Source organism: Pseudocolwellia sp. AS88, assembly GCF_030551755.1.
GTDB lineage: Bacteria > Pseudomonadota > Gammaproteobacteria > Enterobacterales > Alteromonadaceae > Pseudocolwellia.
Map to the genome: position 1 here is coordinate 1 of NZ_JAUPEC010000020.1, position 57,671 is coordinate 57,671.

General features: G+C 36.1%; 44 protein-coding genes and 1 pseudogene (1 of these 45 running past the window's edge). 25 read left to right on the forward strand and 20 right to left on the reverse strand.

Going from position 1 to position 57,671, the window contains the following annotated elements; translation table 11 throughout:
* From Q5N69_RS13450 to Q5N69_RS13460, 3 genes are all read left to right on the forward strand, one after another.
* The coding region (locus Q5N69_RS13450) for an efflux RND transporter periplasmic adaptor subunit (protein WP_304369496.1) at positions 1-1,178 on the forward strand (1,178 nt) is incomplete at its 5' end.
* A 22-nt stretch (positions 1,179-1,200) separates the two neighbouring features.
* Complete coding sequence (locus Q5N69_RS13455) at positions 1,201-4,395, forward strand: efflux RND transporter permease subunit (protein ID WP_304369497.1); 3,195 nt, start codon at positions 1,201-1,203, stop codon at positions 4,393-4,395.
* A gap of 90 nt (positions 4,396-4,485) precedes the next feature.
* A complete protein-coding gene (locus Q5N69_RS13460) occupies positions 4,486-5,406 on the forward strand; it encodes a cation diffusion facilitator family transporter (RefSeq protein ID WP_304369498.1) in 921 nt (306 codons plus the stop codon).
* Positions 5,407-5,571: 165 nt separating this feature from the next.
* Here Q5N69_RS13460 and Q5N69_RS13465 read toward each other — a convergent pair whose 3' ends face one another.
* The 4 genes from Q5N69_RS13465 to Q5N69_RS13480 form a co-directional block, all read right to left on the reverse strand.
* Positions 5,572-5,787 carry a GDCCVxC domain-containing (seleno)protein gene (locus Q5N69_RS13465; protein ID WP_304369499.1) on the reverse strand — a complete coding sequence of 72 codons (216 nt, stop codon included), beginning with the start codon at positions 5,785-5,787 and terminating at the stop codon, positions 5,572-5,574.
* Positions 5,788-6,091: 304 nt separating this feature from the next.
* Positions 6,092-6,787, reverse strand: coding sequence for an SOS response-associated peptidase family protein (locus tag Q5N69_RS13470; RefSeq protein ID WP_304369500.1), 696 nt, complete (start codon positions 6,785-6,787; stop codon positions 6,092-6,094).
* Between the two features lie 33 nt (positions 6,788-6,820).
* The gene (locus Q5N69_RS13475) at positions 6,821-8,077 is read right to left on the reverse strand and encodes a Y-family DNA polymerase (RefSeq protein ID WP_304369501.1); all 1,257 of its coding nucleotides are present in this window, start codon (positions 8,075-8,077) and stop codon (positions 6,821-6,823) included.
* On the reverse strand, positions 8,065-8,478 hold the full coding sequence (locus tag Q5N69_RS13480; protein WP_304369503.1) for a LexA family transcriptional regulator: 414 nt from the start codon (positions 8,476-8,478) through the stop codon (positions 8,065-8,067). The genes Q5N69_RS13475 and Q5N69_RS13480 overlap by 13 nt, the downstream gene beginning before the upstream one ends.
* Positions 8,479-8,753: 275 nt before the next feature.
* On the opposite strand from Q5N69_RS13480, the gene Q5N69_RS13485 reads away from it, so the two are divergent.
* A complete protein-coding gene (locus tag Q5N69_RS13485; protein WP_304369504.1) occupies positions 8,754-9,152 on the forward strand; it encodes a hypothetical protein in 399 nt (132 codons plus the stop codon).
* Positions 9,153-9,556: 404 nt separating this feature from the next.
* Positions 9,557-10,000 carry a YgjP-like metallopeptidase domain-containing protein gene (locus Q5N69_RS13490; protein WP_304369505.1) on the forward strand — a complete coding sequence of 148 codons (444 nt, stop codon included), beginning with the start codon at positions 9,557-9,559 and terminating at the stop codon, positions 9,998-10,000.
* Positions 10,001-10,213: 213 nt separating this feature from the next.
* Here Q5N69_RS13490 and Q5N69_RS13495 read toward each other — a convergent pair whose 3' ends face one another.
* The 4 genes from Q5N69_RS13495 to Q5N69_RS13510 form a co-directional block, all read right to left on the reverse strand.
* Entirely contained in the window at positions 10,214-10,369 is a 156-nt protein-coding gene (locus tag Q5N69_RS13495) for a hypothetical protein (protein ID WP_304369507.1), read from the reverse strand.
* Between the two features lie 174 nt (positions 10,370-10,543).
* Positions 10,544-10,825, reverse strand: coding sequence for a hypothetical protein (locus Q5N69_RS13500; RefSeq protein WP_304369508.1), 282 nt, complete (start codon positions 10,823-10,825; stop codon positions 10,544-10,546).
* A 69-nt stretch (positions 10,826-10,894) separates the two neighbouring features.
* Complete coding sequence (locus Q5N69_RS13505) at positions 10,895-12,328, reverse strand: DEAD/DEAH box helicase (protein WP_304369510.1); 1,434 nt, start codon at positions 12,326-12,328, stop codon at positions 10,895-10,897.
* 14 nt (positions 12,329-12,342) lie between these two features.
* Complete coding sequence (locus Q5N69_RS13510) at positions 12,343-12,843, reverse strand: hypothetical protein (protein WP_304369512.1); 501 nt, start codon at positions 12,841-12,843, stop codon at positions 12,343-12,345.
* A 101-nt stretch (positions 12,844-12,944) separates the two neighbouring features.
* Here Q5N69_RS13510 and Q5N69_RS13515 point away from each other — a divergent pair, with 101 nt between their 5' ends.
* From Q5N69_RS13515 to Q5N69_RS13530, 4 genes are all read left to right on the forward strand, one after another.
* Positions 12,945-13,181 carry a helix-turn-helix domain-containing protein gene (locus Q5N69_RS13515; RefSeq protein WP_304369513.1) on the forward strand — a complete coding sequence of 79 codons (237 nt, stop codon included), beginning with the start codon at positions 12,945-12,947 and terminating at the stop codon, positions 13,179-13,181.
* A gap of 92 nt (positions 13,182-13,273) precedes the next feature.
* Positions 13,274-13,567, forward strand: a complete 294-nt coding sequence (locus tag Q5N69_RS13520) for a hypothetical protein (RefSeq protein WP_304369514.1) — start codon at positions 13,274-13,276, stop codon at positions 13,565-13,567.
* A 4-nt stretch (positions 13,568-13,571) separates the two neighbouring features.
* Positions 13,572-19,859 carry a hypothetical protein gene (locus tag Q5N69_RS13525; RefSeq protein WP_304369515.1) on the forward strand — a complete coding sequence of 2,096 codons (6,288 nt, stop codon included), beginning with the start codon at positions 13,572-13,574 and terminating at the stop codon, positions 19,857-19,859.
* Positions 19,765-20,487, forward strand: coding sequence for a hypothetical protein (locus Q5N69_RS13530; protein ID WP_304369516.1), 723 nt, complete (start codon positions 19,765-19,767; stop codon positions 20,485-20,487). Before Q5N69_RS13525 ends, Q5N69_RS13530 begins: the two co-directional genes overlap by 95 nt.
* A 58-nt stretch (positions 20,488-20,545) precedes the next feature.
* Here Q5N69_RS13530 and Q5N69_RS13535 read toward each other — a convergent pair.
* Positions 20,546-20,944 (reverse strand): annotated as a pseudogene (locus Q5N69_RS13535) (YgjP-like metallopeptidase domain-containing protein); the annotation flags it as partial.
* A gap of 455 nt (positions 20,945-21,399) precedes the next feature.
* Between Q5N69_RS13535 and Q5N69_RS13540 the strand changes: the two are divergent.
* The gene (locus Q5N69_RS13540) at positions 21,400-21,858 is read left to right on the forward strand and encodes an RNA methyltransferase (RefSeq protein ID WP_304369517.1); all 459 of its coding nucleotides are present in this window, start codon (positions 21,400-21,402) and stop codon (positions 21,856-21,858) included.
* Positions 21,859-22,043: 185 nt separating this feature from the next.
* Here Q5N69_RS13540 and Q5N69_RS13545 read toward each other — a convergent pair whose 3' ends face one another.
* Together Q5N69_RS13545 and Q5N69_RS13550 are read right to left on the reverse strand one after the other, a co-directional pair.
* Entirely contained in the window at positions 22,044-22,658 is a 615-nt protein-coding gene (locus Q5N69_RS13545) for a phospholipid-binding protein MlaC (protein ID WP_304369518.1), read from the reverse strand.
* Between the two features lie 147 nt (positions 22,659-22,805).
* A complete protein-coding gene (locus Q5N69_RS13550) occupies positions 22,806-23,393 on the reverse strand; it encodes a TetR/AcrR family transcriptional regulator (RefSeq protein ID WP_304369519.1) in 588 nt (195 codons plus the stop codon).
* Positions 23,394-23,640: 247 nt separating this feature from the next.
* On the opposite strand from Q5N69_RS13550, the gene Q5N69_RS13555 reads away from it, so the two are divergent.
* The 6 genes from Q5N69_RS13555 (at position 23,641) to Q5N69_RS13580 (ending at position 32,003) form a co-directional block, all read left to right on the forward strand.
* Complete coding sequence (locus tag Q5N69_RS13555) at positions 23,641-24,045, forward strand: VOC family protein (RefSeq protein WP_304369520.1); 405 nt, start codon at positions 23,641-23,643, stop codon at positions 24,043-24,045.
* A 307-nt stretch (positions 24,046-24,352) separates the two neighbouring features.
* On the forward strand, positions 24,353-26,203 hold the full coding sequence (locus tag Q5N69_RS13560; RefSeq protein WP_304369521.1) for a sigma 54-interacting transcriptional regulator: 1,851 nt from the start codon (positions 24,353-24,355) through the stop codon (positions 26,201-26,203).
* Positions 26,204-26,269: 66 nt separating this feature from the next.
* Positions 26,270-28,843, forward strand: coding sequence for a TonB-dependent receptor (locus Q5N69_RS13565; RefSeq protein ID WP_304369523.1), 2,574 nt, complete (start codon positions 26,270-26,272; stop codon positions 28,841-28,843).
* A 42-nt stretch (positions 28,844-28,885) separates the two neighbouring features.
* The gene (locus Q5N69_RS13570) at positions 28,886-30,088 is read left to right on the forward strand and encodes a CaiB/BaiF CoA-transferase family protein (RefSeq protein ID WP_304369524.1); all 1,203 of its coding nucleotides are present in this window, start codon (positions 28,886-28,888) and stop codon (positions 30,086-30,088) included.
* Complete coding sequence (locus Q5N69_RS13575) at positions 30,088-30,990, forward strand: hydroxymethylglutaryl-CoA lyase (protein WP_304369525.1); 903 nt, start codon at positions 30,088-30,090, stop codon at positions 30,988-30,990. Before Q5N69_RS13570 ends, Q5N69_RS13575 begins: the two co-directional genes overlap by 1 nt.
* Before the next feature lie 221 nt (positions 30,991-31,211).
* Positions 31,212-32,003, forward strand: a complete 792-nt coding sequence (locus Q5N69_RS13580; RefSeq protein WP_304369526.1) for a metallophosphoesterase — start codon at positions 31,212-31,214, stop codon at positions 32,001-32,003.
* Between the two features lie 109 nt (positions 32,004-32,112).
* Here Q5N69_RS13580 and def read toward each other — a convergent pair whose 3' ends face one another.
* From def to Q5N69_RS13595, 3 genes are all read right to left on the reverse strand, one after another.
* A complete protein-coding gene (gene def / locus Q5N69_RS13585) occupies positions 32,113-32,643 on the reverse strand; it encodes a peptide deformylase (RefSeq protein WP_304369527.1) in 531 nt (176 codons plus the stop codon).
* A 42-nt stretch (positions 32,644-32,685) separates the two neighbouring features.
* Entirely contained in the window at positions 32,686-33,927 is a 1,242-nt protein-coding gene (locus tag Q5N69_RS13590; protein WP_304369528.1) for an MFS transporter, read from the reverse strand.
* Positions 33,928-34,168: 241 nt separating this feature from the next.
* Positions 34,169-35,689 (reverse strand): aldehyde dehydrogenase family protein, encoded by a 1,521-nt coding sequence (locus tag Q5N69_RS13595; protein WP_304369530.1) that lies wholly within the window; start codon positions 35,687-35,689, stop codon positions 34,169-34,171.
* A gap of 134 nt (positions 35,690-35,823) precedes the next feature.
* Here Q5N69_RS13595 and Q5N69_RS13600 point away from each other — a divergent pair, with 134 nt between their 5' ends.
* Positions 35,824-36,735 (forward strand): AraC family transcriptional regulator, encoded by a 912-nt coding sequence (locus Q5N69_RS13600; protein WP_304369531.1) that lies wholly within the window; start codon positions 35,824-35,826, stop codon positions 36,733-36,735.
* A gap of 68 nt (positions 36,736-36,803) precedes the next feature.
* On the opposite strand, the gene yegD is transcribed toward Q5N69_RS13600, so the two are convergent.
* Positions 36,804-38,162 (reverse strand): molecular chaperone, encoded by a 1,359-nt coding sequence (gene yegD / locus Q5N69_RS13605; RefSeq protein ID WP_304369532.1) that lies wholly within the window; start codon positions 38,160-38,162, stop codon positions 36,804-36,806.
* A 176-nt stretch (positions 38,163-38,338) separates the two neighbouring features.
* Here yegD and Q5N69_RS13610 point away from each other — a divergent pair, with 176 nt between their 5' ends.
* From Q5N69_RS13610 to Q5N69_RS13625, 4 genes are all read left to right on the forward strand, one after another.
* Positions 38,339-39,058 carry a peroxiredoxin-like family protein gene (locus Q5N69_RS13610; RefSeq protein WP_304369533.1) on the forward strand — a complete coding sequence of 240 codons (720 nt, stop codon included), beginning with the start codon at positions 38,339-38,341 and terminating at the stop codon, positions 39,056-39,058.
* Positions 39,059-39,073: 15 nt separating this feature from the next.
* Positions 39,074-39,496 carry a hypothetical protein gene (locus tag Q5N69_RS13615; RefSeq protein WP_304369534.1) on the forward strand — a complete coding sequence of 141 codons (423 nt, stop codon included), beginning with the start codon at positions 39,074-39,076 and terminating at the stop codon, positions 39,494-39,496.
* Positions 39,497-39,565: 69 nt separating this feature from the next.
* A complete protein-coding gene (locus tag Q5N69_RS13620; protein ID WP_304369536.1) occupies positions 39,566-40,483 on the forward strand; it encodes an ABC transporter substrate binding protein in 918 nt (305 codons plus the stop codon).
* Between the two features lie 11 nt (positions 40,484-40,494).
* Positions 40,495-42,060 (forward strand): ATP-binding protein, encoded by a 1,566-nt coding sequence (locus Q5N69_RS13625; protein WP_304369537.1) that lies wholly within the window; start codon positions 40,495-40,497, stop codon positions 42,058-42,060.
* A 67-nt stretch (positions 42,061-42,127) separates the two neighbouring features.
* Here the strand turns inward: Q5N69_RS13625 and Q5N69_RS13630 are convergent, their stop codons facing one another.
* Entirely contained in the window at positions 42,128-44,644 is a 2,517-nt protein-coding gene (locus Q5N69_RS13630; RefSeq protein WP_304369538.1) for a GGDEF domain-containing response regulator, read from the reverse strand.
* A 566-nt stretch (positions 44,645-45,210) separates the two neighbouring features.
* On the opposite strand from Q5N69_RS13630, the gene recA reads away from it, so the two are divergent.
* Positions 45,211-46,248, forward strand: a complete 1,038-nt coding sequence (gene recA, locus Q5N69_RS13635) for a recombinase RecA (RefSeq protein ID WP_304369539.1) — start codon at positions 45,211-45,213, stop codon at positions 46,246-46,248.
* Between the two features lie 251 nt (positions 46,249-46,499).
* Here recA and Q5N69_RS13640 read toward each other — a convergent pair whose 3' ends face one another.
* The 4 genes from Q5N69_RS13640 to Q5N69_RS13655 all read right to left on the reverse strand — a co-directional run bounded on the left by Q5N69_RS13640 (position 46,500) and on the right by Q5N69_RS13655 (position 53,051).
* On the reverse strand, positions 46,500-47,087 hold the full coding sequence (locus Q5N69_RS13640) for an isochorismatase family protein (protein WP_304369541.1): 588 nt from the start codon (positions 47,085-47,087) through the stop codon (positions 46,500-46,502).
* A gap of 49 nt (positions 47,088-47,136) precedes the next feature.
* Positions 47,137-49,002 carry a hydantoinase B/oxoprolinase family protein gene (locus tag Q5N69_RS13645; protein ID WP_304369543.1) on the reverse strand — a complete coding sequence of 622 codons (1,866 nt, stop codon included), beginning with the start codon at positions 49,000-49,002 and terminating at the stop codon, positions 47,137-47,139.
* 12 nt (positions 49,003-49,014) lie between these two features.
* Complete coding sequence (locus Q5N69_RS13650) at positions 49,015-51,075, reverse strand: hydantoinase/oxoprolinase family protein (protein WP_304369544.1); 2,061 nt, start codon at positions 51,073-51,075, stop codon at positions 49,015-49,017.
* A gap of 647 nt (positions 51,076-51,722) precedes the next feature.
* Positions 51,723-53,051: a glycoside-pentoside-hexuronide (GPH):cation symporter gene (locus Q5N69_RS13655; protein WP_304369545.1), complete on the reverse strand. Its 1,329-nt coding sequence runs from the start codon at positions 53,049-53,051 to the stop codon at positions 51,723-51,725.
* A gap of 184 nt (positions 53,052-53,235) precedes the next feature.
* Here Q5N69_RS13655 and Q5N69_RS13660 point away from each other — a divergent pair, with 184 nt between their 5' ends.
* The 3 genes from Q5N69_RS13660 to metH all read left to right on the forward strand — a co-directional run.
* Positions 53,236-54,354 carry an esterase-like activity of phytase family protein gene (locus Q5N69_RS13660; protein ID WP_304369546.1) on the forward strand — a complete coding sequence of 373 codons (1,119 nt, stop codon included), beginning with the start codon at positions 53,236-53,238 and terminating at the stop codon, positions 54,352-54,354.
* A gap of 275 nt (positions 54,355-54,629) precedes the next feature.
* Complete coding sequence (gene metA / locus Q5N69_RS13665) at positions 54,630-55,571, forward strand: homoserine O-succinyltransferase (protein WP_304369548.1); 942 nt, start codon at positions 54,630-54,632, stop codon at positions 55,569-55,571.
* A gap of 114 nt (positions 55,572-55,685) precedes the next feature.
* Positions 55,686-57,671, forward strand: the 5' portion of a protein-coding gene (metH, locus tag Q5N69_RS13670; RefSeq protein WP_304369550.1) for a methionine synthase. Its footprint extends 1,707 nt past the window's final position; the window shows 1,986 of its 3,693 coding nt (coding positions 1-1,986); the start codon lies at positions 55,686-55,688; its stop codon lies beyond the right edge, outside the window.

The following is a 57,671-nucleotide window of genomic DNA, read 5'->3' on the forward strand; positions in this document are numbered from 1 at the left end:
ATGAAGGTAAAAATGAACACGAAGAAGAAAAAGACGATGGGCATGGCCATGAAGGTAAAAATGAACACGAAGAAGAAAAAGACGATGGGCATGGACATGAAGGTAAAAATGAACACGAAGAAGAAAAAGACGATGGGCATGGCCATGAAGGTAAAAATGAACACGAAGAAGAAGGTTCGGGAGTTAAACTTTCAAAGGAACAATTAAATTTAGCTGAAATTAACATAACCGTACTAGAGTCTCAGGCGATGACTTACAGTATTTATGCTCAAGGAGAGATAAAAGCGAATGACTATACCAGTTATTTAGTCTCGCCAAGAGTAGATTCGGTGATACTAAAACGCCATGTTGCTTTAGGTGATCATGTTGAAATCAATCAACCGTTAGTCACCCTATTTAGTGAGTCAATGGCTGAAGCACAAGCCAGCTATAGGCTCGCTGATTCAGAATGGAAACGAGTGCAAAAACTTGGTCGAAAAGCGGTCGGTGATAAACGCTTTATAGAAGCTCAGACCGCTTTTGAGGCTGACTTAGGACGATTATATGCGTATGGCTTATCTGCTGACGCTATTACCTCTTTGGCTACCAACACTAAAAAACTTGGCCAATACACTCTAAACGCAGAGACTTCTGGCGCGGTATTATCTGATAATTTCCGTCAAGGACAACGCATAGAATCCGGCGGTACTTTATTTGATCTGGCTGATGAGGATACGTTATGGGTTGAAGCACGTTTAGCTCCATCAATGGAATTGGACTTACCTGAAAATTCAAAGGCGCAAGTAAATGTAGGTAACAATACATACACAGCTACGATCACTCAAAAAGCTCATACCATAGACCCAGTAACTCGCACACGTATTATACGTTTACAGGTTCAAAATGACGGTCATAAGCTTCATCCAGGCTTATTTGCGGATGTCTATTTTGCCTTTGAAACGGACAAAAAAGTTCTGACTGTGCCTGAAGAAGCATTAATGCGTGGTAGTGATGGTGATTGGATGGTGTTTGTTGAAGAAAATGGCGAATTTAAAGGTGTCGAAGTTGAATTGGGACGACAACTAGGAAAATCACGTGAAATTAAGGGATTACCAGCAGGCACCAAAGTCGTCACAACTGGCGCATTTTATGTCGCGGCAGAAATTGCCAAAGGCAGTTTCGATGCTCATAACCATTAATTGATAATTGGAGAACTAACACATGTTAAATCGTTTGATTGACTGGTCTGTCGCTAACCGATTATTGGTAATATTTGCCTTAGTTGCGTTAACGGCTATGGCCATTTTTACTATTCCACGTTTGAATTTGGATGCATTTCCAGATGTGACCAACGTGCAGGTGGCCATTAATACTGAAGCGCCAGGTTTGGCTTCAGAAGAAGTAGAACAACTTATTACCTTTCCAATAGAAGCCGTAATGTATGCATTACCTGATGTTGAAGAAGTACGTTCAATTTCTAAAACAGGTTTGTCTGGTATTACGGTCGTCTTCAAGGAAGGGACCGATATTTATTTTGCTCGTCAATTGGTTTTTGAGCGATTGCAATCAGCAAAAGAATTAATACCTGAAGGTGTTGGTATACCTGAGATTGGTCCAAACACCTCTGGTTTGGGGCAAGTATATCAATATTTGTTACTCGCTGATGAAGACTCTGGTTATGACAGTATGTCACTTCGAAGTCTAAACGATTGGGTGGTTAAATTATTATTAATGCCTGTAGACGGTGTTACTGATGTCTTAGCATTCGGCGGAAATGTTAAACAATACCAAGTAAATATCAACCCTTCTCGTTTACTTGCTTACCAATTGACCCAAGAAGATATCGCTAACGCATTAGAAGATAATAATGATAACGCGGGTGGCTGGTATATGGATAGAGGCCAAGAGCAACTTATTATTCGAGGTGTTGGTTGGTTAAGTAGTGATGAAAAAGGTATTGAAGAACTAAAGCAAATCCCTGTCAAAACAATTGAAGGTACTGTTGTTTATCTAGCTGATGTTGCAACTATTGAATTTGGAAGCGAAATTAGACAAGGCGCTGTCACAATGACTAAACGTGTCGGTACTAATGGTAGTAAATTCCTAGGTGAAGTTGTTTCCGGTATTGTTTTAAAACGTATGGGCGCAAATACTAAAGTTGCCATTGATGGCATAAAAGACAGAATCCCGCTCATTCAACAAGCCTTGCCAAAAGGTGTAACGTTTGAACCCATTTATGACCAAGCAGATTTAATTGAAAAAGCAGTTAGTACGGTAGTTCAAGCATTGACAATGGCTTTTATCTTTATTGTTATTGTATTGTTACTTTTCTTACTGAATGTACGCGCAGTTTTGCTGGTTCTGATTTCTATTCCACTTTCTGTTGGTATGGCCTTAATGATCATGGCCTACAATGGCTTGTCTGCGAATTTAATGTCTCTGGGTGGTTTAGCGGTTGCGATTGGAATGATGGTCGATGGTGCAGTGGTGATGATGGAAAATATTTTCAAACATCTCAGTCAGCCCGATCGTCGTCACGAACATAGTCATGAAGGAATGCATGACAGTGAGAACCCTTTTGATGTCGAAAAAGATATCGATGTTAGTTTGCGTATACAAATTGCCGCACGAGAAGTCGCTAAGCCTGTATTTTTTGCAGTAACAATTATTATGGTGGTTTTTGCCCCTTTGTTTAGCTTAGAAGGAGTCGAAGGCAAACTATTTCAGCCCATGGCTATTAGTATTATGATTGCTATGGTGGCGTCTTTAGTCGTATCACTCATTGTTGTACCTGCTCTAGCCAGTTACCTGTTTCAACGAGGTTTTAAAGCCCGAACCAGCCCTTTCGTTAGTGTGCTAGAAAAGCTTTACCGCAATAGTTTAACAAAAGCGATGAACGCCAAAAAAGTGGTTCTTATCGGGGCTGGAGCCTTACTTGTTGGTACGTTATTTCTAGTGCCAAATTTAGGCACTGAATTTGTACCTGAGCTTGAAGAAGGCACAATTAATTTACGTGTAACAATGGCTCCTTCTACCAGCTTAACTACAGCTCTGTTTGTAGCGCCTAAGTTGGAGAAAATACTACTGGAATTTCCTGAAGTTACTTATGCTACCAGTCGTATTGGTCGAGCAGAAATTGGTGGTGATCCTGAACCAGTCAGTAATATTGAAATTTATATTGGCCTCAAACCAACCGCTGAGTGGACGAGTGCAAAAACACGCCATGAACTACAAGGTTTAATGGAAATAAAACTTGAGAAATTCCCCGGTTTACTACTTAATTTTTCTCAACCTATCGCAACAAGAGTCGATGAATTGCTTTCAGGTGTGAAAGCCCAGTTAGCAATAAAACTGTTTGGCCCAGATCTCGACATCCTTGCTCAGCAAGGTCAGGCTATTGTTAATGCTATTCAAGGGGTTGATGGTGCAAGGGATGTTGCTATGGAGCCAATAGCAGGTGAATCTCAGTTAGTCGTTAGACCAAACCGTCGTCAATTGTCTCGATACGGCTTATCGGTTGGTGATGTAATGAGATTAGTGCGTAATGGTATTGGTGGTCAGGAAGTAGGACAAGTCATTAATGGTAATGAACGTTATGATATTTACCTGCGAATAGGCAAAGAGTTTAGAGATCGGCAACAAACTATTGCTGACTTACGACTCCAGGCTCCAACAGGTGCATGGGTGCGGTTAGGTGATGTGGCAGATATTGCCATTGAATCTGGCCCTCCTCAGGTACGCCGAGATGATGTCCAGCGACGCGTCGTTATTCAAGCCAACGTACAAGGACGAGACATGGGGAGTGTCGTTAAAGATATTAGAGCAGCAATTGCAAGTAAGGTTGATTTACCTCCCGGTTATTCTGTTGATATCGGTGGCCAATTTGAAAATCAACAAAGAGCACAGCAAAGACTTGCTATCGTTGTTCCACTTTCTATTGGTATTATTGCGTTGCTACTATATTTTGCTTTTACTAGTGTTGGTCAAGCTATGCTCATACTCGTCAATTTACCCTTAGCTATGATTGGTGGAGTTGTCGCCTTGTATATTTCTGGTCAATACTTATCTGTCCCAAGTTCAATTGGTTTTATTACCTTATTTGGTGTCGCTGTTCTCAATGGTGTGGTTATGGTTGAAGCGATTAATCTACGCATTGAAACAGGTATGGAAAGTATTGCCGAAGCCGTTTACGAAGGCGCTATATCAAGGCTTCGCCCTGTATTGATGACAGCGATTACCTCCGCTCTTGGTTTGATACCTATTATCATGTCAAATGGTGTAGGATCTGAGATACAACGACCATTAGCCACTGTAATTGTTGGTGGTTTGGTTACAGCAACGTTCCTTACTTTATTTGTCCTCCCCGTACTTTATGGTTGGTTTTCTAAAGGTCGGATTGAAGAAATGAGAAGGTAGTGCTGTTTGGCTAAAGCAAATATGACGGTTTGCTTTAACTCGATATCCCGTAGGTATTCGCTGCGGGATATAGATTTATAGGAGAAAAAAATGTCCGACAATTTACATCAACACTCAACTAGTCATGGGCACAGTCATATTCCTAAAGATATGTCTTCAAGTCGTATTGGCTGGGCATTTATATTAAATGTTAGTTTTACTATTATCGAGTTTATTGGCGGCTGGTTAACCAACAGTACCGCAATCATGGCGGATGCAGTTCACGATTTAGGAGATAGTTTATCCATCGGTCTCGCATGGGGATTAAATAAACTCAGCAAAAAAAACCATGATGAAACGTTTAGTTACGGCTACCACCGTTTTTCTTTACTTGGTGCGCTTATTAACGGCGTTGTCTTAATAGCGGGGTCAATTTATGTGTTAACCATTTCATTCCCTCGATTGTTATCGCCAGAGATGCCTGATGCTCAAGGCATGTTATGGTTAGCGATATTAGGGGTGATTGTTAATGGTTATGCTGCCTTCAAATTAAGTGACGGGAAAACACTAAACGAACGTGTACTTAATTGGCATTTATTGGAAGACGTCTTAGGTTGGGTAGCCGTATTAATTGTTGCTATCGTCCTAATGTTTATCGAACTGCCAATACTTGATCCGATACTTTCAATCGGATTTACCTTATTTATTCTTTTTAATGTATTAAAAAACCTCCGCACTGCAATACGTCTGTTTTTACAGGCAACACCAGAGCAAGCCATTCAAGAAAAAATAAAAATTGAATTATCAACATTGAATTTTATTGAAGATATTCATCATTTCCATTTGTGGTCTCTTGATGGCGAAAGGCATGTTCTTACTGCTCATTTAGTGTTAAATTATTACTGTGATCAACAAGAATATATGGCAATAAAGCATGAAATATCAACACGACTTATCCCTTTTCATCTTGAACATACAACACTGGAATTTGAGTTCGTAGACGAAATATGTAGAGACTCAAAAAACAATTAGAAATACTTTCAAAGATGAAAAAACATTTTAACTAAACCTGTTACAGGCTCGTTTTATTGAGAGACCTTATTTCTCTTACTAGTGCGGAAGACTTTAGAGTTACTAAAGCGGCATGCTGACGGATTTATTTTACGTAAGCTCAAATCTGTCGGATGACTATGACGGTTAGCTATTACAGCAATCTTGTCCTTCTTGAATTGGTGGGCATTTAACAGTTCCATAAGAACAGAAAACGCAGCAATCACCTTTTAAGGGTTTTAATAATACTTTGCATGATTCACATTCATAGAACCACTGACAGGCATTGGTTGGCATTTTTTCTGTTTTACTATGACCACACTCAGGACAAGTTATTGTTGAGTTAAATTTTACACTTTGCATATTCGCTCCTTTACAGGTTTTACAATATCTAATACTGACATTACAACCATTAAACTCTAAGGCACTTAGGGGGCGAAAGCGAGTTAGATTTAATATTTTGAATTTATTTAAAACTTACATGATTCAATGTCCGCTTTGGGGATTTGATATTTAATTCCGTGCAAAAATTTTCGGCACAATCTTAACTGTGAATGGATGTGAGTTTTTATATAAAAACGACAACTTTAGGATCCCTGATCTTCCGTTTTTAACTCAAAAGCTAACTTCCGCTTTTGGCTAGAAGCAGGCCTATTGATTATGTAACTTAACTATCTTTTGAGATTAATAAGTGATTATTTATAGAGTTGTACAAAGACGGCTTATCTACCTGCTGAGCAATAATACTTTGTGGAATATGTGGTGTGAGTAAGCCATCAAATTTTTCAACATTATGCTCTGTTGGGTTCAACCAATCATCTATCATATTTTCTGACTGAGGTAATATTAACGGCATCGCTTTGCTGTGAATGTTTGTTAGTTTGGGGTGTGGTGGCAAGGTAATAACAGAGCAAGAAAGTGTTGTTTGTCCTGTTTGTTGATGTTGCCATTCTCTGTACAATCCACCAAAAACTAACCCTCCATTTTCTGCAACCATGTCATGATAATGAACAGGTTGTTTATTCACAAATTGCGTTTCACCAAACCCTTTAGCCACAATAATACAGCGTGACTCTCTATAAGCGGTATAACCAGCAGAATGAGGGGTGTTTAACTTATCGTATCGTGTATTGAATGATGTATATTTTGATGGTTTAAAACCGTCATTGGTTTCGTCTAAGAGTAACCACCACATCGCATTTTCAATACGGCGTTGATTACCGACATTACGAACAATAGAGAGTGTATCGGCTGCACGTAGAAAGCGTTTATCGATGGGTTTATCGATTACTTTGTGTATTTTTAAGCTGGTATAAAGCTTTTTAACACCACTATCAAAAGTCGTATTGAATCGACCGCACATTATTCAAACCTTATATTAAGAATTATCAATAAACTAACATTGAATTTTAGGTATGTCATGCCAGTTGCTTGTATATTGGGGACTAAGGAAATGACGTTTCATTTGCCATACCTCAGATTTTCCTTCGGCTGCTAATGTTAATGCCCCTTGGCCGTAACGGTTGTTTATATTGTCTAAGCATCCCATCAATTCTGGATTAGAGTTATCTTCTAAAAATAAATCCGGTTGTTGATAATATCGGCTCTCTAATGCTATTGCGCCTACACCACATCGGTAAAAAGCCACACCTTCCCTAAATATAGCGTTAAGCACTTCACTTATCGCCTTAGCAATTATACAGCTATTATCGGTAGCGACAGGTAATGTATAAATCATCGCTTGTTTATAGTAATTATCATCATGTGGAGAGCTTGATGCAAACACCATCAGCTTTTTAATGAGTGATGCTTGTTGTCTTACTTTTTTAGCGACAATAGCGCCATGTGTAACAAGGGCTGAATGTAATGTTGCTTTGGTAAAAATACGTTGACCAAAACTACGTGTCGAGAATATTTCTTGTTTGGGGCTTTTGACCTCATCCCATGATAAACAACTCATACCATTTAATTCATTAACCGTACGCTCAGTAACCACACTAAACTGTTTCTTTATATTTTTTGAGGATTGTAGTGATAATTGGTAAGCCGTTTTAATACCTTGCTCTATGAGGCGTTTAGATATTTTATTACCTATTCCCCACACATCATTCACTTCCATTTTTTTTAATATCTCTAATCGACTTACTGTGTCATCAATAACAGCAACACCATTATAACCATCGAGCTTTTTGGCTGCATGATTAGCGGCTTTCGATAAGGTAGATGTTATTCCAAAGCCTACACCCACGGGTAATCGCGTTTCTTTCCAAATGGCTCTTCTTATTTCGTGACCATACTGGTGCCAGTCTTTGATGATGCCCTGATAACTATCAAAATGAAGGAATGCCTCATCAATAGAGTAAACGTAGCTATTATCACAATACCGTGCAATAACATTCATCATACGCTCACTCAAGTCAGCATAGAGTTCATAGTTAGATGAACGCACCACAACATTATGTTTTTGTAGAAAACCTTTTATCTTAAAATACGGGGTAAACTTCGGTATACCTAAACGTCTGGCGATAGGGCATACAGCACAAATACAGCCATCATTATTCGTTAATACAACAACAGGCCTGTTACGTATACTGGGGTCAAACACCTTTTCAGCACTTGCATAAAAAGAAACGGCATCAACTAAAGCATACATGAAATCAACTCAGGTGCTTGATGGTGAAGCCTTATTGACCGAGTAACAACGCCTTCTAATTGAAAGTCATCCTCAGGTTTAATTGAAACTGGTGCATGATTTTTAGAGGCGGATAACAACCTTGCTTGTTTCTTATCAATTAACTTACAGACAAAACAGCCATTAAAGTTAGCAACTACGACATCGCCATCTTTGGCGGTAAGTGACCTATCAACTATCAGTAAATCGCCAGGGAATATACCGATACCTTCCATTGATTGTCCTGTCGCTTGCCCAATAAAAGTCGCGTTTGGGTGACGTATAAGAAGTTCATCTAAAGATAAACCGAGTTCTTTATATTCAGCCGCTGGAGATTCAAAACCACTGATACCAGCCTCTGCAAATATTGGGATGATTTTCATAATAAATACCTGTAAATTTATACAGTATAGTTTTTTGTATTTGGTTTAGAAAGATAATTTTTGAAGATTTATTTACTCGGATATAAAACTAAATCAAATTAACCCCTTACCGACTTTACTCCTCATATGTACATGAAATTTAGATTGAGTTTAGGCATCTTATTCAATAAATATTTCCACGCTAACGTTATTTTTTTGGTAAGTTATTCAATATTGAAGTGGGCGTTATTACTGAGACGTCTACATAATATGCGGTTATATGCCTTAGGTTTAACATGGACGCAATTGAAAAGTTTAAAGTGCTGATCAGAAAAGAATTTCAATTCTTATGTGATGATTTTGAATTTAAGGAAGAAGTATTTAACACCTATAGTGAATATTCTATTAGTTATGCTAATTCAACGACTAGAGTTATTGTTGAAGGGGTTAATTGGGGAGCCAATGTGCGTGTTGCCCTTGGTAGTTTATCTTGTACCTTCGAAGATTATGATTTAGGCGATTTGGTTACAATTGATAGCCATGAAGCGTGGGATTCTTTTGTCAAACTTGATATGCCACAGAATGAACAACTACCATATTTACATAGCTTTTTAATTACTTGTGGTAAGGATATTTTATCTGGTAACTTTACTATTTTTCCTCAATTGAATGAAATCTGTAAAAAAAAGGGCTAATGATTTTGATGAGGATGAGTGGTTGTCAGACATATAGACGTTCAATCAGATTGATAACGTCCCCTTTAGATCGGAGGTGACATAAAATCATGAAAAACCACCGCCTACAATGAGTTTAAGTAAACTTTAACTACAACGACTGTGTGGCTTTGTATGGTAATGATTGGCAGTTCTGATGCAATTAGGTGGCATAACTTATGTAATTGCCCAGTGATACAGGTTAATTTAGTTTTATATATTGAAGACCATCTAACTGTCGAAATGTAAATAAGTAATGTACAATTTGGACGATAATTGCCTTGAAAACGCCTTAACTTGAACAGATGACATATTCAAAAACAAATCCAAATCAACTGAAGTATTTATCTTCATATCCACTAGATATACAAAGTAAAATCAGAACCATGGTTGAGAAGGATACGTTAGGAAGTTTTCTACTTAAAAAGTACCCTAAAACTCACGATATTAAGAATGATAAAATGCTTCGTGAATATGTTATGAATTTAAAAAATACACATTTACGAAAGTCTTCACCGTTGAGTAAAGTTATTTATGATAAAAAAATTCATGTTGTAAACAATGCTCTAGGGCTACATACCTTTATATCGAGAGTGCAAGGGAGTAAATTAAAAAGTAAAAATGAAATACGCATTAGTGATATATTCAAAACTGGTCCTGAAGAATTTCTAGAGATGATAGTCGTTCATGAATTAGCTCACATCCGTATAAAACCCCACGATAAAGCATTTTATCAATTGTGTGAACATATGTTACCTAATTACCACCAATTAGAATTTGAAATGCGTGTATATCTAACCCAACTAGAACTAAAAGGTGATATATACTAACCAAAACGCTATGTTGGGTATTTAGTTAGCCAGTTTAATATTGTAAATTAATTTAAGTGTGTACCTATTTTATAAGGTCACCATATATTTAGTATGATGGCTATTTTTTAAGTTTTATTTAAAGTATTTGTCTACAGAAAACCTCATGTAATTGTTTGACTTAAGCTTCTTGGTATTTCGTTTAGTTGCTGTCAGTATCGTTATTTAATCAATTCAATGCATGATACTTTCTTTCCACAACCCCTGTTTATCTTCAGGCAACTCTTCTTTAGTCATAAACACCCGTATTTTGATAGTTTCACCATCTTTTTTCGAACATTCACAAACCATAAGCCCTAAGGTATCCATTGATGCAGTATTCCAATTCATAAAACTGCCATAGGATTTTTTCTTTCGTGTTAATCGTTTGTCATCTGCACGTAGTTTTATCATTTGCAGAGTGAAATCAAAATTCATATTACAAGCTTTAGCAAGACGATAAATTCGAGTGTAATAAGCTTTATTTTTCCTGAGTTTTTTTTTCATCTTCGTTATTATCTCTTCTTATTCATGCTGGTTCGTTTTACTACTTTTATCGTCATCAATAAATTCATGCGGTTTTTCAGTAACCCTGAGCATATCACCACACATGTTGGCAAAACATTGTTGGCATAAATCGATGTCAATCTGCTTACAGTCACCATGAATCGAGTTATAACCACATTGATGACTTATTGATATGAACTCATGAAACTCATAGTCACCATCAGCGATTGCTTCTATGCCGCAGCCATCACAAACCATTGTTGTAATTTCCTGTGTAGTGACTGTTTTAAATGTTTTCATCATGATCCTTATAGGCTAGTTTTTGTTGTTGTCATCTGTTTTACTAAAACTGTTCAGCAGAAAATCTAATCACCTCAACTCACTCAACCCAAGCGCTATAGCTTCTTGCTTAAATTGCCCAAATATATTCACCACCTTGTCATAAGAAGCAGTCAAATAATGTTCATCGGCTATCTCTCTGACTTCATCAAACACATCAGAAGTAACAATATCTTCAAAACCGCCAAGCTCAATACCAATTTTCGGATCTAAACTTCTTGTTTTATCGAAGGTGATACTTCTTTTTTCATCTTTTTCAGAATCCTCGTCAACATCAGCCTTCATTTTCTCGAACTTAACCACGTCAGCTTCAAACGGTACATCTTGCTTAACGCGATAAGCATATTCCAACAATTTAGGCTCAGCAGGCATATACATAACCGCTTCTTGATTTATCGAATTAGTCATTCTTAGAATTCGACCTAAAATCTGCCTAAAGTGCATTTCTGTTTTGATGTTGGTGAGGTGACAACAAACCTGTAAACGAGGGATATTCGTTCCTTCGCTGATCATGCCTACAGAAATAATCCATTTAGTTTTTGCGTGTCTAAATTGTTGAATTAGATGGGTAGGCTCATTTTCTTTGTAAGTAACAACAACGGTATCTTCGTTAAAACACTTCTTCATTAATGCTGCAATCTGTTTTGCATGCTCAACTGAACAAGCGACGATGAGTCCTGCAGCGTCAGCGTTTTTCTGTCTAATCGTATCGAGTTTCTTTTGTGCGGAAGAAATTACATATTTGATGACTTTTTCATTTTCAATAATCTCTTGATACGGAATGATTGACTGCGAGAGTAATGCCTTAAAGCTATCAAACGTTTTAGTTTCCTCATCATCAACGACTGAAATATTATTATTATCAATCGCAATAATCTGAGGAACACGACAAACATCATCCTGAATAGCCTCAGAAAGCCCATATACGTAATCACACGATATTTTATTGCTAGGGTGTATATAAGTTGAAAGAACAATAGGAGCAGAGTCTGAGCGCCAAGGAGTTCCTGTTAACGCTAATGTATATTTAGCTCTATTTTGAATGTTTAGTATTATTTGTTCGCCCCATGCATTCGCGTTATCAACGTTAGAACCCGCACAGTGATGAATTTCATCAAAAATCACAAATATTTTATATCGAGTAAACAGCGCCCAAAAGTCATCATTAAGGTACTGTAAATTTTGATAAGTTAGCGAATGTCCTCTAGCCCCTAATAAACCATCAAATCGTTCTTGTGTTCTTAGTTGTAAGCTTTCACTAAAATCTTGAGAAACAATGGATGAAGGTGAAAAACAAATAATCAAATCAATCATATTGTTTTTGAGTAACTTATCGGCCAGTTCAGAAGCCATCAAAGTTTTACCGGCACCAGGCGTTGCTAAGGCTAAAAAATGGTTATGGTTATTCAAGTATCGATTAAACGCTAACGTAATACAGTTATTCTGCCATTGTCTTAATTTCATTTTCTCTCTAATCATCAGCTCTGTTCAAGTAAGCATTCAATGGCTTTTATTTTCCCTAATATCCTCGTATTGTTATCCCTAGCTTTGTTGTAATGCGGTTGTATATCGTTCCCTAATTCTGGAAACTCTGTATATAATTCTTTGTAAGCTTCAGACTCCCCTAAATTCAAAAGGAGCTCCGTTTTATAGTGATTTAACTTATCGACTAAAGGGCTTTTCTTATCCGTTAGTACTGTCTCTGAAGTGTTCGGCTTGCATATTTCTCGTAACACACTTACATCAAACTTTGTTGTTTTAATAAATCGAGTAAAACCTTTACCGCTAGGTTTTACCTTTGTTAACCATCCTTTTTTAACTAACTTTAATAGCTCAGCGTATATCTTTTTTCTAGCATCAACTGGCTTTAATGAAATATCGTTTTTTAAGGTTAAATAAGGTGACCGAACATCATTCGTTGTGAAGTGGTTAAAGTCAGTAGCGATAATAATTTGAGCTACAAAAGGGTCTAACTTCAAAGTAAATCCAGATCAATTTAAAATAATAATGGGTATTATAGGGCGTGGTTCTATAGCGCTCAACATGAAAATCTAATCATTTTGCCTTAAGGAAAATTTTGGTGAGTGATTTAGTTAAAGAGTTTGGTGAAAAGTTACGTTTAAAACGTAAAGAAGCTGGCTACTCCCAAGAGAGTTTTGCAGCCTATGTTGGTATCGAAAGAGGTAATTACGGGAAGATGGAAAGAGGTAATGTGAATATTAAATTAGAAACATTATATAAACTTATTAATGCGCTAAATTGTGAGTTTGAAGATATACTACCAACAAGATTAAAGTATAAAATTAATTTGGATTAACTACAGGTTAATAGGTTTTTATGAAACCTGACAGTCGCAATGCCAACAAAGTTGCCGTTGAAGTAATACCTAAATTGAAAAGGACATAAATAATGGAACAAGTATTAAATTGGGTGAATCAAAACCAAACATTGGCAATTATAGTTGCGGTTATAGGTTTAATTATTTTTACCTTCAGCTTAAGAAGCACTACAACAAAGATATTCGCATCAAATAGAGGAGTTAGTATAGGTGGTAATTCAAACGGGCCAATAATGACTGGAGATATCAACGCTAAACGTTCTGGAATTTTAAGTGTTTTGGCTAACATTGCTACCATCTTGGGGCTTATAGTCGGTGCAGCAACTCTATATATTACTTACTTAGCTTTCATTGAAGTGGGGTAACACTTTGTTTTCTTGTGTTTTTAGTAAAATCAAAGTTATTGCAAAAAATAGGGGCGTAGCTATTGGTGGGCATAACAATGCACCGGTTATAACTGGTGACATTAATGATTCAGAAATTAACATAGATCAAAAATCATTTGCTCAAGCTACATTCTTAGCGCAAGCCAGTGCTTTTGATAGTTGTAACAATAAAATTCCATTACTTTGGGCAACCCTCCAATGCTTAGAATTACTATCACCAGATAAAGAACTTAGAGAAAAATTAAAGCTTAAATTTGTTCAAGATAAAGTTAGCTTGAGCGTCGTCGTATTAAATGAAGAAGCTAAAAATATTCGCTTACTCTACTCCAAAACTACTAGTGGAGAAATCGATAAGAAAGATCTAAAAACTATTATTTCAAATATTTATAAAGATATTAAGCCAGGGTTTACTGTTCAAATAATTTGCAATAAGGTGATTTCAAAACCAGTTAAAGAGTTTTATGAAAAGGCAATAACAGACGAATTTAATACAAAGTACTTTAATAAAGAAAAAGATTCTTTTACCAGTTTTAATGTCGATATATTGAATATTATATTCACTAATTCGACCTTAGATGTGTTAAAAAATAATAGTAATGCGACGTCTTATATATCTCCTGAGAATATAGAGCATGTAAGTGAACTAACTAAGGCGTTTGCTATAAAGTTGCTATCACAAATGCCCTCAACGGACTTTTCCATAATAAAGCGACATGATTTAGAAGTAAGGTTTGGCGCAGAGCACTACAGTGAAATATTCCCATCACCTCCAAAATTTGAAGCTTCTATACCGAGCAACCTCAGAAATCAGCAAGAGTCTATTTTAAAATCAATTTTTAGAGATAATAAAAACTCGATAATTCATGCTCGTGGAGGGGTTGGTAAAACGGTAATGGTTAGATTGGCTGATACGATAATACCTTCTCACTCGTGTTCTATTGTCTACGATTGCTTCGGAGATGGACTATATCGTTCGATGCTTAACCCAAGACACTCTTTTGATAAAGTATTAGTTCAAATTATTAATGAGTTAGCAATTAATGGCTTGTGTGATTCGTTGATAGCCATGAAGAAGGACAAGGGACAATTAATGCAGGAGTTTATATCTTGCATAGAAAATTCAGTGAAATGTTTAAAAAAAGGAAATAAGCAGGCACACTTATATATTTTCATTGATGCCGCTGATAATGCAGTCATGGCCGCTAAAGAAAAAGCTGAGAATTCAATAGTCACACAATTGCTAAATGATTTAATGATCGATGGCTGTACTGTTATTGCATTATGTAGAACAGAACGAATAGAACTGTTAGCACCGAGAAGCGATATTTCTCAATTTGAACTTAGAGCATTTTCTGAAGAAGAGTCATACGCTCATCTAAACCTTTTTTATTCGGATGTTACGGAAGAGCATGGCAAAGAATTCCACCGGCTATCAGGAGGTAATCCGCGTGTTCAAGCTTACGCTATAGAAGAGTTTCCAGAATCATTGATTGAGATGCTAAAAAATTTAGGGCCTACCCTAACTACTGTAGACGCTCAGATTGAGGTTCAACTAAATAATGCAATTGCAAGATTAAAAAATAAAAATACCACCACAGAAGGCTTAAAAATCGATCTGATTTGCACAGCTTTAGCTAGTTTACCTCCATTTATTCCTATAGACGTTATATCAAAACTTTCCAATCTTTCTGAAGACGAAATTGCAAGTTTCATCAGTGATTTTGGTCGTGGTTTAATGCTAATTGACAAGTGTATTCAATTTAGAGACGAACCAACAGAAACATGGTTTAGAAAACAGTTTGCTTCTACAGCTGAGCAAGCTAAAGAGTTTGTAAAAAATATACAGGAAATAGCAAATTCAAACAGCTATGTATCTGAATGTTTACCCTATCTAATGTTGGCAGGGGGAAATCACGAGGACTTAATAGAACTAGCGCTCTCAGAAGAATTTTTGCCTAAAGGAAATCCGGTTGACGCTAGAAGCATCAGTACATCACGACTGAATGCTGCATTGAAATCAGCCATACAACTGGAAGATTACTTTTCATTTATTAAGTTAGCATTGAGAACTGGAGAAGAGTTCGCTGGTGACCAAAGACAAATTGAATTATTAAATCAAAATGTAACATTGATTGGTATAGTTCAATCGCCTACCGAAGTTCAAAAATTGGCGTTTCAAGGGCGATTATCTGGTGGCTGGAAGGGTTCTGAAAATCTTTACAAATCTGCACTGCTATCATTGCATGGTGAATTTAAAGGCGAAGCACTAAGTTATCTAAGAGCAGCAGAAAACTGGCTAAGCACTTATTTTAAATCAACAGCAAAAGACAAAAGAAAAAGGCATGAAGAAAAGCTTTCTGCTGAAGATGTTGCTTTGCTTTTTACTGTCTACTTAAACCTACTCGGCCCTGAAAAAGCTGTTAATCGAATAATACGCTTTTCCCCTTCAGAAGCTGTTCAAAACGCTATAGCTACCTTTACGAATAACTTACTCGATACTTCTAGGTTTGAAGATTTAAAACAGCTTGCCTTCTACTCTAAAGAACATAGCTATGTATGCATTAACTTTATAAATTCGCTATTTTTAGTACAACAATCTGTAGATGAAGAAATTTCTCAGAGCTGTTTAATAAACATTGAGAATCCAACAAGTGAACGAAATGAAAAAGCTAATATCAGTATTTCAACTCTAGATTTACTAATATTTATCGAATATTGTTTCGCTGCTGGCTACGATAACGCTAGATTAAAAAACTTACTGATTCGACAAGTAAAATTAGAGCCAAAAGCTTGGTATGCCAACCCGACCACATATCATAATGATGATCTATTAGAGTTCGTTGGAATAGCAGCTCTCTTAGAAGAGTTGACAGGTAAATCGCTTCCCGAAAATCAAATTTTCCCTAATGAGTTTTTAGCCGATGACTTAAGCTACAAGCAAAAAGAAGAAAAAGAAAAATATAAGAAAACATTGTCTGCCATGCTGCCAGCACAACGCTTCCTAATACGCTCTAGAACTAACCGTATAGAAAACTTCGAATTAGAGTATAAAGATGTATTTGATGAAATTGGAAAGTACCTACCTCAAGCATATGAGCGCAAGAATTTTACTTCTGATTTTGTAAATGGTCGAAAACAAAGAAGTTTATTTTGGGCCGGTAATATAGAAAAGCCACTACAATCACAATTGTTCAAAAACATTATTGACGATGTATCTTATAGTTGCTTGCTCAACGGCCTGTATTATAGTTGTAGAGTAAAAAGTCTTAATTACCTATCTGAGTTTTACGAAACGGCATTAATCAACACCTCGAATAACAAAAATGATAGTCCTGAAAGTATTTCAGAATCCTATATAGATATTGCCAATGCAATTTGTTTATTAGCACCCAAACAATCCGCAAAGTATTTCAACAAGGCTATAGAAGCAGCTTCTAAATTTGGTAATGAAGCCTTACATAGACACTTCGCGATTTTGAGTTTGGCTGAGAAAAGTGCTGAAAGTAACTGTTCTCCTGAATTGACATACAGGTTTGCTCGAAGTACAGAAACCTTTTATGAGTATATGTCTGACCATTTCCCGCTAGAACGTACAGTGAGAGCTATCCATGATATGGATGCATCATCATCATTTGCAATAATGGCTAGATGGCTAGACAGAGAAGTCACCTATTGGGGACCCTTTGAAGATACAGTACTAGAGCAATCCATATCAGCTAATACACTGAGCTGCCGAGAAGCATGGGCCGCTCAGGGATTAATTGATAACAAGAGTTATGCAGAATTTTTTAGCCGATGCCTTAAAAAATCTGAAAACCCAGAACTACGAGAAGTTATTTTTAATGATGCTGTTCAGCAAGCTTTAATTAAAGGGTTATCAAAATCAGCACTATCACTCATAAAAAATACTGGTGCTAAATTTGCTCTATCCTCTTCGGCTCTTGATGACGCTATTATACATTTTAATGAACATAAACATGATCTAGAGCCTACTCATAGTCCTCATGTCACTGATAAGACGTACAAGCCAGTGGATTGGGATTCAGTATTCAATTCGAATAGCAGCTTTATTAGTTCAGAAACTATTGAAGAATCAATAACAAGTTTTAAAGCCCTAAAAGACAAGAGTTTTGATGAATGTTTCTGGAGTCAACTATATGATAGAGCTCCTATAATTTCAGCAGCAGACGTTCTTGATGCAATATTAAAATGCAAATTTTCGTCCAGCTTCGAACTATTACATGCTTTAGAAAATACACCGAAAGAGTGGTTTGAACGAGAGGGAGTAAAAGAATTATGGATAAAAGGCTTTGATCTTTACGTACAATTAAATGCAAGTACAGTCTCAAATCCCTGGTGGCCTGAACATTGGACTTCACGATTTAAACTAAAAGCAGATTTTTCAAAACTAAGGCTTCCAGGTGTAATAAAAGCATTAGAAAATAAAAGCGACTTTGATGATGCTGAATTTATTTTCTCTGTTATTACAGTATTATCACAAAAACTGACCCCTTCCGAAGCCAAAGAAGCTCTAAATTACGCTTTAGACAGAGTAGAACTACATGTCGATGAAAGTGATGCTGATGGATATTGGTCGAAATGGCTTGTTCCCCCTGAAAATAATACCGAAGCTTATGCCTCATTTATTTGGTCAGTACTAGCTAACCCCACATCAAAAAATCGTTGGGAGGGTGTCCACATAGTCTATCGTCTAGTAGAACTTAACTGCAATGAAGTCATTGACTCAATGATTGCTATGTTTCAGCGAGATGACATTGGTGCCTTTGGTTCAACAAGTTTTCCATTTTATAAGTTTCACGCCCAATTATATTTTATGATTGCTCTATACAGAGGAGTTCAATCAAATGCACTGCCTTTGTTAAAACATAGCGCCTTCTTTCAAGACCAAGCTCTAAATTCTGATCACATTTTATTAGAGCACTATTCAGTTAAAGTTGCCCGAAAGCTATTACAAGAAAAAAATAGCACTTATTCAGCTGAGGACATAGAAAAACTAGACACAGTGGGACTTAGCCAATTCAATAAGAATACTCCTAAAGAAACTAATAAATTTGAAATCGCTAATATAGTGCCTCTTGATAAAGGACTGCCCGAACTATCATTTTTTCTAGATTTTCAAGAGTATTGGCTTAAACCATTAGCAAACGTGTTTAATGTTTCAGTTGAAGAATTAAAACGGACAGCGATAAGCATAGTAATTAATGAATGGGGAGTTACTTTAGACGAAAGGTTTATTAAAGATCCACGACCTCATGGCCATAAAGAAACACATGCAAGGCACAGCTCTATACCATCGACTCAGCCATATGATTTTTACTTGGGATATCACGTTATTTTCACAATGGCATCAAGGTTACTCAAAAAACTTCCTATAGTTGAAGGTAAGTATGACTGGGAAGATGATCTTTGGGTTGACTGGCTTTCTAACCACCTATTATCGATGAATAATGGCTATCTTTTGGCTGACCTGAGAGATCCAGCACCTTTAGTAAGAAGAGAATGGCTAAGCAAAAAAACTACAGACTCATGGAGATGGGAAATTGAATATAGTGATTTTCTCGAAGGGTTACTATTAAGTAAAGGTGGCAGAACATTTATCTGTGTTACAGGTTCTTGGTCTGACAATAATGGTAGCGGCAACAACGAAACTTACAGTATTTCCAGCGCACTAGTATCCGTTAACAACTCAGCCTCTTTGTTAAAAGCTCTAGTTTCATGCAAAAATCCTCACGATTACAAATTACCTTCCTATAACGAAGAACAGTTCGAATTAGATGACTCTAGTTTTAAAATGAAAGGTTGGTTGAATGAACCTGATGAATATAAAAAACTGGATGAAATAGATCCTTACGCTGGGGAGTTAAAGTTTCCAATGCGAAGAATCAGCAAAGAATACGAAGAATTACTCAATTTGAATTATTGCTTACTTACCAGAAAATACATGGATGATAAGGGGAGTTCTCAGGGTTTCTCTGAAACATGGACTGATACACGCAATAATGACCGTTATAGTGAAAGTACAATTCGCGACGGTGATCGGCTATATCTATCTTTAGATACGTTGAAGCATTTATGCGCTCAAACTAAATTATCGCTCATTTTCGAAGTATCAATTAAACGCCAAAACTCAACTCACGATAGGGATGTACCAGACGATGTCAAATACCCGGGACCATATTGCAACTTGTATACTCTCTCAAAAGATGGAGTCATCAGAGATTACCAATCAAGAAATTATCAACTTAGGTAAAGCTATCATCACTGAGCTAGGTATGGAGATTGATTGTAATACTCCAGCCCGTTGGTTAGTACATTATATTGCTGAAAATATTCACAAGTCAGAAAACTGCCAAGGTGAAGAAAAGGAGGTAGCTGAAAGAAAGTGTGTAGATGCAATTTTTAAACTTTGGCATCATCGCTCTGAGCTTCCTAGAGGTATTAATCCGTTCACCGAGTTCGACTCTGTTTTTCGAGGTCTGTCTAGATTAGATAACTCAGCTCAAAAACCATACTTCAATGAATTTTCACAATTTGATCATCAGATAGATCCTGAAGAAACAGCTGAAAGCAAACAATGGATTGATATAGCCATCTCTATCGATAAAGTAGCAAAAGAGCTAGTTTCAGAAAGTTTTAACTCAGCTGCTTCCTCAGCTATTACAGAGAAGTCTAAGAAGATACTAAAGCTAGCGCCTGAAGATTCGGGTGAAGATATTAGGGTAATGCTCAGCTTTATTTCTGATGAAGAAGCTAATTCAAAAGAAAATAAAATAAAAGCGATTGAATCAAAAATAGAAAAAGTTAAAGCCCTCAAATCTATTTGCAATTTATTTATAGATAAATTTAGTGATGATTTATCACAACTTGATAATAAATGACCTACTATCCCTACAAATAAGTTGACAACATTTAGCTAATAATCGGTTGTTAGGAATAGTTGTGATCTTTTTCTTTTAAGTGAGCTAACTCGTGTACCACTATCATATTCAAAAAAGGCTCTGGAGCCACTTTGAACATACTGCCCACACGTAGCTCATTTTTACTTTTTAGTTTGCTACCTTGAACTCTAGACACATAAGTGTGTAACCCAAGCGCATTATTAATCACATGAATTTTGTCATCGTACTTAATTTGGCTTAGTGGATTAGATTTTTTTAGATATTGATTTTTAATATCCATTGTATATTCGCGCAAAGCTTTATCATTATAAATACTGTGTGGAGTAGGGTACTTATTGATAAGAAATGTTTTAAGTGTATCTGCATCAAGCATTGTTTGAATTTTATCAGTGATCTCGGTTGAGTACGCAGATAAGTATTTTAAAGATGAACTCATAGTAAATAATATAGAGGCTAAAAAAGGTAAACTGTGGTTATTATACCCATTACCATTCAAAGTGCATGACATCAGTGGGAATTAAAATTTATTTAGGCAAGGGATTGAATTAACACAATGGTTATTTAATCATTTCATTTAATAACGCAGCACAAATGAGCTTAAACTCATCAGAAAAGTGTTTAAGCAATAACACTTCGTCGTTGCTTTGATTTATAAGGTAATAACCATTATTTAACCACAGCGCTTTGAACTGAAATTGATCAATCACTCTGAAGCTCTAACTTAAATGGTAATGAGTATATATATTTTATCTGTAAAACAACTTAATAAACTTAGCTCTAAATTGTAGATTGCCTAAGTGTTATCAAATCGAGAAATAGGTATAATCTCGTCATTATAAAGTTGCTAGCGCCTTTCGTTAGTATGAATTATTAAGAAATGAGTTGTATAAAATGAGTAAAAAGGGATATGCATGTATTGGGTTATTTAATCCTAAATCACCAGAGAATGTAGGTTCAGTTATGCGAGCATCGGGTTGTTATGGTGTGCATTCTGTATATTACACAGGTAAAAGATATGATTTAGCTAAAGCCTTTTATACAGATAAAAACAAAGTACATTTAGAAATCCCTTTAATTGGTGTTGAAGATTTAAAAAATACAGTGCCATTAGATTGTGTTCCTGTTGCGGTAGAGTTAGTTGATGATGCTAAATCTTTAGTTACTTATAAACATCCACCTAGAGCCTTTTATATTTTTGGCCCTGAAGACGGTACCTTAAAAAAACATATAACCGACTTTTGTAGAGAAACCATTTATGTGCCAACTAATGGGTGTATGAATTTAGCGGCTACAGTGAATGTTATTTTATACGACAGAATGGCAAAAGGTGAAGATTTCTCAAATCATTAATATACAAAAATAATAATTTATTTGAGAGGTTTATTTTATCTCTGTTTTAAGAAATATAAATTTCATGCAAAAAAAATCCCCATTAAAAAACTTTAATGGGGAACAAGAATTACAGCGAACATGAATTCTTAACAAGGGATTTTTTAATAAACTTTCATTACCTAATTGCTTACTTAGCTCATCAACTATTTAGTAATAGAAGCTAATTCTAACGTTACCGTTTCAATACCTTCTTTAGCTATACGATTACTTAACTCAGCTTGCTTGCTAGAAAGAAGCGAAATACCTTCAACCACCATATCAAACGCTTTCCATTCAAGCGTATTTTTGTTTTTACGTAACTTAAAGTTGATGTCAATTGTTGGACGTTGACCATCAATAATTTGTGTAGTTACTGAAACAATGTTTTTGCCATTAGTGCTTTTTTCAGGTTCAAAAATAACCTTTTGATCTTTGTATTGAGTTAATGCATTAGCGTAAGTACGTATTAAGTATTGGCGCATAGAAAGAACGAAATTTTCTCTTTGTTCTTTAGTACTTGTTTGTAAGTTTTTACCTAAAATCTTATACGCAGCATATCTGTAATCAATGTATGGCATTAACTCTTCATCAACAATATTTCTCATTAAATCAGGAAATTTCTCAATTTCTTGCTGATTATTAGCAATACGTTCGAACAAGTTATGGCCAACAGTTTCAATAACTTTATAAGGAGAAACTTCTACTACTTCTACTGAATAAGCAGAAACACTCATAAATAGCGCTGTGATAAAAGAGAAAAGAGAAAAAATGTTCTTCATGTGTGTACCTTAAAAATTCAGTAATAATTCAATGTGTGAATACTAGCATACCGACCGCTCGGTTTGCTAGTAGTTACACGTAATAAAATGTAATTTATATATAGTAAATAGTTATCGCTTATTACTTAAATATTAGCTTGAGGAATGTTAAGCCTGTTTTAAGTTTCTCAGGTATTTGCATAACTCATCCATCACTTGTTCGAATAGCTCTATATTCTTTGAACTTTTACTTAAGGTTGTAGAACCATGGAAAGTAGAAACGATAAAGTAAGAGACCTGACTGAAGTTAATGTCATTTCGAAGTTGATGTTTTATTTTCTCTAAGCCATTTGAGATAAGTTGATTAAGTTGCAGTTGTAAATCTAAAATACGTAATCTAAAACCTTCATCTATCCCAGCCATTTCTTGACATAAATTATTCAATGGACAGCCACAGATTAATTCGTCGCATGTGAGATTTACACTCATTTGGCTGAAATATTCACATAAGCCTTCAATGGGATCTTCCTGTTCAATTGCAGGAAGCCAGCTTGATAAAAACATTGGTGTGTATATTTCTTCAAATACTGCATAACCCAATTCAATTTTATTCGTGAAGTGATGGTATAAAGCACCCTTGGATATTTCACACCTTTTTAAAATGACGGATAAACTTGTTGCAGTAAAACCATGCTTGTGAATTTCATCAGCGCTGATTTCTAATATTTTTTGTCTAGTTTGTTCTGCATCTCTCATTAAACAGCCTCGCTAATAATTAAAAATTCAAACTGGTCAGATCTATTATAACCTAAAGTTAAGGGAACAAACCAGTCGGTCGGTTAAATATTGAGAAAACTTTATTCAAAGAGTTTATTTAATGCTCATTTTGAAATGCAGAGATTTAAGTAATACACCATTTTAGGTATCCATGACTCTGGCACACTCTATGCTTTTAAGCATTAAGCATGAACATTTAAGTTAACTATAAAGGTGTCGAAAGAATATGAGTCACATTAATTCAGTTCACCATATCAATTATGTCGTTAAAGACTTATCACCACACATAACATATTTAGAAAAAGTACTAGGGTGTAAGCCCATAACAGAAGGACTTGAAGGGCGAAATGTTAAAACGGCACGCTTCCCTATTGGTGATGCCTGGATTGTTCTTGTACAGCCCTTAAGTGAAGAGGGAGAGGTGGCTCGTATACTTGCTGAACGTGGTGAAGGGCTATTTTTACTGTCTTTAGGTGTTGATAACTTAGATAGCTCATTAAGTAAATTAGCACAGCAGGGTGTTCAACCTGACTCAAAGGGGCCTCGGAAAGGTTTAGATACTTGGTTAATTCAAGATCTAGATTGCCCGCTTGGATTAGCTTCTGTATTGCAATTGTGCCAAAACGCTTAAATTAAATTTTATCATTCATGACTTATATCAATTTCAACTTGAAATATTTAGTTCATATTGAAATGAAGATCTACTTAAATCAGGTAGTAGCTTTTTAATAAAGTTTAACCATTATTAACTTATGTACCTTTTAAAATAAAGCTTTGTTATAAAGTTATATCTATGTGGCACGACTGATGCAGTAACTAAATCAATATGAGATAAAAATGAATAATCAGATAATTAGCTTGATGAAACTAAATACATTATTTACTAACAATGCAGCTAATACCGTTTCATTAATTGAAACGGCAAAGGAGGGGGCGAAATGAAAACAACGCACTCTACTGATGAGCTTATTCGTATTTTGGTTTTTGGTCATAAAGAATTTAGCCAGTTGATGAGCAGTGTTATGTCTGAATTCAGCGAGAAAGCACATTTTCATATACTCGACACTATTGTTGATAGCATAACTGAAGTTGAGCAGCACATTAAAGAATTCAGACCTGATGCAATAGTTAGTGCTGGCGCCAATGCAGCCTATCTTAAAACATATTTAGAAATCCCCGTTCTTTCTCTTAATAGCTCAACAGACGATATTATTTTAGCGGTTAGAAGAGCCGCACAAGTTTCAAAAGACATTGTTTTAATAAATTTTGGTCAACCTTCTCCTGTTGTTCCTTTATTGGAAGCAGCGTTAAACGTTTCTATCCAAGAAGAGATATATACAACCTCAGAAGAAGCGAGAGAGATCTTTCAGTTAACGCGCCAACGAAAGCATATTGTTTATGTTGGTGCTAGTTTGGTGTGTGGTTTAGCAACTAAGTATGGTTTTCCGGCCTTTTTACTTTATACATCAGATTCATGTAGAAAAACCTTAACTAAAGCAATAGATGCTGGGCGTAATCATGTTAAGACTTTACAAAAAACGGCATTAACCGATTGGCTTATTCATCAATCTAAAACTCCTATATTTATGACTGATGAGCAAGGCGATTCAGTTATTTTTAACCATGCTGCACATAAAGACCTTGGTATAAATAACAATAATTACGATGAACTTGAAAACTTTATACATCCTAATGAACAGCAGCGTCAAACTGATGGTGAATGTGAAATTCACGGAACTGAGTGGTGGTTTCATCAAGATCGTGTTGTAACCAAAGGAACTCCTTCTTATGTATATCAGCTTTATCGTAAGCAACCAAAAAACGAAAAGCAGATCATATCAAATAGGCATGATTTAGTTTATTCATCTCCTGCGTTAGCTGACGTTGTTCAGCAAGTTAAGTCATTTTCAACTTCACCCAGTAACGTTTTAATTTATGGTGAATCAGGTACGGGTAAAGAGCTTATAGCCAGAGCGGTTCATCAACATAGCCCTTACGCTAATGGTCGCTTTGTTGCATTAAACTGTTCAGCAATACCTACAGAGTTATTTGAAGGGGAATTATTCGGATATCGTGATGGCGCATTTACAGGTTCAAAACGTGGTGGTCGAAAAGGTCTTATTGAAGAAGCGCAAAATGGAGTGCTTTTTTTAGATGAAATAAGTGAGCTAGCTTTAGATCAGCAATCAAAGTTATTACGTTTTATGCAAGAAAGGCATTACCGCCCGTTAGGCTCTAATGAAGAAAAACCCGTTAACCTTAAGTTAGTTGCGGCATCAAACAAGCCTTTGCGTGAATTAGTTGAAGAAGGTTTATTTAGAGAGGATCTATTCTTCAGACTTAATGTTTTCAATATACACATTCCAACACTTAGTGAACGTCCTGAAGATATTCATAGAATAGCAGAGCAAAAGCTTACAGCATTTATATCAAGCTATCGTTTATCTTTTTTAGTGGAAGATATTTTACCTCCCATACTTAATGACCTTTGCAATTATTCATGGCCTGGAAATGTTCGAGAATTAGAAAACGTATTGGAACGTTTAGTCGCTTATTTACAAATGGCAGACAAAGGCACCGATATTAAACAAGTATTAAAACGAATTGCCCCTGAAATGGTAGAGCAAGAAAGTTTTGATGCAAATAACGGATTAGTAAAAGCCAAAGAGCTTGAACTAGTTGTTGAAGCAATGACTCGCTTCAATGGAGATAAACGTCGAGTAGCAAGTTATCTCGGATTAAGCCAAACCACTTTGTGGCGACGACTTAAAAATATAAATAATAATTAAAACAATAAAAGCACCAACCTTTAAACAAGCAGTGAACTAAAAATTACAATAAACGGAGAACAGACAATGGCAAACCTACGCAAAAATACTTTAGCAAGTAGTATCGTGCTAGCTCTTAGTGGCGGATTATATTCAGCTGCCCCGGCTTATGCAGAAGAAGCAGTAACTGATAAAAAGATTGAAATTATCAGTATTTCTCGTAAACGTCCTGAAAGCATACAAGAAGTTCCAATTGCTATTACAGCTTTATCTGAAAAGGTGATTGAAAGTGCAGGTATCGAGCGACCAGGTGACGCTATTGGACTTATCCCAAATATTACTATGGTTGATGCTTCAAATGTAGGTGATACACAAGTAACTATCCGAGGTATTGTTTCTACTCGTGATGCTGAATCAACATTTGCTTATGTTGTTGATGGGGTATTAATGACTAACCCAAATGGCTTTAATGAAGAGCTTTTTGATGTTGCTCAAATCGAAGTGTTAAAAGGTCCACAAGGCGCACTTTATGGTCGTAATGCTGTTGCTGGCGCCATTATTGTTACCACTAAAGAGCCTTCTGATGAATTTGAAGGTACATTTAAAGCGGGTTTAGCTAATAACAACACCAATAAAATTAGTGGTGTGATAAGTGGGCCATTATCTGAAACCGTTCGTGCTCGCTTATCTGCAAGCCACAACAGCACTGATGGACATTATTCTAATACATTTACAGGTGCTGACGACTCTGTTGATTACCTAGAAGATAGTAACATTCGTGGTCGATTAGTTTGGGATGCGAGCGACATACTTAAACTTGATTTCAGAGCCAGTTTTAGTGACGTTGAAGGTGGTGCAATTAATTATAACGCTAACTTTGCTTTACCTTCTTTTGAAACTGCATTTAATCAGCCAGCGTATTTTGCTGATGTAAATGACCATGATTTTGTGTTTACTTCTAACGTGCCTGGCATTAATGAACAAACAACTTTTGAAACTTCTTTAAAAGCAGAGCTTGATTTAGACGGTTACGATGTAACGGCTGTACTTGCTTACAATGACTTAGAAGAAACATTATTATCTGATGGCACAAGTGCGTCATTTTACGGTTATGAATTAACTGAACAATGTCAAACGGATCGCGCTACTTTAAACAATGCGCCTGCAGCTATTGGTGGTGCCGACAGAACCGACTTATTTGGTGAATTCTTCGCACCTTTTGGTGTATTTGCGCCAGGTGTTGAGTTTACTGGTGTATATGGCCCATTTACACCAACAGCGTGTGACGGTTATCAATTCCAAGAACGTAGCCAATCTGATTTTAGTGGTGAATTACGTTTCACTTCAGACTCTGAAACTGATGCTTTACGTTGGATCGCAGGTCTTTATTTCGCTGAAATTGAGCGTGATGTTGTTGTAGCTTATGGCGCCGATACAGGTCAAGGTTTCCTTAACCAAGCTTACATTCCACCAACTGGACCAAACCCTACCGATTTATTATTCGATGACACTTACGATACTTCAGTTATGTCAGTATTTGGTCAATTAGAATACGACTTAAATGAACAATGGGAATTATCTGTTGCATTACGTTACGATCATGAAGCCCGCGATGTTAGTAATAATGTACCTAATGTGAGTGCTTCAGGTTTAAATGTTAATACGATTGTTAACGGTGAAGTAGGACCAATAAACCCAGCCTTTACTGCAAATCCTGACGGAATTCCAGATCGTAGCCGTTCATTTAGCCATTGGCAGCCTAAAGTCACTTTATCTTATGCTGCTAGCGAAACATGGAACTGGTACGCAAGTTATGGGGTAGGTTTCAGAAGTGGTGGCTTTAACTCTATTGGTACAGAAGCAACCCTAGATTTCTGGTTTAATGCTACAGGTGAAGGTAATCCAGGTGATTCCGTTAATGCACAATTATTGGTTAGTGATGAATATGAAAAAGAAGTAACAACCAATGTTGAGCTAGGCTTCAAAGCTAGTTTCCTTGATAACAAAATTAAACTTAATGCGGCTATTTTTGATACCACGGTAGAAGATAATCAGTTCTTCGAATTCTTTGCCGGACCATTCGGTTTGATCCGTGCGGTAACCACCATTGATGAACTTCAAATTAGAGGTTTTGAAATGGATGTTAATGCTCAGGTAACTGAAGATATTAGTGTATTTGCTGGCGTTGGTTTACTTGATAGTGAAATAAAAGAAAACAAAAACCGTCCGCTTTCAGAAGGTAATACGGCACCACAATCACCAGACGAAACTTTTACTTTAGGTATCAATTGGGATTACTCAATCAACCAAGATTTAGTTTTAACTACTCGTCTTGATTGGCAATACGTAGGGGAAACTTACTTCCATTCGTTACAAGGTGAGCAAACACCAACGATCTGGGATTTCTTTGGCACCTTAGGTGGTGGCGTACCAGCTGGACCTCATCCTGTTGATTTCACAAACGCAACTCGTGATGCCTACGATACATTGAATCTTCGTATTAGCTTAGACAGTGAAAACTGGACTGTTGCTCTTTGGTCTAAAAACCTTACAGACGAAACATATTTACAAGAAGTTATACCAACACCTGAGTTTGGTGGATCGTTCCTACATCCATCAGCGCTTAGATCATATGGTGTTGACTTTTCTTACCGTTTTTAATTTTCAAAGCCACTTGGCTTTTAATGATTTGGAGTACACAAGATGAAAAACAAACCCTTAGCTGGACTGCGTATTATCGATTTAACGCACATGTTATCAGGTCCATACTGTGGAATGATCCTAGCTGATTTAGGGGCTGAAACAATTAAAGTGGAACCATTACAAGGTGAAGGTACACGTAAATTGTTAGCGAACGATCCTAATAACTCTGTTAACGGTATGGGCGCTTATTTTATAACCCTTAACCGTAATAAACAGAGTATATGTATCGATCTTAAGTCTCCTGAAGGACTAGAAGTTTTTTATGATTTGGTTAAAAAATCAGACGTGGTTGTGAATAACTTTGGTGCCGGTGTACCTACACGTTTGAAGATTGATCATGAACATTTAAAAGCTGTTAATCCACGTATTATCTCTTGTTCAGTTACAGGGTTTGGTAATAGTGGACCAGCGTTTAAACGTCCTGCATTTGACCAAGTTGCGCAAGCAATGGGTGGCGGTATGTCTATTACAGGTGAAGGGCCTGAACAACAAGTTAGAGCAGGTATCCCTATTGGTGATTTAGGTGGCGGAATGTTCGCCGTAATGGGAATTCAAGCAGCCTTGTTAGAAAGAGAACGTAGTGGAGAAGGGCAAGATATCGATATATCTATGCTTGATTGTCAAATTTCTTTATTGAATTACATGGCAACCATGCACTTTATCTCAGGTGAAAACCCTTACCCAATTGGTAACTCTCACTTTGTTCATGTGCCATACAATACCTTTACAAGTTCAGATGGATATATTGTTATCGCGGTTATTACTGATAACTTTTGGCAGAACTTGAAAGAGTTATTAGGTGTGGCAGAATTCGATAAGCCTGAATACGACACTCAGCCTGGTCGTTGGAAAGATCGTGATTTTATTAATGAAACTTTAAATAAAGTATTATCACAGAACACTTCCGCACATTGGCTAGGTTTGCTTGAAGGCGCTAGAATTCCATGTGCGCCAGTGAATAATTTTTCACAAGCGCTTAATGATGAACAAGTGTTACATCGTAATATGGTGGTTGAACTGTCAGATCCTGAAGGTCATAAAACTAAAGGACCAGGTAGCCCAATTAAGTTCTCAAGAACCAACGAGGAAACTTTCTCAGCGGCTCCTGCATTGGGCGAACATACAGACCAAGTGTTACATGAATTGTTAGGTATGGATGAAGAAGAGGTTAAACGATTGAAAGCATCAGGAGTGATCGGCTAATGGCTTCTAATAAAGTAATCATTAATGATGTCGGTCCTCGTGACGGCTTGCAAAATCAGCCGAAGATCTTAGATTTACAACAACGTTTAGCTCTTATTTTAGCGCTTGAAGCGGCAAAAGTTCCTGAGATTGAAGTAGGTGCTTTTGTCTCTCCTAAAGCGGTGCCTGCAATGGCTGGTACAGCGGATTTATTTCCGTTGTTACCAAAAGGCAGTGCGGTATATTCAGGGTTAATACCGAATATGAAAGGCTTTGAGCTTGCTTCTAAGGCAAATGTTCCTTTAATGTCATTGGTGGTTGCAGCATCTAATACCATGAATGAAAAAAACATTAAAATGAAAACAGAGCAGAGTGTTGATGTTTGTCGCGAGGTACTCACTTTAGCAAAATCTAAAGGTGCTAATGTTCAAGCTTACGTAGCTACAGCATGGGAATGTCCGTTTGAAGGTGCAATAAAAGCTGATGAAGTTTATCGTGTAACCGAACAACTGATTGACGCTGGCGCAACTGGGATCGTTATTGCAGATACTATTGGCGCTGCTAACCCAGCAGAAGTTGCAAGCTTGATGGAAGGTTTAACAAGCCGATTTGATAGCAATATATTGTCATGTCATTTTCATGATACTCGCGCTATGGGGCTTGCTAATGTTTACGCAGCTCTTGAATCGGGTATTCGCAAGTTTGATGCATCAATTGCCGGTTTAGGTGGTTGTCCCTTTGCTCCAGGCGCAAGTGGTAACGTAGCAACTGAAGACGTTGTTATGATGCTTGAACAAATGGGATATGACACAGGTATTGATATTCCACTCTTGTTAAAAGCGTCTGATTTAGCTATCGAGCTAACGGGTACTGCAACAGGTGGTAATGCAAAAAACTGGATGGAAAAACATTACAATAAGTAATCGACTTTAGCCTAAAAACAAGAGAAACTTAATGTATTAAAACGGTCAACAATGTTGGCCGTTTTTTATTTCTGCAATATAAAAATAAAGAGTATTTAACCTCAACTTGGGATAATGAATGTCACAATATTCAATAAAAATAGCTTATTGAATAACTTTGCTTATCCCGAACTGAGGTTATCTATATTAATTAACCCATTAGGTATTACAGGAGGTAACTCATGAAACTTGCCATATTATCTGATATTCATAGTAATGTTTTTGCTTTAGAAGCAGTGATTGCTGATGTGAAAAAGCATAATGTTGATTACATGGTTAATCTTGGCGATATTCTTTACGGACCGATAGCTCCTAAAGCGACTTATGAACTTTTAATGAAGCACAATTTTATTACTATTTGTGGCAATCAAGATCGGCAAATATTTGAAGCTACAACCGCTGAAATTGCGTCAAATCCTACTATGAAGTTTATTATTGATGACTTAGGTGAAGATCCTATTGAATGGATGAAGTCTTTACCATTCGACAAGCAATTAAGCGATGATATTTATTTATGTCATGGCACACCAAGCAATGATTTAATTTACTTACTCGAAAATGTTGAATGTGGTTATGCACGTTTACGTTCTGATAATGATATTTTAAGTCTATTGAATGGTCAAAAGTCACCAATAATATGCTGTGGTCATACTCATACACCGCGAACGGTTTCTTTAAGTACAGGCCAGGTTGTTGTAAATCCGGGTAGTGTTGGTTTACAGGCGTATACCGATGATGAACCGAATATTCATTCAATGGAAAATTTTAATACTATGGCTTCTTATGCTCTTCTTGAAAAAGTAAGTGGTGAAAAAGCGAACAGTAAGGAAGCAAGCTCAACTAAAGCCAATGAAAGCTGGAAGGTTCAGCATATTAATGTACCTTATGATGTTAAATCAGCTGTCGAAGCTTGCATGAAAAGAGACAGACAGGATTGGGTTCATTTTTTAACGACTGGACGAAAGTGCCCGTAGAAAATGTTCATAACTGATAGAAACGGTAGGCATAATACCTAAACTATAAGTTAGTTTACGTATTATGCTAAGTTGTCCAGATTTAGGTATTTATACTAAGTGGCTAGAATTAAGCATCAATAAACTGTTTACGCCATTCTTCTTCACTAAATAAGTCTTTTCCTGACTCAACTCTATCAACAAAAGTTAATCCGTCTAAATGATCCATTTCGTGTTGAAAAATACGAGCTAAAAAGCCAGATAAATCTTTGTTATGTTTATTATCATATTGATCGTAATAGCTCACATGAATACTGTTATAACGAGGCACTAAACCTCGAATAGAAGGAACACTTAAACAGCCCTCCCAATCTTTTTCAACTTCATCACCATGAGCGATGATTTTAGGATTAATAATCGCTGTTGGCTCCATTAGTGGAGCATCTGGGTAACGCTGGTTTGGTTTAGAGCACATAATAAAAATGCGTTCGCTAATATCAATTTGTGGCGCGGCAATGCCAACCCCACCAGCTTTTTTTACTGTCTCAAACAAATGATTAATAAGTTGCTGAGTTGTTTCAGACAAAATGTCATGAACAGGTTCTGCTATTTTTCTTAGCGTAGGGTGACCTAGTTGAATAATGTGACTTGTTGTAGACATTAATTATGCTCCATCTAATTGATTTTATTGTTTTTCGTATTGTTATTTTTGAAGCGGCTCAGTTTTAATTTGAGCTATTTCAAGTTCAGCCTTTTGAAGTTTCTTATGATGAATATAAAAGTATAGTGTTACAGTAAAAAGAATAATCAAAAAAGGTAGGCTTGAAAGTAATACTCCATACCAACCTGCTTTATATAAAACCCAGCCAGCAAGTAAACTAGCAACAGCCTGAAAACCAAATAATATGAAATCGTTTAATGCTTGTACCTTATATTTTTCACTTGGTAAGTAACTTAATGGTAGCAAGCTAGTTCCACTTAAAAACAAGAAGTTCCAACCAACACCTAATAATACAAGTGCCCACCAATAGTGAATAACCTGTTCACCTGCAAACGCGATAATTATCACTGAGCCATACATTAAGGTACCTGCTAGCATTAATGCTTTTAATCCAAATTTTTTAACCAACCAAGCGGTAAATAATGAAGGTAAAAACATGGCTACGATATGGCTTTGTATCACCCATTTAGTTTCTAAAAGGGAATGTCCATTGTGTTGATGCATACTTAACGGTGTCGCTGTCATTAAGTAGCTCATCAGAGCAAAACCAATAGCTGCACAAAGTACTGAAATGATAAAGATAGGTTGTTTAATGATAACCAATAAAGGGCGTGTGTTTTCGTTGTTTATAATGCTTTCAGATTCTACATTTTCAAATTGAGAAATAATCACTAAAGCTACAACAACAAGTAAGGAAAGTACTAAAAATGAGCCCGTATAACCTTGTGGAGAGTCTATTAAATCTTTGGCTGCCAAGGCAATGTCGGGCCCTAAAAATGCAGCAAAAATACCACTGAGCATAAGTATTGATAACACCGTAGGAATATCGGCTTTAGTAGGTGCATTTTCTATAGCTGCAAAGCGTAACTGTTGTATAAAAGCACTACTTGAACCAAACATTAAGCTAGCCAAAACAAACAATTCAAAATTTAGTTGGTAAGTTGCTAATGCAGCAAAAAGAGACGCAATAAACGAAATAATAAAACCTGTAATAACGGCGAACTTTCTGCCTTTAACTTTAGCGAGTAATGCCGCTGGAATAGAAGTACAAGCAACACCTAAAATCATGACAGTAATAGGCAGTGTCGCCATCGAAGGATTGTTACCCATCTTAGTAGATAATATGCCGCCAATAAATACGATAACAGGTGAAGCAGCCATCACTAAAGGTTGAGTAATAAACAATAACCATATGTTTTTAGGTAAGGTAAAAAAACGTGACATTCCCCACGCAGAACCTAACAAAATAACTAGAGTAATGATGATGTTAATGAGCCGTAAGTCCTATTTTATAAATGAAATGGATTAGTGTTAATAATACAGAATAATGACGAGCTGAGGCGAATAGTTTTATTGTTGATTGATAATAAAAAAGAGTTGAGCTCAATAACATGAACTCAACTCTATTTAGATAAAACCTTAAGTAAGCTTAATGGTTAATACGATAACTAAATGCGAATTATCTTTAGAAAAAACCAAGTGGTTTAGTATCATAACTCACTAATAAGTTCTTAGTTTGTTGATAATGACCTAGCGCCAACTTGTGATTTTCACGTCCGATACCTGATTTCTTATAACCACCAAATGCTGCATGAGCTGGATATAAATGATAACAGTTAGTCCACACGCGACCCGCTTGGATTTTACGACCCATACGATAGGCTTTGTTCATATCTCGCGTCCAAACACCTGCACCTAAACCAAACTCTGAGCTATTCGCTAATGCCAAAGCTTCTGCTTCATCTTTAAAGGTTGATACTGAAATAACCGGTCCAAAAATCTCTTCTTGGAAAACACGCATATCATTACTACCTTTCAGCAGGGTAGGTTGAATATAATAACCTTCGTCATATTCACCTGTCATTTTAGCTATTTCACCACCAATAAGAACTTCAGCACCTTCTTTTTTACCTATGTCTATGTAGTCTAATATTTTATCAAACTGTGCTTCAGAGACTTGTGCACCTACCATAGTGTTTGTGTCTAAGGGATCGCCACGAGTTATCAGCTTGCTTCTTTCGATAACTTTTTCGATAAATTTGTCGTAAATATCTTCTTGAACAAATAAGCGAGAAGGGCAAGTACATACTTCACCTTGGTTGAAGAAAGCTAATATGGCGCCTTCAATACACTTACTTAAATAGTCGTCTTCATGATCTAATACGTCACTGAAGAATATATTTGGTGACTTACCACCTAACTCTACTGTAGATGGAATAATAGTTTCAGCCGCACATTTTAAAATATGTGAGCCTGTAGGTGTTGATCCCGTGAAAGCTATTTTTGCAATTCGATCACTGGTTGCTAGCGCTTGTCCGGCTTCTTTACCAAAACCATTAACAATATTTAATACTCCTGGAGGTAAAATGTCTTGGATCAATTCCATCATGACAAGAATAGATGCGGGAGTTTGTTCTGCAGGTTTTAAAATTACACAGTTACCAGCTGCTAATGCTGGCGGAAGTTTCCAAGCAGCCATGAGAAGAGGGAAGTTCCAAGGAATAATTTGCCCAACTACGCCTAAAGGTTCGTGAAAATGGTAAGCAACTGTGTTTTCGTCTATTTCACTTAGCGTACCTTCCTGAGAGCGTAAGCAACCAGCAAAATATCTAAAATGATCAACAGCTAATGGAATATCTGCCGCTAAGGTTTCGCGTACCGCTTTGCCATTATCCCAAGTATCGGCAACAGCCAGCATTTCAGTATTTTGTTCGAGAATATCTGCAATTTTTAATAAAAGGTTTGAACGTTCAGTAACGGATGTTGTGCCCCAAGCATCTTTTGCTGCGTGCGCGGCGTCTAGTGCTAGCTCAATATCTGCGGCATCTGAACGAGGTATTTGACAAAAGACCTTTCCATTTACAGGACTTTTATTATCAAAATAACGCCCATTTACAGGGGCAACCCATTCGCCATTAATGAAATTTCCATAACGCTCTTTGAAGTTAACTACAGCTCCGTCTGTCCCCGGGATTGAATAAATCATTTGTTTATCTCTCATTGTTTTTTTTGTAAGAACGTTATACTTTAATGATTGAAAAATATTCAGCTATGCTAGAAATTCATAAAAGTTGACTTTCCGTACCAATAGATTAGTTATTGTTAAAAGAGGACGCTGGTGTGATCACTGAAATTTTATGTAATAAAAAACAAATGCCCAAAGTTTTAGTTGAAAACAAAATAAGCTTTGCGGGGCCTGAATCTGAGCTCAGTATTTATGATACTTACGAGCAGGCGGAGCGTGTTAAATTAAAGTCTGATCAGCTTTTATTCTGCGCTATGGTGTCTGGTAAAAAGGTGATGCACGCTGATAAGAATGATTTTATAACTGAATTTATTCCTCATGAATCTTTTATTATGGCGCCTAATCAAACTGTTGAGATAGATTTTCCTACGGCAAAATGGGAAGCACCAACCACTTGTTTGGCTATTGAGGTTTCGTTAGATCGCGTTAAAAATACAGCACAACGATTGAATCAGCTTGCACCTTTGGAAGAGGAGTTTGGTTATTGGGATTATTCTGATCAGTTAATTCATACGCATCATAATAATGAAACCGAAGCTCTACTAAACCGAATTGTACATATTTATACTGAAAACCATCCTGATAGAAATTTCATGATTGATTTAGCTGTGTCTGAGTTGACGGTTAGGCTTTTGCGCCAACAGACACGAGATTTTATGTTGAATTTTTGTAATGAAGAACCTGATAATAATGGCTTAAATGCCGTACTTAATTACATCACTCATCACTTAAGCGACAATCTAGATATAAATTACTTATGCAAAATTGCTTGTATGAGCCGTACTAAATTCTTTATTCAGTTTAAGCATCATTTAGGCTGTACTCCTATGGCTTTTCAACATCAAATGCGTTTAAAAAAAGCAGGGGCATTAATTAAGCGAGGAAAGCAAATTACTCAGGTATGTTTTGAATTAGGTTTTAATAACGCCAGTCACTTCTGCCGAAGTTTTAAACAGTTTTATGGGATGAGCGCTAGAGATTATAAAACAAGGCACTTAAGTAGCTAAACGTCGCTTAAAAAAGTATAACGAATAATTAAGTACCTTGATTGATCTATTTGATTATATAAACTTTACTAAGCAAATATTTTATTTGCCCAACGAGTTAACCCCGCGGTCACACTACCAAAATGATCCCCTAAAACAATAGGTGTATTTGGAAAGTGCTGTTGGAAGAAAGCATTAAGAACAGGTGATTTTGCTGTACCGCCAGTAATAAAAATAACATCAGGTTGTTCTGACGATTCTTCTACTGCTTGATGCATCAAGTTAGCAATTCCGCTAAGTTCACGCTTAATTCCTGTTAATAATGTATCTCTTGAAACTAATGTTGTTAAGTCTTCATCTAAATTTTCAAGTGAAATTAAAAACTCATCCTGATCCGTTAGGGCAATTTTAGCTTGTTCTGCACCATTAACTAATAAATAGCTAAGCTTTTCAGTTTGTACTTTTAATAAACGTTTTACTTGTTCTGGTTGTTTTGAATCACGTACCAACTCATTTAGGAAACGTTGGTTTTCAGCACTGTAAAATTCATTTTGTTCGTTTATCTTGTTAATTGCTACCGCTTGATAAAACGAATTTACAGGCATAGGTTTACCTGATTTTAAAAAGCTGTTGATACCTAGTTCAGGCATTATTCCTGCCAGAGCTAAACCAATGTCAAAATCGTTACCACCAATGCGCTCACCACTATGGCTAAGTAGATGCTGAGTTCTATTACTTAAACCTTGTAGTTCTGGTCCCATAAGTAACATAGAGCAATCGGTTGTTCCACCACCTATATCAACCACAAGTACTTTGGTTTCTTTGGTTAGGCTTGCTTCAAATTCAAAACCTGCAGCTACGGGTTCAAATTGAAATTCTACCTCTTTAAACCCTACTCGTTTTGCAGCATTTGTTAATACGTTTATTGCTTGTTTGTTACTTTCTTCACCTCTTGAACCTTGAAAGTTAATAGGGCGACCAATAACTGCTTGGGTAATTTCGCGATCTAAAGTTTGCTCTGTAAGCTGTTTGATATTAGTCATCATAGCAGCAACAATGTCTTCAAATAATTGAACTTGCTGAGGGAATAAACCGCTAGCACCTAAAAATGATTTAGGTGACTTTATGTAATACCCTTCTTCAGGATCAGCTAAATAAGCTTGTAAGGCCTGTTTTCCAAAAAATAAATCAGATGATATACCATCTAGTTTTAATTCTCGTAAAACATTATTACCTTTTTGAAGTTGTAATTTACGTTGCAGTTGGAATTCTTTTTGCTCGGTCTCATGTAACTGTTGCGAAAGCCAGTTAACAATAACTTCTCTGCTTGGTGAATATAATGTTGAAGCCACATATTTACCGTGTTCACCCAATGGTAAAATAGATGGTGTTCCGTTTTGCATTACACCTACTGCGCAATTTGATGTACCGTAGTCAAAACCGATCATATGTCGCTCCTGTAAAAAAGTTGCGTAGAATACTGATCATAGGCTTTATGTGCAAGGTATAATTTAAAGGGAGCCTTATGCTGTAGTTATGTGTTATTAATAACATATAGATAATTGTGATCATTTATCGTTATTTGAAGTGATGTGATGTTTTTTGTTAATGAGAGGAAGTAAAAATGCGGTTATTAATTATTTTATCGCTACTAGTGCCTTTTGTTAGCGCGCAAGCCTTTGAAGCTGCGTATATAACGAGTGGGACTTCTGAATATAAAGTAGAAGAAATGCCGTCTATTAAAAGAATTAATTGGACGTCAGATGAATTAAAGTTAATGAAAAGTGCTATTGATAACTTGTCTAAAAGTATGCCAGAACCAGGTATTCAAGTGGGCGAGCAGGCACCTGATTTTTCATTAATAAATGCTCAAGGTAAGCATGTAACCTTATATGATGAATTAAAAAAAGGTCCTGTTGTTTTAGTTTTCTATCGTGGAGCTTGGTGCCCTTATTGTAATATGCAATTACGTTCTCTTCGAAAAAACTTACCATTATTTAAGAAATACAACGCACAACTTTTAACTGTTACCCCACAAACACCTGATAAATCTGAAGCGCAATTCAAAAAAGAAGGTTATCCATTTGAAGTACTGAGTGACTTAGATTATGAGGTACTTAAAGGTTACAAACTTTATTACGAGTTACCTGAAAATTTAATTCAACTCTATAAAAAACATAACATTGATATTGTCAGCTTTAATGGTGAAGGGCGAACGGCTTTACCTGTACCAGGAACTTTTATTATAGATAATGACGGTATTGTAAGAGCTATGGTGGCCCAAACAGACTACAAAGTTCGTATGAAAACCTCTGATATTATTTATGAATTAGAGCAACTGTAATTTAGAGATGAAAAAATGAAGTGGTTTTTACTGACTCTGATATCGATTAGCTTTTATAGCTATAGTGCTGACAATTTAAAGCCTTTTACTAGTGATGGCTGTAGCTCGTTTCCTAATGGTACTTTTCAACAAAAAGAACTTTGGTTAGCTTGTTGTGAGAAACACGATTTTGATTATTGGAAAGGTGGTACTTATGAAGAGCGCGTCATATCAGATAATAACTTAAAACAATGTGTGTCTAAAGTTGGTGAGCCCGAAGTCGCTTTATTAATGTTAGCTGGCGTTAGAGTGGGTGGTACACCTTATTTACCTACAAGTTTCCGCTGGGGATATGGCTGGTCTTACCCTAAAGGTTATGGGGAATTAACACCAAACGAATTAAAGCAAGTTGAAGTATTAGCCCCACGAATTTACATAGAAGAACCTAAACCTCATTAAGATTTGCTAAATTAATTTTAACTTTCATTTGACTGCTAATAATCTGTTAATTAAGCATAAGGTAGATGTATGACTTTTATAAAAACACCCAAAATAGTTATTCATTTTCTTTTAGCCTTTATATTCTTGAATAGTGGATATTGTTTTAGTGAAGATAAAGTGACAGTTATATACCCAAAACTAGAAGTTTCTTCTAATGGCGTTTTTTCTGAAATATTAAAAGGAATAGAGTCAGAGTTAGACGGCGATGTTATTAAACTTGAACTCCCTCAAAACTTTAATAGTAAAGATATTGCTAGCCGCATCACTACTGAGCATGTAATTACCCTTGGTAAAAAAGCTATGACTGTTGGCAAGCAAGTTAATGATAGCAAATTAGTTGTTTTTGGCGCCTTACCAATATTAGATGACAACATGTCAGGTATTAGCTCAATGGCATCACCTCAAAGCCTGTTTGAACCATTAAATACTCTAGCGAATAAAGTACAAGGTATTACTGTTATTTACAGTCAGTCGTCAACTCGGTTGATAAAAGATGCCCTACAAGCAGCTAAAAAATATAAACTTAATTTAAATGCCATTTTAGTTGATAGCTTGCCAATGGCTGTAAAAGCTTATGATGAATTTTTCGAGAATAAAGCTTCTAAAAATAGCGCTTTATGGTTGCCTGTAGATCCTATTACGGTAAACGATAATATTATAGTGCCAACATTACTAGAAAAAGCATGGGCAAAAGAAATAGTGGTTATTTCGAGTACATCTTCACATGTTGAAAGGGGGGTCTTATATGCAACAATTTTAGATAACATAAGTATGGGGCAGAAGTTGGCAACCCTTGTACAAAAGATTGAAAATAAAAATATTTCAACTATTGTTAAAACATTGAAAACGATAAAATTAGCTGTAAATTTACGTACAGCAAAACATTTAGGCTATCAATATCCGCAAAGTAAAATAGAACAGTTTGCTTTTACCTTTCCTGAATAAATGTATTTAATATGATGAAATTAAAATCTTTCAAGTTTTCAGAACGAAGTATAAAAGCGCAAGTGGTCACTTTTATCGTTATTGCTATCACTGTTATGATTTTTGTTATAAGTCTTGTTACTTCTTCATGGATTAATCAGCAATATCGACATTTAATGCTGACTAATGCAATGCAACTCACTGAAGGATTAGCTAAACAAGCAGTGTTTTCTGTTCTATCTGGATCAGAACAAAATGCTCAAGAAGCGATGGAGCAGGTGCAAGGCTTCGAATCGGTTTCTGCAGCTCGTATTTTATTAGAAAACTACGAACCTTTTATTAGCCGAGGTGAATTTCCTGTAAGTGTTCAAGTTGAACATACTCACTGGCTAACGACTCAAGTATCTATTGAAACAGAAGAACATTGGTTTATTATTTCTCCCATTACTGTAAGGCTGTCTTTAGCTGAGAACGACAATAGTTCTGAATCTGGCACTAATCATGTTTCTCATGAAGTTATTGGTTACGCTGAGGTGTTATATAGTAAGGCGCCTTTGACGGAAGCTCAAAATCAAGTCACTTTACTTATTGCTTCTATTGGACTGATTTCAATTGTATTTTTTAGTGTGTTTCTGCATCTAGGTTTAGTTAAGTTATTTATTCCATTACGTAATTTATCTACCACTATGCAATTAGCTGAAACCACCAAAGAATATGTTTTTGCAGAAGATACCGGTGCACAAGAAATTAAAAACATGGCAAATTCTTTCAACAATATGATGAAGGTTTTGCAAAAGCAAGGGAACGATATAAAGCTTCACCGAGACAGGCTTGAAAGTGAGGTTAAAGAAAGAACCACAGAGCTTGTTGATGCTAGAGATGCAGCTATAAAGGCGAGTAGACACAAATCTGAGTTTATCGCTAATATTAGCCATGAACTTCGCACACCAATACAGTCTATTATTGGCTATGGGGAACTTGTTACTGAAGAATTGGAGCAAGAAGGAAAAATAGAATTAATTAATGATATGGACCGCATTGCTAACAATTCACAGCGTCTGCTTAGCATGATTAATAGTTTACTCGATTTGGCTAAAGTTGAGTCAGGGAAAATTGACGTTAATCTTACCGAGGTGAATATTGAGAGACTGATTTTAATTGTTAGAGATACTATTTCTCCGTTAGCATCAAAAAATAATAATCAATTTTCAATTATTCAAAAACAAACAATTAGTTTATTTCCTACCGATAAAGAAAAATTAGAACAAGTACTTATTAATTTATTGGGTAATGCCTGTAAATTCACTCAAAATGGCGAGATTAGGTTTACTGTAGAAAGCACTGATAGCAGTATTAAATTTATTGTTAGTGATACAGGTATTGGCTTGAGTAAAGAGCAGCAAAGTTATATCTTTGAAGAGTTTCGCCAAGTTGATGCAAGTCAATCAAGGAAGTTCAGTGGTACAGGTTTAGGCCTTGCGATATCGAAGGTGTTTATCGAATTAATTGGCGGAACTATTACGGTAGAAAGTCAGTTAGGTTCAGGATCTATGTTTGTTGTAACTTTACCTATTCATCGTGATAACCAGTTTAGTTAGCTTTCATTCACGTAATGTAGATTCTTTTATCAGCTATTTATAAAGGCCTACTTATATTCAACTTAAACTAAGCTTGTTCTCTTTTATTTATCTCTATTATGCTCATAGGTTTAGCAATATGGTATCCCTGAGCAAAATCTACACCTAACTCATCTAACATTATTAAGGTTGCTTCATCTTCAACAAACTCGGCAATAGTATGTTTACTTAATGCTTTAGCTGTTTCATTTATTGCTTTAACTAAGGCCGCATCGGTTGAATCTTTGAGCATGTCTTTTACAAATGAACCATCAATTTTTACATGCTCTGCAGGGATTTGTTTTAAATAAGTAAAAGTACTAAAACCTGTACCAAAATCATCAATTGCGAAGCTACAACCTAATTCGTTTAAGTGAGTTATTAAGCGTTGTGTTCCCGTTATATTTGATAAACTTGCACTTTCTGTTAATTCAAACATGATACGTGAAGGCTCTATATTGTATTCTACTAATTTGTCTTCTACGTATACGACTAATCGATCATCAGAGAATGCTTGTGCAGATAAATTAATTGCTACCTTCTCAAGTAATTTGTGTTCAGACATTTGTTTAAATGCGGCATCAATAACATGGCGATCAAGAATATTCATGTCGCCTGCTTTTTCTAAGTATGGAATAAAGCTGTCGGGGAAAATAAGTTTATCGTCTACCATCAAGCGAACTAAAGCTTCGTACGATTCTGTCACGCGTGTTTTTACATTAATGATAGGCTGATAATGTAATACAATGTTGTCGTCACTCAATGCCTTTCTTAGTTTTTGAGCCCACTCAAAGCTTTGTTTAACTTCTTCACTGAGTTCATCTTCTACTGTAAACGTATGAACACGGTTTCGTCCTCTATCTTTTGCAACAAACATCGCTATATCGGCTTGTTGCAAATAAATGTCGCTTGATAATGCGTTACCATCGATAGATGATATACCTATGCTACAACTGACTTTATATACCTGTTCCCCAAATCTAAAACTTGCGTCGGCAATGGTTTCACATATTTGCAAAGCAAAGATCTGAGCTTCATCAAGGTTTGTATTTTGTAGAATAATGGCAAACTCGTCTCCACCTATACGGCACAAATAATCACTTTCTCGTACTCTATCTAAAAGTAATTGTGATATTTCTTTTAATACAAGATCACCTTGTTGATGGCCCTGGGAGTCGTTAATTACTTTAAAGTTGTCTAAATCAACATAAAGTAACGAGTTTTTTGTTTTTGTTCGAGCGGTTGTTTGGGCTATATTTATTAATACATCATCAAAATAATAGCGATTATGAATACCTGTTAATGTGTCATGGAATGCAACATGTTGAAGTTTTTCTTCTGCTTTTTTACGCATAGAAATATCATCAATGGTTCCTGATAATCCTATTATTTGACTATGCCTATCATAAAAAGAAGAAAGGGTTAGTTCACACCAAAAGCTTGAATGGTTAGAGGTTTTTAATTTGAACTCTAGAATTTGTTTTTCTTGTTTACCGTCTAATAAAGTATGGTATGTTTCATTTAGTATTCTTTTTATGTGGTTACTTGGATCATTAATATATTCTACAAATGATTCACCCATGCTTTCCGAGATTAAAAAACCTGTTGTTTGTACCCATGCATTATTTAAATAAGTAATATCACCTGCAGGTGTGAGTTCAATGACTATATTATTTAAGCTATTTAAAATACGGTGATGAACTTTAGCGAGAGATTCAAACTTTACTTGTTCTTCTACTAAAGCCTGTGTTTTAGCGAGAAATTGTTCATTGGCTATAAGGTAGTCTTCACGTTTTTCTGCAATGCTACAAACCTTTCTTAATTGATCCGCTTTGAAAGGTTTTTGAATATAATCTGAAGCGCCTTTCTCTAACATCAACTCGGCTAAATCTGCATTACCATGAGCCGTCATTGCGATAACCGTTTGATTAGGAGCTATAGCCATTAAATTATCTAATAATTCATCACCCGACATACCCGGCATCATGATATCTAATAGCACAATGTCGTATGAATTTTCTTTAAACTTTTGTAAACCGATTAAGCCATTTTCAGCTAAGTCAATATCATAACTATGCTTCAACATACGCTCTATAAGCTGCGCTGTGTCGTGAGTATCTTCAATAACTAATAACTTAGTTCTCTGGTTTAGATTGTTATTACCACTTTGTGTGTCATCAATAACATTTAAGAGTGAATGAATTTCTTGGAAAGAGACGACTTTGTTGATATCAAAGGTTTTGGCTGTAGTTTCAGCAATACGTTCACTGTGATTTTCAGTGATTAAGATGATAGGAGTGTTGGGGTTATCTGAGAGTATGCCCGAACGAATTAACCTTGCTAATCTCCAGCCATCTACATTACCAATTTTTACTTCCGTAATAACCACATCAATATTTTTTGAGCGTAGAATATTAATAGCCTCAATACTATTTTTAGCATAAATAGTAGTTAAGCCACTGCCAGATAAAATAGAATTAATTTTACTAATAACTAACTCATTTGAGGTAATAATTAATAAGATTAACGGTTTGTTACTAGAAGATACTGCTTTTATTAATTCCAAATTCTGTCAAACCATTTGATTAGCGTTTATTTATATTGATACTTCTTATTAACGTAAAGTAATGAAAAGGCAATTACAAATAAAATTAAGTTAAATAAAGTTTATTTTTTATACTTATATAGAGTAAATTTTATTGACGTGTAGATCCATATAATAATGGCTGTTATAGCAATTAAATTTGTATAAACTTAACCCAAAATATAAAGAAAATAATTAGTCATTTTAATTATAGTTTGATTTTATAAACTATCCAGTTAGACAGCTTTATATTTAGGAAAATAATATAAAATAGCGTATTGTTTTCTACGTAAGCTATTAAAGAAAAGTAAATCAGCTCTTATTTTACTGGTAAATAAATTATAAATAACACTTAGTAACTTTTTTGATTAAAATTATAAAAAGTTACTAAGTGTTATTTTTTTGTTTTATATCAATTATTTAAAAGTCTCCTTTTGCCAGAGTTACAAATAAAATAAAATAAAGTGATAAAAAACTTGATACTGTACGATCATACAGTATACTTCTCCCATCAAAGTGAAAAAGCACTTAAACATCTGGAGCAAATTATGAACGACAATAAAGAAAAAGCACTTTCTGCTGCGTTAAGTCAAATCGAACGTCAATTTGGTAAAGGCTCAATTATGAAATTGGGTGATAACCGTAGTATGGATGTAGAAACAATTTCTACAGGTTCTTTAGGGTTAGATATTGCACTAGGTGCTGGTGGCTTACCGCTAGGACGTGTTGTTGAGATCTACGGTCCAGAATCGAGCGGTAAAACAACATTAACACTAGAAGTTATCGCAGAAGCTCAACGTAACGGTAAAATTTGTGCCTTCGTTGATGCAGAGCATGCACTTGATCCAATTTACGCTGAAAAATTAGGTGTAAATATTAATGAATTATTAGTTTCTCAACCTGATACCGGTGAGCAAGCTTTAGAAATTTGTGACATGTTAACGCGCTCTGGTGCTATTGATATCATTGTTGTCGATTCTGTTGCTGCACTTACTCCTAAAGCTGAAATTGAAGGGGACATGGGTGATTCACACATGGGACTTCAAGCAAGAATGTTATCGCAAGCAATGCGTAAGTTAACGGGTAACTTGAAACAATCAAACACAATGATCATCTTTATCAACCAAATTCGTATGAAAATTGGTGTAATGTTTGGTTCTCCAGAAACAACTACTGGTGGTAATGCATTAAAGTTTTATGCCTCTGTACGTTTAGATATCCGTCGTATCGGAGCTGTTAAAAATGGCGATGAAATCGTAGGTAACGAAACTCGTGTTAAAGTTGTTAAAAACAAAATTGCACCTCCATTTAAGCAAGTTGAATTTCAAATATTATACGGTAAAGGTATTAACAGTTTAGGTGAATTAATCGACCTTGGTGTTAAACATAATATGGTTGAAAAAGCTGGCGCATGGTATAGCTACAAAGGCGATAAAATTGGCCAAGGTAAAGCTAACTCGGTGAAGTTCTTAGAAGAAAATTCTGCTATTGCTAAAGAATTAGATACACGTTTACGTGCAGAGTTATTAACTAAGCCACAAGCTGAAAGTGAAAAAGCAGAAAAAACTGAAGAAGTTGCAGAGTAAATTTAAATAACGAACTTCAACTTGGGTTGATTGATTTAACAACTCTTTCAAATAAAGATCTCGGCATGTCCGAGATTTTTTTTGCCTAGAATTTGGTTGTTTTATATTATTTTGAAAGGACAGAGTTATTGTATATAGAATTAGTAAGATATAGATCAGATGTACTACCGGATCTATATCTTTAGTAGGTTGCTGTAAAGTTGTCTTGAAATACTAATCATATCTATATTGTGTTCAAGTCTTTAACGAGGTTAAAGGTTTTTGAGCTTATTTACTAGATCGTCTTTCAACATTACCATGCCATATTTTGCATTAATATCATGCAAAGCAGCACTCTGAGCTTTTAGATTACGATCTCCGCAAGCTTCAGGAACTACAAATACAGGGAAGTTATATTGTAATCCATCAACCACGGTAGCTCTTACACAGCCACTAGTAGTTAAACCAACAACTATGATTGAATCTACCGAGTCATCACACAACTTCTGATAAAGCTCTGTTTTAAAAAAGGCACTTGGCCATTGTTTTTCTATTACAGGCTCATCAGATTGTCGACTTAATCGGGGATCTATCTCAATCCAATGGCTAGATGTTTTAAGTATATTAAGATCTGGTAATCGAGTACGAAACACACTTGCAACCGTCTCGTCATGATAAACCACACTCGTAAAATAAACGGGGAGATCTTTAAGCCTAAATAGATCAAGTAAGGTTTTGGTTTGTTCTATTTGTGAACTAAAGTTCCCACCAAGAGGGCTGCTTGGATGCGTAAAACCAAGCGACATATCAATAACAATAAGGGCGGGGCGTATGCCCAACCCTATAGTACCAACAGCCAAATCATGATCCTTATGTTTGCTATGTATACTCATAATGTTTAATTTGGCCTTAAGTACGAGACTTTATAAATCGAGGTGTTTCAGGTGCTGGAAGCCCTGTTTCTTCAAAACACCTTGCTTTAATTTCTTCGATAGTTCCACCGAAATCAAACAGTTGTGTTTCACCTCTTTGCTCTGTCAATGATGCACGTAGTTCAGCTGTTTTTACTTCATCTACTTTATTATCAATAATAACAACGCCGTATCGTTTAGCTCCTTCAACAGAAACTAGTTCACGTTTAACGTCATTTAACACGTCATTGGTATCACGTAAGTACGGGTCACCCCAGCCACCGCCACCCCATGTGTTGAAGTATAATAAGTCGCCTTTTTTAACTTTAATACCATCACATTTTGCCGGTAATATTTCTCGTGTGCCGTCAGCACGCTCTAATATTTTTGTTGAACGTTGTCCGGTAGTACCACCATTAACACCCCAAGGATAAGTTAACCAACGTTCGTCATGAATCGCTATACTGCCATCATTCAAAAATCGGTAGCCAACAGATAAACCATTACCACCTCGATGCAATCCAGCCCCACCTGAATCTATAATAGTGCTGTAGTTTTCAATGCGTAGCGGGAAGTAAGCTTCTATAAATTCATTAGGTACATTAGTAAAGCCTGGCCATAACGAATGTCCATCAGGACCATCACCAATTGGACGCCCAGGGATGCCACCAAAACCTATTTGGAATAGTTGGAACCATTCACCTTTATCATCATATCCCGAGTAGAATAGATGAGGAGAGTCTGAGAAGCCTGCAGCATTCATAGCTTCAGGAGCGCCTTGTCCTAACAATCCACCCATAACATCAAAGATTCGCCCTAATGCATGCGTACGACCAGAAAGTGCAGCAGGGAAGCGAGGCTTAAGTAAGCTGCCTTCTGGAATACGCACATCTACTAAATCATAAAAACCATCGTTGAAAATTATTTGTGGGTCAACCAAGTTTATAGTGAATGAGCCGAAGAACATTTTGAACATATCTTCACTCATATAAAAGTTTATCGAGCTTTGTGCTTGAGGATCTGTACCTTCAAAATCAAATATTGCACGACTACCTTCGCGCCACATTTTACATTGAATTTTATAAGGCCCCATTCCTACGCCATCATCACATACATAATCAACAAAGGTACGTGGTTCTTCAGGAATAAGCATTTTTATAATGGCTTCCATAGCAACATGGTTACGCTCTAGCATAATTTCCATGGTTGAATAGAACACGTCATCACCAAATCTGTCTGCTATTTCAACACATCGTTTAGCTGCGGTATTACATGCTGCTACCAATGCATTAAGGTCAAATCTGTTCCACTGAGGAGTACGCACATTATGTAATATCAAGTCCAGAATACTTGATTGCAATACACCTTTTTTATAAAGCTTAGTTGGAGGTATGCGAATACCTTCTTGAAAAATACTTTCCGCTTTAATTGGTATAGAACCAGGAACCATACCACCATTATCAGACATATGACCAAACATGGCAGACCAAGCGATATGACGCCCATTTCTAAAAATTGGTACTAATACTATCCAATCTGGCAAGTGAGAAACTGCAGCATTTGTCATATACGGATCATTGGTTAATATCACATCGCCTTCTTCTAGCTCACCTTCGTAAGCTTCCAAGAAGCCATGAATGAATGAACCAAATTGACCAACAACCATTTTACCGTCCTTGTTAGCAATCATTGGAAAGCAATCGCCTTGCTCACGTATGCCTGGGCTCATCGCGGTTCTAAAAAGTACAGCATCCATTTCTTCACGAACATTACTTAGTGCATTTTCAATAATATCCACATTCACAGTTGGAACATCAACAATTTGTAAAGGAGAGTTATTTGTTTGTATTATTTTATGATTCATAGTTATCTCTTCTTAATTTTCTGGGTTAATAAGGATATTACCAACAGTATCTACCTGAGCTTTATAGCCTGGTAAAAGAACCGTAGTAGAGTCCATTTCACAAATAATGGCAGGACCTGATAGCTCTAAATTGGTACTCATTTTATTTCGATCATAAATCGGTGTTGGATAGTACTTTCCTTCAAAATATATTTGGCTATCAGCCATTTTACAGTCGTCTAAGGAGTTTGCTCTTTCGCCTTGAGGCATCATAGGTAATTCGCCGCCACTTGCTGTAGCAATAGCACGGAGCATGATAATTTCATGGCCCGATTCCAACGCAAAAGTAAACAATTGAGTGTGTTCATTATCAAATTGCGACTTAAGACCTTCTAAGCCTTTTTCTTGTAAGTCTGATAATGTAAATTCAACAGATAACTGGAATGCTTGTCCCGTATATCTTAAGTCTGCTTGAAAAGATATTTCTTGATTTGATTGAGGAATACCATCAGCAATAAGTGTAGCGCTGGCTCTTTCTTGTAATTCGTTTAAAACATTTTCTAATTCATCTTTAGATGTATCTTCAAGTAATTTAACGAATGTTTTTGACGCTTCGTCTCGCACCTGAGTGGTAGCATCGCCATAAGCACATAATACGCCAGGACCAGGAGGAATAATGGTTGGCCAAGCTTGAGTTAAAATTCCGAGTGCGTTGGCATGCAATGGACCCGCACCACCAAAACCAACAAGAGCGAAATCTCTAGGATCAAAGCCTTGCTCTACCGATACTAATCTTAAGGCGCCAAACATTGCTTCATTGGCTATTTTAAGAATACCTTCAGCAGCTTCTTCTACAGATAATCCCATAGGATCAGCAACTTGTTTAACAGCTGCTACAGCGGCGGCTTTATTGATGGCCATTGCACCACCGAGCTGAACATCTGAAGGCAAGTAACCTAATACAACATTCGCATCACAAACTGTTGGTGCTGTTCCGCCTTTCATATAAGCAGCAGGTCCAGGTTTCGCTCCAGCAGACTCAGGTCCAACTCTTAAGGCTTTAGTTAGTTCTGGAACAAAGGCAATAGATCCACCGCCAGCGCCTACTGTACGAACGTCAACTGAAGGTGCTCGAACAGTTACATCAGCAACACGAGTTTCTCTTCTAACACGAGCTTTTGCATTTTGAATAAGTGCTACATCTGTTGAGGTGCCACCCATGTCGAAGGTGAGAATATCTTTGAATCCCGCTTTTTGACAGAAATGTATAGCACCTGAAACACCACCAGCTGGACCAGACATAAGAAGGTTTACAGGGCTTTCAGCTGAAGATCTAGCTGAAGCTAAACCACCATCAGAACGTAAAATAGAAAGATGTAAATCATCTCCCATTTTGTCCATTAAAGAACGGCTTAAGTTGTCAACGTAACGTGCAACTTCTGGACGTACATAGCTATTAACTATGGTTGTTTCAGTACGTTCATATTCTTGCATTTCAGGAACGAGGTCGGTAGATATAGAGATAGGAATGTCGGTAAATATTTCTGCGGCAACTTCTTTTGCTCGTTGCTCATGAGTGGCATTTAAGTAGGAGTTAATAAAACAAATAGTTAATGCTTCAACTTCGCCTGTTTTCTTTAATTTTTCTAGTTCTGTACGTAAACTTTTTTCATCTAAAGCATCAATTATTTGTCCACTTGCATCAATTCTTTCATCAGCTTCAATCGTTAACTCGAGTGGAGCGAGTAGTGGTTTTTTCAAAAAGCTCACCCATCCCCCTAAACCACCAGGACAGAAAGAACGCGCTACTTGTAAAACTTGTTTATAACCTTTAGTTGTTATTAAACCTACTTTTGCTCCTTTGCCCGTTAATACAGCATTAGTGGCAACTGTTGTGCCATGCATAACTCGGTCTATGTTACTAACATCGATACCTGATTGTTCACATATTCTTGCTATACCATTTAACACACCAACGGATGAATCTTCTGGGGTTGAGGGAACTTTTGCTGTGAAGGTTTCACCATTGACTTCATTAATGAGAAGCAGGTCGGTAAAAGTTCCACCTACATCTACGCCTAATCGATAACTCATACTGCACTCCAGTTTATCTGTTACTTAATGGGGGTTATATTTTTAAATTTATTGTTTGTTCTCTACTCGTTGTAATTGTTATTTATGTAAAACTAAGACTTTCTACTTTATAAGTAGCTGTATATTTTTATTGATATCTTATTTACTGAACTTGAATTGCATTTGATATGCCAAGTTAGTTTGTATTTATTTAAGTTGTTGTTTTATAGTAGGTATTATTGCCTTTATGTGTTTGTACCTATTTACCTAAACCTTAAAATTAAGGGAATGTTGTTTCATATTGAAATTAAATGAGTAAATAAAAACCAAAATGAAATATATTGTTGAGCTTGGTTTGTAGGAAGGAGTTATTTAAGTTATTGATTTATAATTTATTAATGTAGATAGAGCATTTTTTAGCTTATTGAAGAGGTTTTTGGTTTTTCATATTGGAATGAAAATCAGGTAACTGTAATGGATAATTAAATACGCCTTACTTATGAGTATTAGCTTTGTTGGTAAATGGTATGAACAGATGAATAGCATAATGTGAAGAAAACGTAGAATTTAGGTGGGTTATTCATGTTGAATAACCTTTGCTATGTGAAAGGGGTCAAATAACAAAGATTTATTTATTTTAATAAATACAGATTATTAAGATGTTCTGCTTAAGTTGCAGCTATATTTAGTTCTTTAGTAATTTCCTCAATCTTTTTATTGTTAAGAGTGTATTTAGTCATAACCCAAGCTACGATAATTGAGCCAATAGCAGGGAAAATAGTAAAGGATAAAAGTAACCCCTGTTTAGTGGCTTCAGTTTGCACTACCTCAGCTTGATAACCATAGTAAGCAAGAAGCCAACCTGCAATTGCTCCGCCAAAAGCAACACCTAACTTGATAAAAAACACAACTGACGAGAACACCATACCGTTATTTCTTACGCCTGTTTTCCAGTAACCATAATCAATGGTGTCGACTATTTTCGCCCACAATAATGGTGTTGCCATTTGTAAGAAAAAATTCCACAAGAAAAACATAATAAAGGCCAAGGTTATTTGAGAGCTATCAACCCAATAACTAGCAATACACAAACCTGCAGCTATCAACTGTAAGCTAATATAAGCTTTAATTTTACATACACGTTTTGCCAACTGTTGCGATAAAGCACAACCTAATATGCTGCCTATCATTCCTATGGTCATGAAAGCAGTGATGAGTTGCTCTTGTGATAAAAAGTATTTCACATAATAAACCGCCAGCGTTGCTCTAAGTACTTGCCCAGTTAATAGAAATAACCCAGCTATACATAAAATTCGCCATTGGTCATTTTTCCACAATACTTTTAAATTACTTTCGAATGAGTTGTCTTCAACAGGGGGTTGTATGACACGCTCTTTGGTTCCAGCAAAACACAGGAAAAATAAAATAACACCAAAAACACTCATGGCTGTCATGGTGAGTTGATAGCCTTTAGCTGCATCACCTTCGCCAAACCATTCAACTAATGGCATAGTTAGCGCTGCAACAATAAGGCCACCACACATTCCACAAACAAATCGGTAAGATTGAATAGAAACTCTTTCTTGTGGATCTTTCGATAATACGCCGCCTAAGGCAGAGTAGGGAATATTAATTGCTGTGTAAGCAAGCATTAATAATATATAGGTAATACTCGCATAAATTATTTTACCGGTAGCTGAGAAGTCAGGTGAAATAAAAGCGAGTATGCTAATAATACCAAAAGGAATAGCTAGCCATAATAAAAATGGTCTAAATTGACCCAAAGAAGTTCTTGTTTTATCAGCAAAAGCGCCCATTAATGGATCCGTTATAGCATCTATTAATCTAACACCTAAAAACAATGTACCAACTACAGCTGGCGATAGACCAACAACATCAGTATAAAATATTAACAAAAACATCATCACGGTTTGGAAAATAATATTACTTGCCGTATCGCCTAAACCGTAGGCTACTTTTTCTTTGATTGTAAGCATGTCAGTCTCATATTTATTATTAATTTTAATTTATGGAAGCGCTTTCATTGAGGGCAAGAGTAGAGTAAAAAAAATAACATATCAATAAAATCATTATTTATATTGAATCAAGGTAGATAAAAAATTTGTAGTTCTAAGCAAGCTAGGTTTAAATGTTGAACAAACGTTATTATTGAGCATCCAGATGAAAAAAAGCATCTTGTTATTTATTTTAGTCAGCATTTTTACTGTTGAACCACTGCAAGCGGAGAGTATTCCAAAAATTAAGTTTTTGGACGAATATATTATTGAGCAAAACATAATATATAAAAACTCATCAGTAGGAGGCCTGTCTAGTATTGATTATAAAAATGGTTATTTCTACATGATTAGCGACCATGGTGGAGGCAAGAGTAAAGATATACTTGGAGAGCCTAGGTATTATAAAGCTGATATTAAAATAGAAAATAATAAGATTGAAAATATTGATTTAATTTCAATGACCAAGTTATTACCTGAAGGCACTAGCAACAAAGGCTTTGATCCAGAAAGCTTACGTGTGATGAGGGAAACCAACCAATTTGTTTGGAGTAGCGAAGGTAGTGTTAAACATAATATAGCGCCTGCTATTTTTGTTAGTGAGCTAGATAAACAACCTCAAGAATTAACTTCTGCTTTTTTATTACCTGAACACTTTGAAATTAAGAAAAATAAAGGTCCTCGTTTTAATGCAGCATTTGAAGGCGTCAGTTTATCTCATGATAATAAAGGTATATGGGTTTCGATGGAGGGTCCTCTAAAGCAAGATAGTGGAGAAGCAACAATAACTCATGGTGCTCCTGTACGTTTCTCCTACTTTAGCTTGGATAGTAAACGTATTGAACGGCAATTCACCTATTATTTAGATGCTTTACCTAACGAGGAAAAAGCAAAAAAGGATGCATACAGAACAACAGGCGTAGTCGCTTTACTGCAATTGTCATCTGAGCGCTTTATAGTCGTTGAAAGGGCTTATACTTCAGGTCTAGATGATGGTGGAAATAGAGTAAAACTATACTTAGTCGACTCAACAGAAGCTACAGATACTAAAGAAATTTCTTCACTTAAAGGTGAATCTATTCTTCTTGCAAAGAAGCAACTTTGGTTAGATTTATCTTCAGTTAAACATCAATTCGCGCTAAACAGAGTTACAAATATTGAAGGGATAACTTTCGGGCCTAAATTAGCTTCTGGAAATATGAGTTTACTTTTAGTTTCTGACGATAATTTTAATGTATTTGGTAAGCAAATGAACCAGGTATTATTATTTGAGATATCGGAGTGATTTCTATTTCTAAATAATTCTAAGCTCGATATATGAATCTCTAGATGTATTGCTGTTAGCTTAAAAAGTAACTGGTTGAGTTAAGTTTTTATAAAAGCCAATTCAACCAGTTCATCATTCAATATCATTTCTCTTAGTCATTGTTTTAAATAAACTCCATAATTCATTTAGACGTCTATACGTTTAGATGTTGACATGGTTAACACTAAAAATGCTATAATCAATTGAGCTAAATTACGCATTTTAAGATTTGTTTATTTCAAAGGTTAAGTATTATGCCAATTAAAATTCCTGATAAATTACCTGCCTTATCTGTTTTGAATAACGAGAATATTTTTGTTATGTCTGAGCATCGTGCAGCCAGTCAAGAAATTCGTCCTATGCAAGTGGCGATACTTAATTTAATGCCGAATAAAATTGAGACAGAAATACAAATTTTAAGAATGCTATCGAATACACCACTGCAAATTAATCTTGAGTTTGTACGTATTCATGCAAACGAATCTAAAAATACGCCTAAAGAACATTTAGAAAACTTCTATTGTTTGTTTGATGATATTAAACATAAACAATACGATGGTTTAATTGTTACTGGAGCTCCATTAGCATTAATGGATTATGACCAAGTTACTTTTTGGGACAAAATTTGCGAAGTGTTTGATTGGGCAGAAGATAATGTAACTTCAACCATGTTTTCATGTTGGGGGGCACATGCAGCTTTGTTTTATCACTATGGTTTGCAAAGACATTTAAGAAAAGAAAAGCTCTCAGGTGTTTTTAGTCATAAACCAACAGATATTAAAGAGTCGTTAACACGAGGTTTTGAAGATTTATTTAATGTTCCTCATTCTCGTTACGGCTATATAGACAGAGAAGATTATTTATCTATACCTTCTCTTAAAATTATAGCTGAATCTGATGAAGCCGGTGTTTATGTCGCTGCAAGTAAAAATAAAAAGCAGGTGTATTTAACTGGGCATCCAGAATACGATGCTGAAACATTACATGAAGAATTTTTACGTGATATAAAAGCTGGTGGAATACCTGCAATACCTAAAAATTATTATCCTGATGACGACCCTGAAAAACAAGTAAGCAGCAATTGGCGTAGCCATGGTAGTTTATTGTTTACTAACTGGCTTAATTATTACGTATATCAGATAACTCCGTATAAATTAGACGCCAATAATATTAAAGCTATAAACCCTAATGATTAAATAAAACTAAATATTTATTTAATACAATAGATTGACAGCTTTCTCGCTAACTAAGGTTAGTTAAGAAGTTAAGCAATCTCTAATAATTTTAAAGACCTTTTATCGGAAAATATGATGCAAAAGTCAGCTAGTTTTGAAATATTTGAACAACAACTTCGTAAAAACATCTTAATACTTGATGGTGCTATGGGCACTATGATCCAAGCTTACAAGTTTGAAGAGCAAGATTATCGAGGTGAGCGTTTTTCCGATTGGCATACCGATGTAAAGGGTAATAATGATATGTTGGTGCTCACGCAGCCCGACATTATTAAAGCAATCCACAGCGAATATTTAGAATCTGGCGCAGATATACTTGAAACGAATACTTTCAATGCTACCACTATCGCAATGGCTGATTACGATATGGAAGATTACAGCGCTGAAATTAATTTAGTTGCTGCACAAATTGCTCGCCAAGCTGCCGATGAATTTACCGCTAAAAATCCAGATAAACCACGTTTTGTTGCCGGTGTTTTAGGTCCAACAAACCGAACTTGTTCAATATCTCCAGACGTAAACGATCCCGCTTTTCGTAATGTTACTTTTGATGAATTAAAAGATGCTTACATCGAATCTACAAAAGCACTTATTGAAGGTGGATCAGACCTTATATTGATCGAAACAATATTCGATACCTTAAACGCAAAAGCTGCAATATTTGCCGTAGAATGTGTATTTGAAGAATTAGATGTACGCTTACCGGTAATGATCTCAGGAACAATAACTGATGCATCAGGTCGTACATTATCAGGTCAAACTACCGAAGCTTTTTATAATTCATTACGCCACGCTAAACCTATTTCTTTTGGTTTGAACTGTGCTTTAGGTCCTGTTGAATTACGTGAATATGTTCAAGAGTTAAGTCGTATATCAGATACTGCTATTTCAGCACATCCAAACGCCGGATTACCTAATGCTTTTGGTGAGTATGACTTTACCGTAGAAGACATGAACACCCATGTAACAGAATGGGCTGAAGCTGGCTTCTTAAATATTATTGGTGGTTGTTGTGGAACAACGCCTGATCATATTAAAGGCATGGCTGACTCTGTCGCAGGTAAAACTCCACGCGAAATAAAACCACGCGAAATAGCATGTCGTTTATCTGGTTTAGAAGCACTAACAATAAACGCTGATAGTTTGTTTGTTAACGTAGGTGAGCGAACAAATGTTACAGGTTCTGCAGTATTTAAACGTTTAATTACTGAAGAGAAATTTGATGAAGCCATCGCCGTTGCTTTACAACAAGTAGAAAACGGTGCGCAGATTATTGATATCAACATGGATGAAGGCATGTTGGATTCGAAAGCTGCAATGATACGCTTCTTGAATTTAATCGCAGGTGAACCTGATATCGCTAAAGTGCCAATTATGATTGATTCGTCTAAATGGGATATTTTAGAGGAAGGTTTAAAGTGTATTCAGGGTAAAGGTATTGTTAATTCTATCAGCATGAAAGAGGGCGAAGATATCTTCCGTCATCAAGCTGAATTATTACGTCGTTACGGTGCTGCTGTTATTGTTATGGCATTTGACGAAGTAGGTCAAGCCGATACTCGAGAGCGTAAATTCGAAATATGTGAACGTGCTTATCGCATTTTAGTTGATGAAATTGGTTTCCCACCAGAAGACATTATTTTTGATCCAAATATCTTTGCTGTTGCTACCGGTATTGATGAACATAATAATTACGCTGTCGATTTTATTGAAGCTGTAAAAGATATTAAAGACAACTTGCCACATGCCATGATTTCAGGTGGTGTATCAAACGTTTCTTTCTCATTCCGTGGTAATAACGCAGTTCGTGAAGCTATTCATGCTGTGTTTTTATATCACGCCATTAAAAATGGTATGGACATGGGGATTGTAAACGCCGGTCAGTTATCTATTTATTCAGATATACCAAAAGATTTATTAAAAGCTGTTGAAGATGTTATTCAAAACACAGATCAAGGGGCTACAGAGCGCTTACTTGATGTGGCTGAAGAATATCGAGGCCAAGGCGCTAAAGCCAATAATAAAGCAGATTTAAGCTGGCGAGAACTTCCAATTAACAAA

Coding starts and splice junctions, on each gene's coding strand:
- Q5N69_RS13455 (WP_304369497.1), top strand. CDS start 1,201: ATGTTAAATCGTTTGATTGACTGGTCTGTCGCTAACCGATTATTGGTA.
- Q5N69_RS13460 (WP_304369498.1), top strand. CDS start 4,486: ATGTCCGACAATTTACATCAACACTCAACTAGTCATGGGCACAGTCAT.
- Q5N69_RS13465 (WP_304369499.1), bottom strand. CDS start 5,787: ATGCAAAGTGTAAAATTTAACTCAACAATAACTTGTCCTGAGTGTGGT.
- Q5N69_RS13470 (WP_304369500.1), bottom strand. CDS start 6,787: ATGTGCGGTCGATTCAATACGACTTTTGATAGTGGTGTTAAAAAGCTT.
- Q5N69_RS13475 (WP_304369501.1), bottom strand. CDS start 8,077: ATGTATGCTTTAGTTGATGCCGTTTCTTTTTATGCAAGTGCTGAAAAG.
- Q5N69_RS13480 (WP_304369503.1), bottom strand. CDS start 8,478: ATGAAAATCATCCCAATATTTGCAGAGGCTGGTATCAGTGGTTTTGAA.
- Q5N69_RS13485 (WP_304369504.1), top strand. CDS start 8,754: ATGGACGCAATTGAAAAGTTTAAAGTGCTGATCAGAAAAGAATTTCAA.
- Q5N69_RS13490 (WP_304369505.1), top strand. CDS start 9,557: ATGGTTGAGAAGGATACGTTAGGAAGTTTTCTACTTAAAAAGTACCCT.
- Q5N69_RS13495 (WP_304369507.1), bottom strand. CDS start 10,369: ATGAATTGGAATACTGCATCAATGGATACCTTAGGGCTTATGGTTTGT.
- Q5N69_RS13500 (WP_304369508.1), bottom strand. CDS start 10,825: ATGAAAACATTTAAAACAGTCACTACACAGGAAATTACAACAATGGTT.
- Q5N69_RS13505 (WP_304369510.1), bottom strand. CDS start 12,328: ATGAAATTAAGACAATGGCAGAATAACTGTATTACGTTAGCGTTTAAT.
- Q5N69_RS13520 (WP_304369514.1), top strand. CDS start 13,274: ATGGAACAAGTATTAAATTGGGTGAATCAAAACCAAACATTGGCAATT.
- Q5N69_RS13530 (WP_304369516.1), top strand. CDS start 19,765: ATGTCAAATACCCGGGACCATATTGCAACTTGTATACTCTCTCAAAAG.
- Q5N69_RS13540 (WP_304369517.1), top strand. CDS start 21,400: ATGAGTAAAAAGGGATATGCATGTATTGGGTTATTTAATCCTAAATCA.
- Q5N69_RS13545 (WP_304369518.1), bottom strand. CDS start 22,658: ATGAAGAACATTTTTTCTCTTTTCTCTTTTATCACAGCGCTATTTATG.
- Q5N69_RS13550 (WP_304369519.1), bottom strand. CDS start 23,393: ATGAGAGATGCAGAACAAACTAGACAAAAAATATTAGAAATCAGCGCT.
- Q5N69_RS13555 (WP_304369520.1), top strand. CDS start 23,641: ATGAGTCACATTAATTCAGTTCACCATATCAATTATGTCGTTAAAGAC.
- Q5N69_RS13560 (WP_304369521.1), top strand. CDS start 24,353: ATGAAAACAACGCACTCTACTGATGAGCTTATTCGTATTTTGGTTTTT.
- Q5N69_RS13565 (WP_304369523.1), top strand. CDS start 26,270: ATGGCAAACCTACGCAAAAATACTTTAGCAAGTAGTATCGTGCTAGCT.
- Q5N69_RS13570 (WP_304369524.1), top strand. CDS start 28,886: ATGAAAAACAAACCCTTAGCTGGACTGCGTATTATCGATTTAACGCAC.
- Q5N69_RS13575 (WP_304369525.1), top strand. CDS start 30,088: ATGGCTTCTAATAAAGTAATCATTAATGATGTCGGTCCTCGTGACGGC.
- Q5N69_RS13580 (WP_304369526.1), top strand. CDS start 31,212: ATGAAACTTGCCATATTATCTGATATTCATAGTAATGTTTTTGCTTTA.
- def (WP_304369527.1), bottom strand. CDS start 32,643: ATGTCTACAACAAGTCACATTATTCAACTAGGTCACCCTACGCTAAGA.
- Q5N69_RS13590 (WP_304369528.1), bottom strand. CDS start 33,927: ATGTCACGTTTTTTTACCTTACCTAAAAACATATGGTTATTGTTTATT.
- Q5N69_RS13595 (WP_304369530.1), bottom strand. CDS start 35,689: ATGATTTATTCAATCCCGGGGACAGACGGAGCTGTAGTTAACTTCAAA.
- yegD (WP_304369532.1), bottom strand. CDS start 38,162: ATGATCGGTTTTGACTACGGTACATCAAATTGCGCAGTAGGTGTAATG.
- Q5N69_RS13610 (WP_304369533.1), top strand. CDS start 38,339: ATGCGGTTATTAATTATTTTATCGCTACTAGTGCCTTTTGTTAGCGCG.
- Q5N69_RS13615 (WP_304369534.1), top strand. CDS start 39,074: ATGAAGTGGTTTTTACTGACTCTGATATCGATTAGCTTTTATAGCTAT.
- Q5N69_RS13620 (WP_304369536.1), top strand. CDS start 39,566: ATGACTTTTATAAAAACACCCAAAATAGTTATTCATTTTCTTTTAGCC.
- Q5N69_RS13625 (WP_304369537.1), top strand. CDS start 40,495: ATGATGAAATTAAAATCTTTCAAGTTTTCAGAACGAAGTATAAAAGCG.
- recA (WP_304369539.1), top strand. CDS start 45,211: ATGAACGACAATAAAGAAAAAGCACTTTCTGCTGCGTTAAGTCAAATC.
- Q5N69_RS13645 (WP_304369543.1), bottom strand. CDS start 49,002: ATGAATCATAAAATAATACAAACAAATAACTCTCCTTTACAAATTGTT.
- Q5N69_RS13650 (WP_304369544.1), bottom strand. CDS start 51,075: ATGAGTTATCGATTAGGCGTAGATGTAGGTGGAACTTTTACCGACCTG.
- Q5N69_RS13655 (WP_304369545.1), bottom strand. CDS start 53,051: ATGCTTACAATCAAAGAAAAAGTAGCCTACGGTTTAGGCGATACGGCA.
- Q5N69_RS13660 (WP_304369546.1), top strand. CDS start 53,236: ATGAAAAAAAGCATCTTGTTATTTATTTTAGTCAGCATTTTTACTGTT.
- metA (WP_304369548.1), top strand. CDS start 54,630: ATGCCAATTAAAATTCCTGATAAATTACCTGCCTTATCTGTTTTGAAT.